The sequence below is a fragment of the Ilyomonas limi genome (genome assembly GCF_005233845.1).
GTDB classification, from domain to species: domain Bacteria; phylum Bacteroidota; class Bacteroidia; order Chitinophagales; family Chitinophagaceae; genus Ilyomonas; species Ilyomonas limi.
Genome location: NZ_SZQL01000019.1, coordinates 1 through 57,671, shown reverse-complemented (window position 1 = coordinate 57,671; position 57,671 = coordinate 1). Strand labels below are relative to the sequence as shown.

The 57,671-nt window shown below is 41.5% G+C and carries 44 protein-coding genes and 1 pseudogene (1 of these 45 running past the window's edge); 16 read left to right on the top strand and 29 right to left on the bottom strand.

Going from position 1 to position 57,671, the window contains the following annotated elements:
- Both FC093_RS19320 and FC093_RS19315 read left to right on the top strand, forming a co-directional pair.
- Nucleotides 1-173 carry the 3' end of a DUF1573 domain-containing protein gene (locus FC093_RS19320; protein ID WP_137263453.1) on the top strand. Its footprint begins 304 nt before the window's first position, so the window shows 173 of its 477 coding nt (coding positions 305-477); its start codon lies off the left edge, out of view; it ends in the stop codon at nt 171-173.
- Between the two features lie 19 nt (nt 174-192).
- Nucleotides 193-564, top strand: a complete 372-nt coding sequence (locus FC093_RS19315; protein WP_137263452.1) for a DUF1573 domain-containing protein — start codon at nt 193-195, stop codon at nt 562-564.
- A gap of 192 nt (nt 565-756) precedes the next feature.
- On the opposite strand, the gene FC093_RS19310 is transcribed toward FC093_RS19315, so the two are convergent.
- From FC093_RS19310 to FC093_RS19295, 4 genes are all read right to left on the bottom strand, one after another.
- Nucleotides 757-3,117 carry a TonB-dependent receptor gene (locus FC093_RS19310; protein ID WP_137263451.1) on the bottom strand — a complete coding sequence of 787 codons (2,361 nt, stop codon included), beginning with the start codon at nt 3,115-3,117 and terminating at the stop codon, nt 757-759.
- Nucleotides 3,118-3,179: 62 nt separating this feature from the next.
- Complete coding sequence (locus FC093_RS19305; RefSeq protein WP_137263450.1) at nt 3,180-4,034, bottom strand: SMP-30/gluconolactonase/LRE family protein; 855 nt, start codon at nt 4,032-4,034, stop codon at nt 3,180-3,182.
- Nucleotides 4,035-4,260: 226 nt separating this feature from the next.
- Nucleotides 4,261-7,668: a ThuA domain-containing protein gene (locus FC093_RS19300; protein ID WP_137263449.1), complete on the bottom strand. Its 3,408-nt coding sequence runs from the start codon at nt 7,666-7,668 to the stop codon at nt 4,261-4,263.
- Nucleotides 7,669-8,164: 496 nt separating this feature from the next.
- Nucleotides 8,165-9,304 (bottom strand): acyltransferase family protein, encoded by a 1,140-nt coding sequence (locus FC093_RS19295; protein ID WP_137263448.1) that lies wholly within the window; start codon nt 9,302-9,304, stop codon nt 8,165-8,167.
- A gap of 149 nt (nt 9,305-9,453) precedes the next feature.
- Between FC093_RS19295 and FC093_RS19290 the strand changes: the two genes are divergently transcribed.
- From FC093_RS19290 to FC093_RS19280, 3 genes are all read left to right on the top strand, one after another.
- Nucleotides 9,454-10,311 (top strand): beta-1,6-N-acetylglucosaminyltransferase, encoded by an 858-nt coding sequence (locus tag FC093_RS19290; RefSeq protein ID WP_137263447.1) that lies wholly within the window; start codon nt 9,454-9,456, stop codon nt 10,309-10,311.
- 145 nt (nt 10,312-10,456) lie between these two features.
- Complete coding sequence (locus tag FC093_RS19285) at nt 10,457-11,377, top strand: glycosyltransferase family 2 protein (RefSeq protein WP_206106633.1); 921 nt, start codon at nt 10,457-10,459, stop codon at nt 11,375-11,377.
- A gap of 2 nt (nt 11,378-11,379) precedes the next feature.
- Nucleotides 11,380-12,546: a glycosyltransferase family 2 protein gene (locus tag FC093_RS19280; RefSeq protein ID WP_137263446.1), complete on the top strand. Its 1,167-nt coding sequence runs from the start codon at nt 11,380-11,382 to the stop codon at nt 12,544-12,546.
- Nucleotides 12,547-12,657: 111 nt separating this feature from the next.
- On the opposite strand, the gene FC093_RS24695 is transcribed toward FC093_RS19280, so the two are convergent.
- Complete coding sequence (locus FC093_RS24695) at nt 12,658-12,798, bottom strand: UPF0175 family protein (protein WP_206106632.1); 141 nt, start codon at nt 12,796-12,798, stop codon at nt 12,658-12,660.
- 302 nt (nt 12,799-13,100) lie between these two features.
- On the opposite strand from FC093_RS24695, the gene FC093_RS19270 reads away from it, so the two are divergent.
- Nucleotides 13,101-14,387, top strand: coding sequence for an NfeD family protein (locus tag FC093_RS19270; protein WP_137263445.1), 1,287 nt, complete (start codon nt 13,101-13,103; stop codon nt 14,385-14,387).
- A 175-nt stretch (nt 14,388-14,562) separates the two neighbouring features.
- Complete coding sequence (locus FC093_RS19265) at nt 14,563-15,348, top strand: slipin family protein (protein ID WP_137263444.1); 786 nt, start codon at nt 14,563-14,565, stop codon at nt 15,346-15,348.
- Between the two features lie 236 nt (nt 15,349-15,584).
- Here FC093_RS19265 and FC093_RS19260 read toward each other — a convergent pair whose 3' ends face one another.
- From FC093_RS19260 to FC093_RS19225, 8 genes are all read right to left on the bottom strand, one after another.
- Nucleotides 15,585-17,060 (bottom strand): M20/M25/M40 family metallo-hydrolase, encoded by a 1,476-nt coding sequence (locus FC093_RS19260; RefSeq protein ID WP_137263443.1) that lies wholly within the window; start codon nt 17,058-17,060, stop codon nt 15,585-15,587.
- Between the two features lie 134 nt (nt 17,061-17,194).
- On the bottom strand, nt 17,195-18,004 hold the full coding sequence (locus FC093_RS19255) for an ion transporter (protein ID WP_137263442.1): 810 nt from the start codon (nt 18,002-18,004) through the stop codon (nt 17,195-17,197).
- Nucleotides 18,005-18,302: 298 nt separating this feature from the next.
- Nucleotides 18,303-19,043: a flagellar basal body-associated FliL family protein gene (locus tag FC093_RS19250; protein ID WP_137263441.1), complete on the bottom strand. Its 741-nt coding sequence runs from the start codon at nt 19,041-19,043 to the stop codon at nt 18,303-18,305.
- Between the two features lie 178 nt (nt 19,044-19,221).
- Nucleotides 19,222-20,025: a glycosyltransferase family 2 protein gene (locus FC093_RS19245; protein WP_137263440.1), complete on the bottom strand. Its 804-nt coding sequence runs from the start codon at nt 20,023-20,025 to the stop codon at nt 19,222-19,224.
- Nucleotides 20,026-20,058: 33 nt separating this feature from the next.
- On the bottom strand, nt 20,059-20,478 hold the full coding sequence (locus FC093_RS19240) for a response regulator (protein ID WP_137263439.1): 420 nt from the start codon (nt 20,476-20,478) through the stop codon (nt 20,059-20,061).
- A gap of 8 nt (nt 20,479-20,486) precedes the next feature.
- Nucleotides 20,487-21,623, bottom strand: a complete 1,137-nt coding sequence (locus FC093_RS19235) for a sensor histidine kinase (protein ID WP_137263438.1) — start codon at nt 21,621-21,623, stop codon at nt 20,487-20,489.
- A gap of 321 nt (nt 21,624-21,944) precedes the next feature.
- Nucleotides 21,945-23,264, bottom strand: coding sequence for an aspartate kinase (locus tag FC093_RS19230; protein WP_137263437.1), 1,320 nt, complete (start codon nt 23,262-23,264; stop codon nt 21,945-21,947).
- Nucleotides 23,265-23,565: 301 nt separating this feature from the next.
- Nucleotides 23,566-24,165 (bottom strand): Uma2 family endonuclease, encoded by a 600-nt coding sequence (locus FC093_RS19225; RefSeq protein ID WP_137263436.1) that lies wholly within the window; start codon nt 24,163-24,165, stop codon nt 23,566-23,568.
- Between the two features lie 284 nt (nt 24,166-24,449).
- Between FC093_RS19225 and FC093_RS19220 the strand changes: the two genes are divergently transcribed.
- Nucleotides 24,450-25,433 carry an aldo/keto reductase gene (locus FC093_RS19220; RefSeq protein ID WP_137263435.1) on the top strand — a complete coding sequence of 328 codons (984 nt, stop codon included), beginning with the start codon at nt 24,450-24,452 and terminating at the stop codon, nt 25,431-25,433.
- Nucleotides 25,434-25,600: 167 nt separating this feature from the next.
- On the opposite strand, the gene FC093_RS19215 is transcribed toward FC093_RS19220, so the two are convergent.
- Nucleotides 25,601-26,932, bottom strand: a complete 1,332-nt coding sequence (locus tag FC093_RS19215) for a Gfo/Idh/MocA family protein (RefSeq protein WP_137263434.1) — start codon at nt 26,930-26,932, stop codon at nt 25,601-25,603.
- Between the two features lie 329 nt (nt 26,933-27,261).
- On the opposite strand from FC093_RS19215, the gene FC093_RS19210 reads away from it, so the two are divergent.
- Both FC093_RS19210 and FC093_RS24480 read left to right on the top strand, forming a co-directional pair.
- Nucleotides 27,262-30,999 (top strand): TraB/GumN family protein, encoded by a 3,738-nt coding sequence (locus FC093_RS19210; RefSeq protein WP_137263433.1) that lies wholly within the window; start codon nt 27,262-27,264, stop codon nt 30,997-30,999.
- A 242-nt stretch (nt 31,000-31,241) separates the two neighbouring features.
- On the top strand, nt 31,242-31,568 hold the full coding sequence (locus tag FC093_RS24480; protein ID WP_206106631.1) for a four-helix bundle copper-binding protein: 327 nt from the start codon (nt 31,242-31,244) through the stop codon (nt 31,566-31,568).
- 107 nt (nt 31,569-31,675) lie between these two features.
- On the opposite strand, the gene FC093_RS19200 is transcribed toward FC093_RS24480, so the two are convergent.
- Nucleotides 31,676-32,023, bottom strand: a complete 348-nt coding sequence (locus FC093_RS19200) for a hypothetical protein (protein WP_137263432.1) — start codon at nt 32,021-32,023, stop codon at nt 31,676-31,678.
- Nucleotides 32,024-32,353: 330 nt separating this feature from the next.
- On the opposite strand from FC093_RS19200, the gene FC093_RS19195 reads away from it, so the two are divergent.
- Nucleotides 32,354-32,866: a DUF2383 domain-containing protein gene (locus FC093_RS19195; RefSeq protein ID WP_170971158.1), complete on the top strand. Its 513-nt coding sequence runs from the start codon at nt 32,354-32,356 to the stop codon at nt 32,864-32,866.
- A gap of 144 nt (nt 32,867-33,010) precedes the next feature.
- Here the strand turns inward: FC093_RS19195 and FC093_RS19190 are convergent, their stop codons facing one another.
- The gene (locus FC093_RS19190) at nt 33,011-33,577 is read right to left on the bottom strand and encodes a YciE/YciF ferroxidase family protein (protein ID WP_137263430.1); all 567 of its coding nucleotides are present in this window, start codon (nt 33,575-33,577) and stop codon (nt 33,011-33,013) included.
- Between the two features lie 402 nt (nt 33,578-33,979).
- Between FC093_RS19190 and amaB the strand changes: the two genes are divergently transcribed.
- Nucleotides 33,980-35,506 carry an L-piperidine-6-carboxylate dehydrogenase gene (gene amaB, locus FC093_RS19185; protein ID WP_137263429.1) on the top strand — a complete coding sequence of 509 codons (1,527 nt, stop codon included), beginning with the start codon at nt 33,980-33,982 and terminating at the stop codon, nt 35,504-35,506.
- A gap of 104 nt (nt 35,507-35,610) precedes the next feature.
- Here the strand turns inward: amaB and FC093_RS19180 are convergent, their stop codons facing one another.
- The 6 genes from FC093_RS19180 to FC093_RS19155 form a co-directional block, all read right to left on the bottom strand.
- Nucleotides 35,611-36,333: a pyridoxine 5'-phosphate synthase gene (locus tag FC093_RS19180; protein ID WP_137263428.1), complete on the bottom strand. Its 723-nt coding sequence runs from the start codon at nt 36,331-36,333 to the stop codon at nt 35,611-35,613.
- Nucleotides 36,334-36,621: 288 nt separating this feature from the next.
- Nucleotides 36,622-38,388, bottom strand: a complete 1,767-nt coding sequence (locus FC093_RS19175) for a vWA domain-containing protein (protein ID WP_170971157.1) — start codon at nt 38,386-38,388, stop codon at nt 36,622-36,624.
- A gap of 49 nt (nt 38,389-38,437) precedes the next feature.
- Nucleotides 38,438-38,980, bottom strand: a complete 543-nt coding sequence (hpt, locus tag FC093_RS19170) for a hypoxanthine phosphoribosyltransferase (RefSeq protein WP_137263426.1) — start codon at nt 38,978-38,980, stop codon at nt 38,438-38,440.
- Nucleotides 38,981-39,023: 43 nt separating this feature from the next.
- Nucleotides 39,024-40,046 carry a glucosaminidase domain-containing protein gene (locus FC093_RS19165; RefSeq protein WP_137263425.1) on the bottom strand — a complete coding sequence of 341 codons (1,023 nt, stop codon included), beginning with the start codon at nt 40,044-40,046 and terminating at the stop codon, nt 39,024-39,026.
- Between the two features lie 50 nt (nt 40,047-40,096).
- Entirely contained in the window at nt 40,097-40,750 is a 654-nt protein-coding gene (locus tag FC093_RS19160; RefSeq protein ID WP_137263424.1) for an O-methyltransferase, read from the bottom strand.
- A 295-nt stretch (nt 40,751-41,045) separates the two neighbouring features.
- A complete protein-coding gene (locus FC093_RS19155; protein WP_137263423.1) occupies nt 41,046-42,554 on the bottom strand; it encodes a sodium:solute symporter in 1,509 nt (502 codons plus the stop codon).
- A 206-nt stretch (nt 42,555-42,760) separates the two neighbouring features.
- Here FC093_RS19155 and FC093_RS19150 point away from each other — a divergent pair, with 206 nt between their 5' ends.
- Nucleotides 42,761-43,342: an LOG family protein gene (locus FC093_RS19150; RefSeq protein ID WP_240743371.1), complete on the top strand. Its 582-nt coding sequence runs from the start codon at nt 42,761-42,763 to the stop codon at nt 43,340-43,342.
- Here FC093_RS19150 and FC093_RS19145 read toward each other — a convergent pair.
- Both FC093_RS19145 and FC093_RS19140 read right to left on the bottom strand, forming a co-directional pair.
- The gene (locus tag FC093_RS19145; protein WP_137263422.1) at nt 43,293-43,964 is read right to left on the bottom strand and encodes a hypothetical protein; all 672 of its coding nucleotides are present in this window, start codon (nt 43,962-43,964) and stop codon (nt 43,293-43,295) included. The genes FC093_RS19150 and FC093_RS19145 overlap by 50 nt on opposite strands.
- A gap of 29 nt (nt 43,965-43,993) precedes the next feature.
- Nucleotides 43,994-45,415, bottom strand: coding sequence for an FAD-binding oxidoreductase (locus tag FC093_RS19140; RefSeq protein ID WP_137263421.1), 1,422 nt, complete (start codon nt 45,413-45,415; stop codon nt 43,994-43,996).
- A 139-nt stretch (nt 45,416-45,554) separates the two neighbouring features.
- Between FC093_RS19140 and pyrF the strand changes: the two genes are divergently transcribed.
- Nucleotides 45,555-46,466: an orotidine-5'-phosphate decarboxylase gene (gene pyrF, locus FC093_RS19135; protein WP_137263420.1), complete on the top strand. Its 912-nt coding sequence runs from the start codon at nt 45,555-45,557 to the stop codon at nt 46,464-46,466.
- Nucleotides 46,467-46,727: 261 nt separating this feature from the next.
- Here the strand turns inward: pyrF and FC093_RS19130 are convergent, their stop codons facing one another.
- Nucleotides 46,728-51,515, bottom strand: a complete 4,788-nt coding sequence (locus tag FC093_RS19130) for a translocation/assembly module TamB domain-containing protein (RefSeq protein WP_137263419.1) — start codon at nt 51,513-51,515, stop codon at nt 46,728-46,730.
- A gap of 288 nt (nt 51,516-51,803) precedes the next feature.
- Nucleotides 51,804-52,748: a carbohydrate kinase family protein gene (locus FC093_RS19125; RefSeq protein ID WP_170971156.1), complete on the bottom strand. Its 945-nt coding sequence runs from the start codon at nt 52,746-52,748 to the stop codon at nt 51,804-51,806.
- 141 nt (nt 52,749-52,889) lie between these two features.
- On the opposite strand from FC093_RS19125, the gene prfB reads away from it, so the two are divergent.
- A protein-coding gene (prfB, locus tag FC093_RS19120) for a peptide chain release factor 2 (protein WP_137263417.1) occupies nt 52,890-53,985 on the top strand; the annotation gives its coding sequence in 2 pieces (ribosomal slippage) (nt 52,890-52,949 and nt 52,951-53,985; 1,095 coding nt in all).
- Nucleotides 53,986-54,307: 322 nt separating this feature from the next.
- Here the strand turns inward: prfB and FC093_RS19115 are convergent.
- The 3 genes from FC093_RS19115 to FC093_RS19105 all read right to left on the bottom strand — a co-directional run bounded on the left by FC093_RS19115 (nt 54,308) and on the right by FC093_RS19105 (nt 56,599).
- On the bottom strand, nt 54,308-54,565 hold the full coding sequence (locus tag FC093_RS19115; protein WP_137263416.1) for a hypothetical protein: 258 nt from the start codon (nt 54,563-54,565) through the stop codon (nt 54,308-54,310).
- A gap of 85 nt (nt 54,566-54,650) precedes the next feature.
- Nucleotides 54,651-55,769: an FAD-dependent oxidoreductase gene (locus FC093_RS19110; RefSeq protein ID WP_137263415.1), complete on the bottom strand. Its 1,119-nt coding sequence runs from the start codon at nt 55,767-55,769 to the stop codon at nt 54,651-54,653.
- Between the two features lie 113 nt (nt 55,770-55,882).
- Entirely contained in the window at nt 55,883-56,599 is a 717-nt protein-coding gene (locus tag FC093_RS19105; RefSeq protein WP_137263414.1) for a sugar transferase, read from the bottom strand.
- Between the two features lie 935 nt (nt 56,600-57,534).
- Here FC093_RS19105 and FC093_RS19100 point away from each other — a divergent pair.
- Nucleotides 57,535-57,671: pseudogene (locus FC093_RS19100) on the top strand (hypothetical protein); the annotation flags it as partial.

Below are 57,671 nucleotides of genomic sequence, written 5' to 3'. Positions count from 1 at the left end.
AGCTGGGCTTTAACGGCATGACCAAAGGCAATTTCACTAAATATGTAACTGTATTTTTAACCAACGGACTGAGCAAGCAACTGAAATTTCATGGCGAAACATACGAAGCCCCCGATAATGCTGCTCCCGCCAACGGTACTGTAGGACAATTGAAACCATCCGGCAGTAAATAAACTGTATAAAAAAATTGTAATGAAATATATATTACTGATAGCCTGCATGGCCTTCGCTACACTTTCTTTTGCACAGGATGCGCCTGCAAAGTTTCAGGAGCTAAAGCATTCTTTTGGCAAAATAAAAAAGGGTGTGCCGGTAACTACCGAGTTTAAATTTACCAATACCAGCAGTAAGCCTTTGATCATTGAGGTAGCCACTGCCGAGTGCGGATGTACTACACCGGAATATCCAAAAACACCCGTTATGGCTGGTAAAGAATCAACTATAAAAGTTACTTATAATGCTGAAAGTGAAGGTCATTTTGAGAAGAAAGTAACGGTGAAATTTGCAAAATATGCCGAACCGGTGATATTGGAGATTGATGGTGATGTGGCTGGTGGTAAATAGTTTTTAGCTGCAAAGACATGAAGAATATAAGACAGGCTGTTTTATTTGGTAAGAAAGTGTGTAAAGTCTGCCTGCAAGGCAGAATTAATTTTCATAAAAAATGCCCCGAATTATTAGAAAGTTCGGGGCATTTTATCTTAGATATTCTTTGTGCAACTTAATGCCTTTGCACCTCCGGTGTTAAAAACCTGACTAAAATTTAAACTGCAACGTTGCGCCATATGTAGCAGGATCACCTAAATGGATGGCACCAAAATCGTATGCATAGGCAATGTATTTTTTGCCCGTTATATTCCTGCTCCACAATTTTAGCGACCATTGCCTGTAAGCGGCCGTTGCTTGTGCATTAAATAAGCTGTACTGGTTTTGCGCAATGGTATTTGCCAAATCAAAATATTGCTTGCCAAGCCATTTCCATTCGCCACGTATGGCAAAGGTGGTTTTGGTACCTGCTGCAAAGCTGTACTGCAAAGCCAGCATAGAGGTGGTATTAGGTGTAAATACCTGCCGGTTGCCTTTGAGGTTCAATTCGCCGCCATTGCTGCTAATCTTTAAATTGTCATATAAAGCATTTGTATAGCCAAAACTGTAATCTGTGGTTAGACCTTTGGTAATTACCGCATTCACTTCTGCTTCCAGACCTTTGCTGGTAAGCTTTCCGGTGTTCCTTGTGATTGTTACTGCGTCGGGTAAAATCAAAGTAGGCACTTGGGCATCTGTAACTGTTGTATAAAAGGCTGTAATATTCAACAGCAAACGATGGTTGAATAAACTGTTTTTTATGCCTGCCTCTATGTTGCTGCTGTATTCCGGCTTAAAAGCATATAAAGGTAGCTGAGAAGGATCTGTTGGTGATAGTGGCGTGAGCCCACCTGCGCGGTAGCCTTTGCTGTAAGTAGCAAATAGTAAACTTTTTTTATTGATGCTATAGTCAATGCCCAACTTTGGCGACCATGCATTAAAGTGAATAGTGGCGGAGGTATCGGGCTGAAAATTAAACAATGCTTCGTCAATGCCATCTTTAAAATATTCCCCTAAAATATGCTGCTGCTGGTGCTCATAATCATACCGGAGTCCAGCTATAACATTGAACTTGCTGGATGCTACATAAGTGATTTGTCCATATACTGCGGCACCATATTTTTTTGCAATAGTAGTGCTGAGCAAAGCATAGTTACTATCGGGCGAGCCTAACAGCGTCGCATCATTGCCAAAGTGGGTTGCTTGTTTTACCGGACTATTTTGGGTAAACAAAAAAGTGCCTGCTACCCATTTGAAAGGTGATGCAGCCGCTGCTGATGAACTAAACCTGAATTCCTGCGTCCATACTTTCACCGTATTCCAGCTTTTGCCATAATTATTAATGATTGAGAGTGCATCCAGTGGTGAAAAATCGGCATCAATTGGTTGTGCATAAATACGGTAGTTGTACTGATAAGCTGTTTGTGAACTAAAGTTGAAATGACGTCCACTATAATTAGCCGAAAGCGAAGTATTGATAATATTATCTATCAGTTGCGTAGTAGCATTTTGACTTACATGGTACGCGTGATTAAACGCTTCATCGCGGTCAGCAACCAAAGGGAATGGACCGTGATTGCGGTTGTTGTTGTGTTTTGCATTGAGCATAAAAGACCATTGTTTATTGGCAATAAATTTCAGGTAATAATTACCGCCAATGCTGTGCTGTCTATCGTAGTGCGAGTTGTTAAAATCATTGGTATAAAATCCGTTTGTACGCTCATATAATCCGGCAGCACCCATATATAATTTATCTTTTATCAATGGCGCTTTGATGCCTGCTGTATAGCGCTGCAAACCATAATTGCCAACACTTGCTTCGGCAAAACCGGACAGGTGATTGGTAGGTTGCTTGGTAACGATATTTACCACGCCGCCCATTGCATTTCTACCATACAAAGTGCCTTGCGGGCCACGCAATACTTCTATACGCTCCACATCAAATAACGGACTAATGTACGTGTCCAATCCAAACTGGTTAACACCATCAATATATGTGGCAACTGCCTGGTCGTAAGAGGTAGTGGCAATACCCCGGATGGCAGTTATGTTGCGTTTATCTCCGGGATCAGCAGCATATAAATTGGGTACAATAGCAGTCATATCTTTAGTATTCCAAATCCTGTAGGCTGCTGTTTTTTTGGAGGATAAAGCCGTTATACTAATGGGCAGTTGCTGGTTGTTTTCTTCTCTTTTTTGAGCAGTAACTATTACTTCATCCAACTGCTGTACATCGGGTTGCAAAGTGATGGTTACTGACTTATTATCAGACGAGACTGTTACAGTTGTGGTGGCAAATCCTAAGGCAGCTACTTGCAAAGTGTATGTGCCAGCGGGTACATTGGGAAATATAAACCTGCCCCCTGTATCGGTGGTAGTTTGCAGATTGGTGTTGAGTAGGTGAATAATAGCGCCTGCAAGTGCGTGACTGTTGTTGTCGTTAACATCGCCCGTCAGATTTATTAAACGTTGTGCATTAAGATGTGTAAGTAAATAAATGAATAGGGTAGTTAATAAGATATATTTCTTCATAGCCACGAGAATAATTCGAGATAATTTAAGAATTGTGGCGCAAAGAAATGTAAAAACAACAGTTATTCCACACCTTTTACAAGCGTAGGGATAGCATAAAAAGATTTTGATGCAGTGATGTATAAAATATTCTTATCCTTACCCCCAAAGCAAAGGTTAGCTGTCCACTTTTCGGGTACCTCAATATGAGCGATCTGTTTTCCTTCTTTATTATATACTGTTACACCATTGCCGGCACAATAGAGATTGCCTCTGTCGTCCAGCATTATTCCATCTGCCAACTGTTTTACAAATAACTGCCGGTTGCTTAAAGAGCCGTCTTCATTAATGTCATATCTATATATCAATGCTGCACCAATATCCACCCCATACAACTGCTTGCCATCAGGCGTGCCTACTACACCGTTGGGCTTTACGATGTTGTCATCCACAATTGTGAGTGTTAAATGATCTGGGTGTAAATAGTACAAATGTTCGCCACCGAGTGCGGAATCTGGATGTGTTCTGTCCCAATAATCTCTTTGGTAATACGGATCGGTCAAATACATACCGCCCTTTGCATCTATCCATAAGTCATTTGGTCCGTTTAGCCGGTGTCCTTTAAAGTCGGTAACCAGCACCGAAACCTTCCCGTCTTTGGTAATAGACCACACCTGGTCGTGTTCATCGGCACAGGTAACCAGGTTGTCATTATTATCAAAATACATCCCGTTCGATCTGCCAGCGCTATCCATAAAAACAGACAGCTTACCATCGGTACTGTATTTCCATATTTTATTATTGGGCTGATCGGTAAAAAATACATTGCCTTCTTTATCAACCGCTGCACCTTCGGTAAAGGCAAACTGGTCTGAAATCAATTGCAGCGTTGCACCCGGCGCCAGAATGCTATCACCTGATGGAGAGTAATTAGCCATAGTAGCAGGTTGTTTTTTGGTAAGCGTATTTTTTTTAGTAGTATGGCAAGCGCAAGAGGCAATAATTATGCAGTATAAAAGAAGTTTGCCTGCCAATAGTTTCTGTCCTTTATTTGTGTTGTAATGCATATATTTTTTTACCTGATCACTTTTATAACAACATAACCTGTCAGGTTCCTGAAACCTGACAGGTTAAACAAGATGTGTAGCTGCAAAAAGACCTGTATTACTTAAACTGTACGCTTAAGATAGCCGCAGTTCCCGCTGCATTACTCTTTACTGGCGTACATACAAAGTATAAAGTATGGAAAGCGCCATCTGTTACAGGTTGTATAGTGCAGTGTGCTGATGCAGTTCTTATCGGCAGTTTGTTGGTAACATCCTTACTGGTTGCATCGGCGGAAAGGGTACCGGTGCCAATCACTTTACCATTTGCATCGTCCAAATGAATTTCCACTTTATAGTCGGTTGGGAAAGTTTTTTGATACCCCCCCCTCAGATTAATGGTAGAAACACCACTCAGATCAATGCTGTCCATTGCAAACCAGCCTTGTTGCGGCGGCATAATCATCATTTGTTGCCCGTTATAGGCAAAAGTGGTAAAGCCCTGTACCTTTTCTTTACCTTTAAAGGAGACTGTACTGCCTGGTAATGCAACGGTATTGCTGCCGGTGAGTGCTTTCAGGTTGTTGGCGGGTGTATTGGTATAACTGGCAGCAACTACCAGTGTAGCATTGCCTTTTGCGCCAGCCGGGGGGGTAATAGTACCCGTTGGCGGCAATGATTTTTGCAAGGTAGTTTTTTGGGATAACGACATTACATACTCAATAATTTGTTTCAAATCTGCCTGCGAAATATTGGGGTGTGCCGGCATTGCCTGATCGCCCCATACGCCAGCACCGCCCTTCATTACTTTATTCATCAGGTAGTTCATGGCATTCGGGTCTTTTTCGTATTTCTTAGACACGTCTATGAAAGCCGGCCCAATAGATTTTTCGGCTTCTTTATGGCAGGTTTTGCAATCCATAGAAAATGCCAGGTTTCTGCCGGCTATATGCGTGCCTGCACCAATGTTCGCATCTCCCGCACGGTCGTAGCCCTCTACAAAATTGGCCGATATATACAGATTGGCATTATCAACGGCTCCTTTATCTTGCACCTTAACGGTATAAGGTATTGGCTTGCCTGGCAGGTAAAACGATTTGTTGCCGCCAAGCTGTATAGTTACATCCGGTATTTCATTGCCGGCATATACCGATACTACATCACTCTTTGCCACGGCGCCTTTATCATCTTTTACTTCTACCTGTATATTATAATCGCCGGCTTGTGTATAATTGAAATCTACCGTTGGTGTTTTGGTTTCTACAACCTTGCCATTACCCAAAGTCCACTTGTAAGAAAGTGCATCATGATCGGGGTCTTTTACGTCCACTGTAGCCTTTCCATTAAAAGGCAAGGCACCGGCCGTTTTATCTACTTTTATGGAAGCAATTGCCGGCGGACGGTTGCCACTGTTATAATCAATGCGCGCAAGCCCGGCATCAGTATTTTTTTGAAACCAGCCGCTGCCATATTCCAGTATATACAACCTGCCGTCCGGTCCCATTTCCATATCTATCGGCGCATTGAATTTGGTGCCTTCCATAAAGGGTTCCAGCCGGTCAAAATCACCGTTGGGCGTCAGCGATACAGCTTTTATCCAGCCGCGTATCCATTCGTATATAAAGACTTTTTTATCGTAATAATCGGGATAGCGCGTTTCTTTAGGATACATATCCGCATAATACGCCGGGCCTGCCATAGCTGTTCTGCCGCCGCTGCCTACTGATGGAAATTCGGCAGATTCACCGTACGGATACCAGATGAAAGCAGGGCTAAGTGGTGGCAAATCGCGCAAGCCGGTATTGTTGCGGGAGTCGTTTACAGGATGTTGCGGGTCGAAGGCAGGACCCGTTTTACCAGTGTTGAAATCGTACTCGTGATAGGGATAATTATTGCCTACAAAATACGGCCAGCCGAAATTGCCGGCTTTCTTCGCCTGGTTTAATTCATCGTAGCCACGCGGTCCACGGGTGTCAAGACTATCTGCATTGGCATCGGGGCCAACTTCGCCCCAATACAAATACCCGTTCTTTTTATCTACAGAAATGCGGTATGGATTGCGGTCGCCCATTACATAAATTTCAGGGCGCGTTTTATCGGTGCCTTTTGGAAATAAGTTCCCTTCGGGAATGCCATACGTACCGTCTTTATTGATTTTTATGCGCAAAATTTTTCCGCGCAGATCATTGGTGTTGCCAGCGCCACGGCGGGAATCCCATTGCTCATGTCCGGGGCGGTCATCAATGGGCGCAAAAGAGTGAATGTTATAAGGCGGATTGTTTGGCTCATCAAAGGGGGTGGAGTTGTCGCCGGTAGAAACAAACAGTTCATCGTCCTTGCCAAAAGCAATAGAGCCACCGGTGTGGCAACAAATTTCGCGTGTAGTGCCTACTTCTAAAATCACTTTTTCTGTACTTAAATCCAGTGTATCATTATTAAAAGTAAATCTCGACAGGCGATCTACTGAACTATCCACCGGGCTGTAATAAATATACACATAATGATTACTGGCATAATCAGGATCGGCTTGTATGCCCAGCAAGCCTTCTTCGGAGTTGACGCCCTGCGTATGGAGTGTTTTATAATATACATTTAAAAAGCCGGCCTGCTTTACGCTGTTGGTATTCTTCTTATACAACATCAGTTCGCCACGGCGCTGGGCTACCAATATATCTAAATTGGGCAAAATAGTCATTTCAGTAGGCTCGAAAAAAGTAGCCTGTACCAACTGTGTTTTAGTGAAACGGTTTTCATCGGGTGCCCTCAAAGCCGTCACTTTAGAATAATTCAGTTCTTTATTATCGCCAATGGCATACCTGATGCCAGCCAGCAAATGGCTTAAATAAGCGGGATCGGTAAACGACTCTTCTGTATGTCCCAACTCGGTGTACCAGGCACGTCCGCCATCAAACTCGTGGTACCATGCCATTGGATGGTTGGCGCCATTAGTGCCACCTTTATAACTACTTTCGTCAATAGTTATTAATACATGTAAATTGCTGTCTAAGCTTTTAAAATTGTACCATTCATCTTTTCGCTTCCAGGTAGCAGGTATGTTGCCGGTCATGGTAGTGTCTTTATCCACTGCATGCAACACCGCTTCCTGCTGTTCAGGATGTCCATTGAAATAGCCGCCAACCAACCTGCCATACCAGTGCCAGTCGTAATTGGCATCGGCAGCAGCATGAATACCTGCAAAGCCCCCACCTGCCTGTATGTAACGTTCCAGATCAGACTGCTCTTGTGCATTGAATAAATTGCCGGTAGTATGCAAAAAAACAACGGCAGCATATTTCTTCAGCGTGTCTTCCGTTATCATAGACGCATCGGAAGTGGTATCCACCTCAAAATTGTTTTGAGCGCCCAACTTCATAATGGCATCTACGCCATTCGGGATAGAACTGTGGTGAAAACCGGCAGTTTTGGTAAAGACTAATATTCTTGGTTCACCTTCCCTTTGGCGGCAACTAAATAAGGTACACACCAGCAAACCGATAATCAATAAACGGAGTGAAAGTTTCATAAGCATAGAATCGTAGAAAAAAGTTTTATGTATAAAGCTATTGTTGCAAACCTATGTAAAGATTTGATGGAATGGATGATTATAAAGTAATCATTTTCGATACTATATTATCATTCGTGGGAGCGAATGTGCTGTGTATTGCCGGGTTGGGAAGTTGTAAAAAGAGTTATTATAATAAGGCTATTAAAAAAAATCACCGCGGATAACAGGAGTTCAGAGTATAAGTGTACGAAACCTGCGTCATTGCGAGCGGAGCGAAGCAATCTGTGCTTAGTTGTAAATCAATATGGATGGCTTATTTTGATATAATTACAACCCACAGATTGCTTCGCTCCGCTCGCAATGACGGCATTACACTACCTTTAAATTGTAAATTTTTCGTACGCTTGTAGTGTTTAAAGCAGTTATATAAGATTTAATAGCTCTGGGTAAGCTCATTAAACTCCTGTTCTTCGCGGTAAAAGAAAAATGTTTGCTGTTAAGTAATAAACCGTTAAGCGAACTACAATGCAGTCGCTATTTCTTTTGCAAAAACTACTTCTTTTTGTACGGATTTGGTGGCTTTTGATTTGCCCGCAAAGCGCATTTCAATATGTTTATATGTCCATTCCGATACTTTATAGATTAACAGGTAATTGAGTGCAAATAACCAGGTGTAAGCCGAAGCTGGTAAATGCAACAGCCGTATAAAAACAATATTAAAAAGGCTTAGCAGTAGGGCATGAGTCATGTAAATAGAATACGAGTATTGTCCCATTCTTTTTAATATGCCCGATTGCTTAAGCAACCCGGAAACAAAGCCTTTTTCGAAAGAAAAGATGAATACCGATAAAAAGAACAGGATAAGATAAATAAAACCAACCTGCTTGAATGTTTCACCTTCGTAAATAAAGAAACCTGTGCACAACAGCAGCATACATTCTGCAAAATGAAAAAAGCTTGCAGGCAAATTGTTGATGCGGTTTTTACATGCTGTAAAAACATTCATGCACAACATACCGGTAAAAAAGCCGGCAACCCCGCGCAGGAAGCCAAAGTCATAACTGTAATTTAATATGCCGTTGCCTTTTACCATTGCCACAATGGCAATCGCAGCCAGTACAATAGCCGCAGCAAAGTAATTTTTATATTGCTCTTTTTTTATTTTAAACAACAATAACATTAGGCTGCCAAAAAACACATAGCTAATCATTTCGGCACTGATAGACCAGCCTGGAATATTCCAGCTTACATCGTGTACACCAGGCATTTTTACAGCGTTGAGCAGGAACAAAGTGGATATAAAACTCATCCAGTTGTTATTGGTATTATTTAAATTGTTTATCTGAATGTGTCCTACGAAAAAATGCTTGGTTATTTCTATTACTACAAAAATCAGCAGCATTACAAAATGCAGCGGGTAAATGCGCATCCATCTTTTTTTAAGGAACTGCTGCAACTTATCTGTACTGCTTATTCCGCGATAGCTGTATGCAATTACAAAGCCGCTGAGCACAAAAAAGAAATCAACAAAGAGATCGCTGTTGTTTACAAAGTTGTTATTGATGACAGGTGTATTTGTAAAAGCACTCATGTGAAAAAAAACAACCATTGCAGAGAAAATGCCACGAAAAATATCGAGTACTTCAAACCTGTTTTTCATTTGATGTTGGATTTGAATGTAAACTTATACAATCATTAATAGCAACAAAGCAGCTTAAAGAAATTTAAGTACCCCTCATCGCAGGTATAAGCCTATTTTAATGGATAAAATCAATTGCTATATTCAACTTTGTATCATTCTTATTTATTATGAAAATAGCACACATCATATTGGCACATGCGCAGCCGGAGCAGTTGCAAAGGCTGGCAAACAAGTTGTTGCACCCCGATGCGGATAGCTATATTCATATAGATGCAAAACAACACATTGAAGCATTTAATGCATTGCGGCATATACCTCATGTACACTTTGTGCAAAAGCGTGTAAAAGTAACCTGGGGCTCTTATAGCATGGTGCAGGCAACGCTTAATGCTTTCGAACAAATCATCGCCTCCGGAATTCAATACGATTACATTAACCTGCTGAGCGGGCAAGACTATCCGCTTAATGAGGCTTCGTTTATACATCAGTATTTTGCCTTGCATCATGGCAAGCAGTTTATGGAGTTTTATTCCATTTACGATGCCTGGCATGAGGCAATACCGCGTGTTACCAAATACCATTTGATCAACTATGACATACGTGGCAAATACAAGCTGGAACAGGTTGTAAACAAGTTAATGCCGGTACGCCGGATGCCCAGAGGACTGGAACCGGTTGGCCGCTCGCAATGGTTTACCATTACATTGCCGGCAGCAAGGTATATCCTGCATTACCTGCATGATCACCCCGAAGTGACAAGATTCTTCAAACTTACCTGGGCGCCTGATGAGTTTATTTTTCAAACCATTCTCTTTAATTCAGATTTCAGAGGTGATATGGTGAATGATAACCTGCGGTATATGGACTGGAGCGAGGCAAAGCCAAGCCCTAAGACATTAACCAGTGCGGATATTCCTGCATTGGAGCAATCTGGTTGTTTATTTGCAAGAAAAGTAAATATACAAACCGATAAGAATTTGCTTGATGCAATTGATACTTTTTCGCATTATAAAACAATGGCGTAACATCGTTGATTGCTGTAGTATTTGATAAGAATGACAGGAGATAATCAGGTATGATACAGAACAATTGTATTTGTAATTCTTATCTTTTAAATGTCAATATAGCTGCTGTATAAAAGCAGCAAAAATATAATCCAATATCCGCTAAATGTTGAAAAGCGTTTCCATCATCACTGTCAACTACAATCACCATCACTTAACCGAGGCGTTGCTGTACTCTATTTTTTCAAAGAATACTTACCCATCGGTTGAAATTGTTGTGGTGGATAATGGCAGCGACACCAATCCGCTACCCGCATGGCAGCAGCAATTTCCTGCTGTTCGCTTTATCCGTTCCGAAGTAAACTTAGGCTTTGCCGGCGGCAATAATGTAGGCATCAAAGCTGCAACAGGTGACTATCTTTTTTTGGTAAATAATGATACGGAGTTTACTGAAAGCCTGGTAGAACAATTAGTACACACGTTAAACATACATCCGGATTGTGGTATTGTATCGCCCAAAATAAGGTACTACGACACCCCCAATGTATTGCAATATGCAGGTTATACCGAGATGAATTATTACACCTGCCGCAACCGTTGCATTGGCCAGTTTGAAGAAGATAAAGGACAATACGACAACTGTACCGGCATCACCGGTTTTGCACATGGTGCTGCTATGATGATAAAGCGTGAAGCCATTGAAAAAGCCGGTTTGATGGCAGAGAATTTCTTTCTGTATTATGAAGAGATGGACTGGTGCGAATACATCAAACGAGCAGGCTATACAGTGCATGTGAATATGCAGGCATTGATCTATCACAAAGAATCTATGTCTGTGGGCAAAGCATCGCCGCTGAAAGAGTATTTTATGAACCGCAACCGGCTGCTTTTTATTCGTCGTAATGCGCCTACACTTAAAAGAGTTTCATTCCTGTTTTATTTTTTGTTGGTGGTTTCACCTCGAAATATTATCCAATATGTCAGCCACAAAAACTATCGTTTTATTCCTATATTATTTAAAGCCATCACCTGGAATTTTACGCATACAACTAATAGTAAAATATTAGGCTATTCCTTCAATCAGTAATTATGAAAATTGCATTTTGGTTTTCACTTTTTATAGTCTTTTACACCTTTTTCGGGTATGGTATTGTGCTGTTTGTACTAGTGAAGCTGCGCAGGTTATTCAAAGGCAAAAGAACAATCAATAGAGACATTCACAATCTGCCTTCCTGCACGCTCATAATTGCAGCTTACAACGAAGCAGATATACTGGATAAAAAAATAAAAAACACCTTAGCATTGCGCTATCCTGCCGGTAAACTGCACATTTTATTTGTAACCGATGGCTCAACGGATACTTCGCCAGAAGTGGTAAAAAAATACAGTGTCATACAACTGATGCACTCGCCCGAACGCAAAGGCAAAATACACGCCATGCACCGCGCCATGCACGAAGTAAAAACCAACATTGTGATTTTTACGGATGCAAATACATTTTTGAATGAAGATGCTTTGGTAAATATTGCAAGGCACTACAGCGATGCCAATGTAGGTGCTGTAGCAGGAGAGAAGCGCGTGCTGATAGAAGACACAGCAGATGCTACTGCCGGTGAAGGCTTTTACTGGAAGTACGAGTCGGCTTTAAAGAAATGGGACTCCGAGTTGTACTCGGTAGTAGGTGCTGCGGGCGAATTGTTTAGTGTTCGCACGAGTTTGTATCAGCCTGTGCCGCCAGATACAGTGCTGGATGATTTTATGATTTCGCTACACATTGCCGAGAAAGGCTATCGCATAATTTACGAGCCCGAAGCGTATGCGATGGAAACCTCTTCCGCCAATGTTACAGAAGAATTAAAACGCAAGATACGTATTGCAGCAGGTGGCATACAATCGGTGTTGCGTTTGAAGAGTTTACTCAATCCTTTTCGCAATAGCGTGTTGTGTTTTCAATACATCAGCCATCGTGTATTGCGCTGGACCATTACGCCCTTTTTGATGATTGCTGCATTTGTGCTGAGTGGCTGTATTGCTTTTATTACACATGAAAAGTTTTATATGCTGCTCTTTACTACGCAGGCATTCTTTTATGTGCTGGCCGTATTGGGTTGGATTGTAGAAAAAAGAAAATTAAGTGTAAAAATTTTATTTATTCCCTATTACTTCTGTGTAATGAACTATGCGGTGATTGCGGGCATACGCCGCTATATGATGGGGGCGCAAAGTGCTGCATGGGAAAAGGCAAAAAGAAAATAGCATAGTGCTGGTATGCGGTAATATAATAGAATCGAGTTATCCAATTTTATCCAAAAGATTAAGATAACTGGCAGCAGTGATGATAATTTTGTGCATTGGCAATATCCTCTTCTAATTCCTCTGCAGAATAGTTGAAAACAGAAACATTATCATTGGCAAAAGTCCCATAAAAGTGCGCCTGGAGTATCCGGCAAGTTCTGCTGCCTGACCAAGTGATAGTGTATGTTTCTCGTACAACCTGGCAGCCAGCAATGCTTTCGCTTATTTTTCATCTATATCAATGCTTTCGGGGAGATCAAGAATTAATGTTTTCTTTCCTCAATTTTACAACGTTGGTTTTTAAACTTCCATCTTTCTCCAAAGCGTATATAGCTATATACTTTGAGATTGGTTAGTATCTTCATCTATACGTACAATTTTTTATTTACTCTTTCCCTTTTATAAATATTTCCATTGCTCCTTGCAATTTATTTAGCCCTTCCCTTTACCATCATTCCATTTATACCAAAACAATCCTTTAAATTGACTAACTTCCCCAATTGAAAGACTTGCACATGAAGCGAACTTATTTAATTGTTATTCTTGCCATTATACTGTTGCCGCTGTTTGTAACAGCACAGACAGTTGTATCCATACACATCGACGGATCTATCAATCCGGCATCTGCCGATTTTATCCATAAAGCGATCAACCGTGCAGCAGAGAAGAAAGCCGAAGCACTGCTCATTCATTTAAATACGCCCGGCGGTTTGCTGGAATCTACCAGAGTTATTGTGAGTGATATTTTAAAATCAAAAGTGCCCGTTATCGTGTATGTAGCTCCCGAAGGCTCACGCGCTGGTTCTGCCGGTGTTTTTATTACAATGGCAGCTCACATTGCGGCTATGGCGCCGGGTACCAACATTGGTGCAGCGCATCCGGTGGGCATGGGCAGTTCGCCCGACTCGGTAATGAATGAAAAGCTAACGAATGATGCTGCTGCTTTTATAAGAACGATAGCAGAAAAAAGAAACCGCAACCTCGAATGGGCAGAACATGCGGTGCGGCAAAGTGTGTCCATTACCGAAACGGAAGCGCTGCAAAATAAGGTCGTTAATTTAATTGCGAATAATGATCAGGATTTACTCAGCAAGATAGATAATACAACAGTGCAGGTGACAAATGGAAGTAAGACGCTGCATACCAAAAATGCACACATTGAAGTACTGGAAATGGGCTTTGCTGAAGAATTATTGAACATACTAAGCGACCCAAACATTGCTTATGTTTTAATGATGCTTGGCTTTTATGGGTTGCTGTTTGAACTGTATAATCCCGGTGCTATTTTCCCCGGTATTATTGGTGCTATTTGTTTAATTCTTGCCTTTTATGCCATGCAAACTTTGCCCGTTAATTATGCGGGGTTAGCATTGATTATTCTTGGTGTTATTCTTTTTTTATTAGAAATAAAAGTGGTGAGTCATGGTATGCTTACTATTGGCGGCATTGTGTCGCTGGTATTGGGTTCTATCATATTATTCCAGGATACTTCGATAGGCGGCGTGGTGAAAGTTTCTCTGAGTGTTATTATCACAGTAGCTGCTGCTTCCACTTTGTTTTTTCTGTTTGTTGTGGGTGCAGGATTGAGAGCACAACGTTTAAAACCAATATCAGGAATGGAAGGGATGATTGGCGAAGTTGGCGAAACATTAAATACACTTAATCCTGCCGGAACAGTACGAATCCGTGGTGAAATGTGGAATGCAGAATCTGTTTCGGGTATTATTGAGATGCAGCAAAAAGTGCGTGTAACTGCAATGCAAAATTTAAAACTCTATGTGGAACCCATGGGTAGTGTTTAATAGCAGATTTAACGGATGAAATAATTTATTAGAATTACTGATGCAAACTGGGCACTGATTTTAACTATAACTCATGAGCTGTTTGTCTTAGTATAACTTGAATTAGAAGCGCAACAAACCTTATTAAGCATCAATTACATATATACGTTTACTACTTTAACTTAAATACTTATTTATGCAGCAAATCCCTGTTATTTTTATTGTTCTTATTTTTTTCGCACTCTTTATTTTAGCCAATGCCATCCGCATTTTAAAAGAGTATGAGCGTGGCGTAGTGTTCCGCCTGGGGCGTGTAACAGGTGAAGGTGCGAAAGGTCCCGGACTTATTTTGCTTATTCCTATTGTAGACCGGATGGTAAAAGTGAGCTTGCGCACCGTGGTAATGGATGTGCCGCCACAGGATGTGATTACTGCCGACAACGTGTCCATTAAGGTAAATGCAGTAGTATATTTTCGGGTGCTTCAGCCGCAGTTGGCAGTAGTGGAAGTAGAAAATTACCTGATGGCTACTTCGCAGATTTCACAAACTACCTTGCGCAGTGTGCTTGGTCAATCGGAGCTGGACGATATACTTTCACAACGTGAAAAGATTAACCTGCGACTGCAACAAATTATAGACGCGCAAACCGAGCCGTGGGGCATCAAGGTTTCGCATGTGGAAGTAAAACAGATAGACCTGCCGCAGGAAATGCAGCGCGCTATGGCAAAACAGGCAGAAGCCGAACGCGAACGCCGCAGTAAGGTCATTTCTGCCGAAGGCGAATTTCAAGCTTCGCAACGCCTCTCCGATGCAGCCAAAATATTGAGTGAACAACCCAGCGCTTTAACGCTCCGTTACCTGCAAACGCTTCGTGAAATTGCTACCGAAAATAATTCCACCACCATCTTTCCGGTGCCGCTCGATTTTTTAAAGCCCTTTATGAATGGGGGATTGAAAATAACTACCGAGGAAAAGCAGTAGTAGGTTGTAGTATCTGTTTTAAATGAAAGTTAAACAAAAGAAAGCTGGTAATTTTCTTCAACAGCATGATAATTTTTCCACTGTAGGGAGCAGGAGTAAATAGAGGTTTCGCAGTGTTAAATAAATCTCTGCGAAAGGCTTTCAACTCTCGTTCTCCGCGGTGAAAGAAAAGCCAATTTCAATTAAAAATATACTATCAGATTTGATGTATTCTTTCATTTACATCTTTAAAATAATTACTGATACAATTGCTTCCATGCTGCTTCATATTTATCACCTTTTATCCATTCCGGCTGTTTGGGATTATCAGCAATGAGTTGTGTGGCAAGAATAAAAGAATGAATGTATTTCATGGCATAAATCAAATCAAAACTGCCTACTTCATCGCTCAATTGATGATAGCGTTTATTGATCTCTTCATCAAACTTTCGTATGCCCAAACTGAAAGTGGGCGCAGGAATACCATGTACAGCAAGCTGCGCATTATCACTCCTGTCAAATAAATTTTGTTCAGGAGCGGGGTCGGGCTTTGCCGTTAAACCGAAAGCAGCGCAGGCTTTTTTGATGTTGTCATCAGCAGATGTTCTTCCTAGGCCTACTACCGTTACAATGGATGTGTCATTATAGCCCGCATTATCAATATTCAAATTATACACGATTTGTTTTAATGGAATAACCGGATGTGCTGCAAAATACTTGCTTCCCAGTTCACCTACTTCTTCAGCAGCATAAGCAATAAATAATACCGAGCGTTTGGGCGGATGTTGAGTAAAATATCTTGCAGCATCTATTACTGCTGTTACGCCAATGGCATTATCCCGCGCACCGTTATAAATGCTATCCATTTTTCCTTCCTCCATCTTTGGCTGCTTTGCAATGCCCAAATGATCGTAATGTGCAGAAAGTACAATGTATTGATTTCTCAATTTCGAATCTGTGCCTTCCAAATAGCCCACCACATTCTTTGCAGGAACAATTGTTACCCGTGTGCCTTGTACAGTTAAGGTGGCTTCTGTATTATCCGGTATGTTTTTTATAGAAGCATGCTCGTCATTAACAATCAAAGCAGGAATACCGGCGCTTTCTTCTTCCCCCGGATTTTCCATGGTGAGGTACTGTTGTAAAGCAGTCCAGGAAATACTACCTGCCTTATAACGTTCAATGATTGCTATAGCCCCTTTTTGCTGCAACAATGCTCTTTTTGTTTGGAGCGCACGCATACCTTGCCTGAAAGTACTCTTATCATCTGTTCCGGTTTCGGTAATAACTATTTTCCCTTTTACATCTATGTTTTGAAGGTTGTTTTCCGTTCCGTATTTTGCATACATTACAGGTGCAGTAACAGATATATTGCCACCATTTAGCTGTAATAATGATTGCACCATATTATACGTGTTTCCTGCCATTATTAAGGCGCCTTCAGTAGCAGGTTTTCTCATCTTTATATCAAAGGTTTGGAAGTAATCAGTGGTGCCGGGTGTTTCTTTCAAGCCTATGCTGCGGAATAGCTCGCTAATGTAACGTGCGGCAATGTTTATCTCGGGCCGCGTAGTGCCTCTGCCCATCAGTTCGTCGGATGCTAAAAAGCGCAACGGTGCCAGTGCAGACGGGCGCTTTATCTCCTTCTTAATTTCTTTTACAGCATTGAAATTTTGTGCATTGACAAATAAAATAACGATGCACATGCAATAAGTAAGGACAAGTTTTTTCATAATAGAAGAATGGCGGTCAAGATAGAGAGAAATGTAAATACAGGAGAAAATTAATGGGAACTATATTTCAATCCTGAAGCTCACAGATGAAACGATATCTGTTTCTAAGAGCAATGAACAGTTATCATTTTAATCTATTGTTGTTGATTAGCGACCGTAATAGCTTTCAATTCATTAATAGATTGTGTAAGCTGATCAATTTTTTTCTGTAATGCCTTTACATCCTCTGCACCGGCTATCGGCGCATCCTTTTCTTCTGCATCGCGCCCCACAAAAAACGAAGCCAATGTAGCTGTAATATATCCAAATACACAAAAGCCATATAAAGCAAGCAGCAAACACAATGCTTGTCCTTCGGCTGTTACGGGCCAGTATTGGCTGCCAAGGCTGGTAATAAGCATTGCCGTCCACCACAAGGCCTCGCCGTATGTTTTTAGTCCGCCGGATTGCTGGTTTTCGAAGGCATACATACCTGCCGCGCCGGCAAAAATAACTCCTATGGTAAGTGCCACCACATAGCCAAACCCACGGCGTTTAAAAGTGGCACTAAGGCTCTTCATGCTGCGGTTGACAGAAGCTACAATTTTTATAAGGTTAGCGCCTTTAAGCAACCGCACAACCCGCACAATGCGTACTACTCTTAGTGCCGGAATAATAAGCGAAATGGCAGTAAGCCAGTTCTTTTTTAAAAAATTCAGCTTCTCCGGTGCAAGTATAAATTTGGCAATAAAGTCGATGATAAAAATAATCCAGATGATAACACTTAGGATTTTTAAAACAGGATTCAAGCCCCATATCAGATCTACTATTACAAGTATGAGCCATATAAATCCTAAGAAAATCAATGGACCTTCCATTGCCTTTTCTACTCTTTTAAGTAGCGTATTGCGTTCTCTCTTCAACTGGATATTGCGTTGTTGCTTAAGTGCTTCTTTGTGTTCCATAGTGTTATTTGTTTGCAATAAGCTATAGTAAAAAAGAAACGTGCCAGTTAGTGAAGGGCATTACAAATGATTGGGAAAGACAGTTGACGCAAAAGACATAACTACTTTTACAGTGCTTCGCGGGAGTTTACCAGAGTGGGATTAATGATAGTGTAAGTGCGCTTTGTAAAGAGTTTGTTTAGTGTTTGATTTTTGTAGTTTTGTTGTTTTACGGTTGTTGGTATTCTTCTCTTCATCTGTAGTGAAGAACACCAACAGTAGAAAATCTCAATGGCCTGCGATAGCTTTTTTATGTTCGTTACTTCAATGTCAAAGTTCCTGTATTAAAGTAAAAGTTTGTATTCTTTTCCTTCTCATACTTTTTTAGATCAACGAAATAAATAAAATTTGATTTTATTTCACGCAATGGAATAAGATAAACATTTTCTGGTGAGCCTCCGGTGCCTCCAATTCCAATAGCAATAAAGACGGGAATCTTCTTTGTTTTTTCAAAATTATTATACCTGTCAAATTGCTCTTTGCTTGCAAATTCAACACCATTTTTATAAAGCTGTTTTCTCCATTTACATTCTAAGGCAAATGCTGTTGTTTCTCCTTTCAGATTAAATTCAAATAGGATATCGGGCTGAGGTGTTGTTTCTGCATAATGCCCATTTACGTATTTGTCTCCTGCCCAATGCTTTATTTTAAAATATTGCTTGTTAAATTTTTGAACAATATATTTTTCAAAGTCAAGCCCGTTTTTCTTTTTATAATCTACTAACTCAGTCTCCGAGTCAATATTTAGTTTGTTCAGTCTTTCTTCTGTTTGCTGAATTACTTTGTCGGCATCTATGTTATTTTTATTTGCTATTTCGCGAATTTTGTTTCTTTCATTGTTAGTCAGCACGCCATCTGCAATAGCAACTTCGATAATTTTATCTATTTCATTGCTTTCTAAACTTTTACGTTGTCCCGAGGTTTTAAAAAGCATTGCTCCGGCTATTAACAGTAATCCACCTAGTGACATTAGGATAATTCCTATCATTCTTTTCTTCATTTATTTGTTCTCTGAATAATGATACACAACTTAAAATACCTGAAAATTTTAATCTCCGATAGCTTTGCACTTTGCAGCCTATTGATTTTAGTACTGATGTTAAACAAACAAAATGACACATTACTGTGTCACTTGTATGGTATTGATTGCGGCTACGGATTGTGAATACAATATTTGTTTAGCTCAACATGCGTTTCATTCTTTTTATGGTAGCCTTCCACAAACCACCATCTATTTGTATGCGGCGGTCGGTAGTCCATACCATTGCGTTGGGCTGTGCTACGCAGTGTATTTTGCCAAAGCCATTATTACGCAGCTTTAGTGCCAGCCAGCCATCTTCGTTGGTGCCGGGCGGGTGCGTAAAGCCCTCTACCAACAAGCCATCGGCTTTGCGAAAACCTGAGTTAAAACCATATACATTCACTGCCTCTTCGCGGAAGGTTTTATTAATCCAGCGCGTTAGCTCGGCAAAATATTCATACCATACATAAGTACGCCGGGTCGTGCTGCCAACGGGTATAAAAGCAAAGCGACCAAATACCATAGCCACTTCTTTTTCTGCCGTTAACGGCTTTACCATTTCTTCTATCCAGTCGGGCGGATAAATGGTATCGGCATCGGCATTCAAAATATATTTTCCGCGTGCTGCTGCCAGCCCTGCATTGCGTGCGGGGGTAATACCTTGCTTTGTTTCCAGTATGCAGCGGGCGCCGGCAGCCGTTGCCAGCTCGGCAGTACGGTCGTTACTGTTGTTGTTTACCACTACTATTTCTACCGTTCTTTTGGTAGTGTTGGCAGCCAGCGAAGAAAGCGTTTGCAGAATAGTTGTTTCTTCGTTGTAAGCCGGGATAACAATAGAAATATCAGGCGTATCGCTGTATCTGGAACGGATAGCAATATTGAGCGCATTTATATTTTGTTCCAGCACGTTGCCGTTCTGGTAGTGCTGCATAATAAAAGAAGGTATAGAAACAGGTCTCATGGCTGTATTTTGTGCAGTAATGGAATGATAGTATTAACTCAATTTCTCGTGTATGTCTTCAAATAGTTCCTTCACCTGCTCAATGTCTGCAGGCTTAATGATATACTCGGTAATCTCGCTGTAAGAGGCTGCTTTTTCCACGTCGGCATCACTGATGGAGGAAGTAACCATATAAATAGTAGTGCGGTGGTTTTGCGGCGGCATCAGTTGTATAAATTCATCCAGGAACTGCCAGCCATTCATCACCGGCATATTTACATCCAGCAGTATTACATCGGGTAGATTGATTAACTGTGGCAGGTGCGCTTTGATGTATTCCAAGGCCTGCAAACCATTATAAAACTGGAATAATTGTACAGGTGTGTGAATGTACTTAAACATACGGCGCATACCAAACTGGTGCAGTTTGTCGTCGTCAATGATGTAAGTAACAATTAAAGGAAGATCTTGCATGTGTATTATTAAAACTTAATTTTAAAAGTGGTGCCTTTGCCAACTTCGCTCTGTACTTCTATACCACCACCCATTTTTTCAATCTGGTTTTTGGTAATGTACAGTCCAATGCCACGTGCATCGGCATTATTATGAAATGTTTCATTCATTTTAAATAATCTGCTGCCATATATGTTAAGGTCTATACCTAAACCGTTGTCCGATATGGTGAGGCAGGTACGATCGTCTTCTAAAGAGGTTTTTATACTGATAACCGGAATACGTTGCGGATGTTTATATTTGATAGCATTGGTCACTAAGTTGAGCATAATGCTTTCGAGGTAGGCAGGTACGTAATCTAGGTATTCACACTCTGAAAAATCGGCACGTAGCTTAATATTTTCACTATTTGTTTTTATACCTAAGGCATTCACTACATTATCGAATACTTCACTAAAGGCGAGCTGTTTTTTACTTTCCTGCACGCTTACCTGCGAGTTGACAATATCGCGCAGGTTATTTACTGTTTCGTCCAGCGAATCGGATAAGCCTTTAATGTGTTCCAGCCATTCCAGCTTCATTTCCACATCGGTTTCCAGTTCAATCATGTTGGTAATCATCTTCAGATTGCCGGTATGCGAACGCAGGTTATGCGAAACAATATGTGCAAAATCTTTTAACTTATCTGCTTGTTTATTAATAACGTCGAGCGACGCTTTTAAAGCCAGTTCCCGTTTTTTTTGATCATCAATATCCTGGAATAAGCCGCGCCCACCTATCACTTTTCCTGCGCTGTCAAACACAGGCTTAGCCACTGCGCGCACCCATATTTTTCTTTTACGTGCAGTAAGAAATTCCAGCTCTTCATCATACGGTTCGCCTTTTTCTACCAACCGGTTGTATCTATCCACAATAATATCTCTGGACGAGCCGTAAAAGAAATTAATCGCTTTTTCCACCGTGGGCTTATAATCATTATATACCTCATGTATCCGCTTTGTTTGTTCCGACCAAAAAACAGTATTATTTACCAGATCTATTTCCCATCCGCCCACTTTAGCCATTCTGAATATTTCATCAAAAAAGAAGTTGCGTGCTGCTTGACTGTCATCGCTCTGCAGCTTCGGCAAGTCATTTACATACGGGCGTAAAAAAGAAGTTTGCATTGGATATTGGATTTGGAAATCAGTACAATTTTAGACTAAAATTTTGTGTGTAAAAGCGGGATCGCTAAAATTTAAGAAGCACTTAATCTGTTGTTCGCTTTTTTATCTATAATAAAAAATTAGGTGGATTGTTAAGTGTTTTTTAAGTGTTTTATGGGGCTGTTGTTTGACTCACAAAACTGCCAGGCGCACAAAGGAGCAAAAGAATAATGCACAGAACAGCACATACAAATAAAAAGAGTTCCGAACCTTTCAATAGTTCGGAACTCCTTTTATCAGCTCCATCAGTTCTCATCAGGGAGCATCATTATCCAAATAGTATTATAGCCCAAATACGCCACTGTTAATCAACTGCAATGCTTCTTTTTTATACTCGCTGCCGATGAGCAACGAAATGTTGTGCCGGCTGCCGCCGTAGCTTACCATTCTTACAGGTATAGTGCTAATAGCATCAAATAATTTCTTTAATACCTCCGGTGTTTCTGCAATCTCATTACCCACTACCGATACGATGGTAAGATTGTCTTCTGCCTCCACGCTGCCAAATGGTTCGAGCTCTTTTATAATTTCAGGCAGGTGTGCATCCGTGTCAATTGTCAATGACACTGCCACTTCCGAAGTGGTAATCATATCTATCGGCGTGCGGTATTTCTCAAATACTTCAAACACTTTGCGCAAAAAACCATACGCCAGCAACATGCGGCTGCTTTTTATTTTGATAGCTATAATACCATCTTTTGCAGCTACTGCTTTCACGCCGGTGCTTTGTGCATCTTCGGCAATAGTAGTGCCTGCTGCCTGCGGCTGCATGGTGTTGAGCAGCTTTACAGGCACATTGGAATGTTGTGCCGGCCAAATACACGTAGGATGCAAAATCTTTGCACCAAAATAGGCTAGCTCTGCTGCTTCGTCAAAGCTCAACTGGCTGATGGGAACGGTTTTGTTTACCACACGCGGATCGTTGTTGTGCATGCCATCAATATCTGTCCATATCTCGCACACACTGGCATTGATAGCGGCCGCAATCAACGATGCAGTATAGTCACTGCCGCCACGCTTCAGGTTATCCACTTCGCCACGTGCATTGCGGCAAATGTATCCTTGCGTAATAAACAGTTTTTTATCGCTGTGTTGCTGTAATAACTTGTTCAGTTTGTATTTGATAGCAGGCAATTCCGGCTCTTCATTGACATCAATACTCATAAATTCCAGTGCAGGTAAGAGCAGGTGATCAATACCTTTTTCCTGTAAATACACACTAAACAATTTGGTGCTCAGCAATTCGCCCTGCGCCAGAATATCTTTGTACAATGCATCACTGAAAGAGATGCGTAAGATGATATCTAAAAATTCAAAATGCTCTCTGGTGATAGCGGTAGCTTTTGCCACACATTCTTCCTGCTCTACCAACTGCTTTATAAAATTGGCATAGTGTGCCTCCAGTTCCTCAATTTTGTTTTTAGCGCCGGTACGGTTGCCGGCAGCAATGGCATCGCCAATGGCCACCAGCGCATTGGTAGTGCCGCTTAATGCGCTTAATACTACAATTTTTGGCTCGGCATCGGCAGTTACCAGTTGTGCTACCTGGTGCATACGCTCTGGCTTACCTACGCTGGTACCGCCAAACTTCATTACTTTCATATATACATTTTTGCGGGTGCAAAAGTATTAGCTGGAGCAGAATAATAAAGTATAATTTTTTAAATAAAAAAGGGCTTCAGTAGTTTAAAGTTTAAAGCTTAACGTTTAATGATGGAAATATTTTAAGAAGAAGCTGCTTTTTATTGTTTGATAAAGCGGAAAAATGCTTTGCGGCGAGTGAGAGGTTAAAGAATAATTTGAGTTGCAAATCCACTTTTGATGGCAGGTAAACAGCACAATGGGGGTATATGCAAAAAAATGCGGCCGTCATTAGCGGCCGCTGTGTATATAGAATCATAGGTTAAACGGTTGACGGCAGATGCGTATCTGCATAGATGTCTTGCAAAGAAACGGATAGTTCAACAAATGGCAAAGCCAGCAACTGATTGTTTTGATTGCACACTTCCGAAGGCCATTGCCCATTTTCATCTTTGCGAAAGGCTTCTATATAAATGTTTTCGCTATCTACCAATATGTACTCTTTTAAAGATGGAATATCTTTATACAACTCAAACTTTTGCCCTCGGTCGTACTGCCTGGTTGAGGGAGAAAGAATTTCAATAATGATAACCGGCTCAGTAAAACTATCTTCTTCTGCATCAAAGTTGTTATTGCAATACACCGCAACGTCGGGATAAGTATATAAGGAGTTTTGCGGTATGTGCATTCTTGCATCGCTACCAAAAGGACGGCACCGTTTACCTTTTAGTTGAGTGGCTAATATTGCAAGCAGATTTACCGAAATAATATTATGTATCTTTCCCGCGCCGGCCATCGCAAATATTTCTCCCCGGTAGTATTCGTGCTTATCTAAAGCAGTACGCTCCATTTCGAGGTATTCCTCTTCCGTCCACTTTTTCTTATTATAAGTCAGTGCAGGTTCTCTCAGTTCTGTTTCCATCTTTCAAATATACTTAATTGTGTGCACGGCCTATACGGGTTTACTTTGCCCATTACTCGCTATTGGGAGCATGTTACGAATTGAAGTGCTGTTAGGGGCTTATGGTTGTCGCTTTCACCGAATCTTGTGGACACTTGTATGCTTTTTTTGCTATTCAGCAAGACTTACAACTCCATTCATAAACACGCTGTTATGCAAATCTTCTGCTATTGCAAGTTTTTAATCCGGGGAATAATTTTTGACTTCACCTTTGAACAATATTCTTGCAGCATTAATATCAACTTATGAAATACCGTTATTTTCAAGGTAATCCTGTTTCCGAGATTGGCTTAGGCACGTGGCAGCTTGGCAGTGCCGATTGGGGTAAAGTAAATGATGACGAAGCTTTTGCTATTTTACAAGCCTTCACCGATGCTGGAGGCAACTTTATAGATACCGCCGATGTGTATGGTATGGGCATCAGTGAAAAACTGATTGGTCGTTTTGTAAATCAGACCAACAAACAATTGTATATTGCTACCAAGCTGGGGCGCCGCGGTGATGCAGGCAATGGGTGGCCGCAGAACTTTACATACGCTGGTATGCGCCGGCATATAGAAAGTTCGTTGCAGCATTTAGGAGTAGCACAATTATTTCTGGAGCAATTGCACTGCATTCCAACAGAAGAACTAAAAAGAGGAGAAGTATTTGACCATTTTAGAAATCTACAGCAGGATGGGTTGATTAAGTACTGGGGAGCGAGTGTAGAAACGAGCGAAGAAGCACTTATATGTTTGAAGCAGGAAGGCATTGCATCGCTGCAAATCATCTTCAACTTATTCCGGCAACATGTAGCCGAAGAAGTGTTTAGAGAGGCTGCTGAAAAAGGTGTCGCCATTATTGTAAGAGTGCCGCTGGCAAGCGGTTTATTAACCGGAAAATTTAACCAGCAAACTACTTTTGCGCCTAACGATCATCGTAATTTTAATGCGAACGGACAAGCCTTCAATGCTGGTGAAACCTTTTCTGGTATTGAGTTTCACCAGGGTGTAAATTTTGCCAATGAGATAGCTGCTCATTTTCCCGATCATCGCACCGCAGCGTGGTCGCTCCGCTGGATATTGGATTACCCCGAAGTAACAACAGTTATTCCCGGTGCTACCAAACTATCACAGGTGCAAAGCAATATATCGGCTTCTGATTTGCCACCATTATCACCTCAAATACATCAACAATTACGTGCTTTATACAATGAAAAGATAAAGCCCGCTATTCGTGGACACTATTAACTCTGAACCCGGACGTATGGGATTTGGAGATGACTGGGATTTTGAAGTATATTGACGATTAATGGGATTTGCTGTTATATCATGTTAGTGGATGAAAAAGGGTCGGAACTTTCTAAAAATTCCAACCCTTTTTCATCCTGGTTAATCCTATAAAATCCCGGTTCAGACTATACCATTGGTAGCTTATAGCCGTTGTGGTATTCCTTGGTTAAATATTCTTTATTCACGGCTTCATCGGTATAACGTCCCTTATCGGCATCCCACTCCAGTTTTTTGCGGCTGCGATAAGCGGCATTGCCCATTTGCGCTACCGTTGCAATGTGTACCGCCGCATCTATCGGGCAGTTGAGATCACTCATTTTGCGGCTGCGCACAACATCAATAAAGTTTTGCATGTGTTTGTTCACACCATTATCCATTACTTTTTCCATTGGCTTGCTCACTTTATTGCCGCTGGCTTTTTCTTCCAATACTTCCCAGCCACCGCGGCTTAGTACCAGCGTGCCATTGTTGCCAATATAAGCAATGCCGTGGTCGCGGCCATAAGAGCCATTACCGATGCCCATGGCAGAGTCCCACACCATATTAAACTTATCAAACTCATACAAGGTAGTAAGCGTATCGGGTGTCTCTTCGTATAAATCCGGATAAGCAAAGCGGCCGCCCAAAGCCGAAATAGATTTTGGCGTGCTTACATTCATGCCCAGCAAACCATAATCGAGCAGGTGTACGCCCCAGTCGGTCATCAAGCCACCTGCATAATCCCAAAACCAGCGAAAATTGAAGTGGAAACGGCTGGAATTGAACGGGCGGGTAGGTGCCGGCCCAAGCCATGTTTGATAATCCACACCTGCAGGTGGTGCAGTATCGGGCACTACCGGTCCGGGCTTCATCCAGTCCTGGTAGCACCACACTTTTACAGTGCGAATGTTGCCCAACTGGCCGCTTTGTACAAAATCAACGGCGTTTTTAAAGTGCTGCTGGCTACGCTGCCACTGACCAACCTGCACCACGCGATTGTATTTTTGCTGTGCATGCTGCATGGCACGACATTCACCTATGGAGTTGCCCACCGGTTTTTCGCAGTACACATCTTTGCCCGCCATCGCAGCATCTATCATTATCAGCGCATGCCAGTGGTCGGGTGTGCCTATGATTACGGCATCAATATCTTTATTTTCCAGCAGTTTACGATAGTCATTATATGTTTTTACCTTAGATGCATCTACACCCAAACCCTTTAAATCGTTCATGCGCTTGTCCAGCACATTTTTGTCCACATCGCATAGTGCAACTATGTTTACACCCTGCACCTTTGTTGCCGCAGTAAGGTCGGCCCAGCCCATACCATTGATGCCAATGGCAGCCACATTTACCTGATCGGAGGGGGCAATTTTGTTATTAAAAATGGCAAAAGCAGAATTGTTGATGGCAGAAGCAACCAATCCTCCGCCGAGTAACGCAGAAGAATGTTGCAAAAAAGAACGGCGCGTTGTCATGTCAGATAGTGTTTTTTGAATTAGGAAGAAAATAGGACATTTATAAAATAACAGCGGATGAATGTACAAAGAAATTGTATTGGAAAACCAGCCGGTTGACAGATATGGAAAAATTGCTAAAAAAGTATCCGTCCTATTTCAAATAAACATTTTTTCCTTTGCAACTTGTAGTTTGTTTATTTTGTCTATTATCTTATGTTCATTCCCATTTAGCTAAATGCTATTTTCAAAGTCATTACTGCGTAAAAGATTCTTAATTCGCTTGAAAAACAGGACTGAAAAGCAGTAAGATGGTGTATAAATAAGATGATTATATTAACCCCGAAATAATGATGAAAAAGCTGTTGTGTTTGTCTGTTTTGATGTTGATGTCTGGTGTGCTGTTGTTTGCACAGCAAAAAAAATATCCAAGTCTTTTTTGGGAGATTACGGGTAATGGTTTACAAAAGCCATCGTATCTGTTTGGAACCATGCACGTGAGCAATAAAATGGTATTTCATTTAAGCGATTCTTTTTATATTGCTTTGCAACAGGTAGATGTAGTGGCGCTGGAACAAAACCCATACTTCTGGCAGCGTGATATGATGCAAATGAATGAAGCGCAGGATGCCGTAAAAAACTACATGACTAATGGCGCCAACGATTACCTCAACGAACAATCTTTTCGGCTGAATGGCTACGAAGACAACCTGCGTGCTGCACTTACCGACCAGCCGATGCAGATAAACGGCTTGCTTTATCGTACCAGCCGCGTGCAGGAAGACTACGAAGAAAATACCTATCTCGATTTATACATCTATCAAACCGGCAGAAAATTGGGTAAGCTGGCTGCTGGCGTAGAAGATTATTACGAGTCGCAGCGCATGGTTTTTCAGGCATACCAGGCTGCTGCGAAAGAGCAGAACAAAAAGCGTCCTGATAGAAGCGATGAAAGTATGTATGACATTCAAAAAAAAATACAGGATGCTTACCGTCGCGGTGATCTTGATATGCTGGATTCATTAGAACAATATGAATATGTTTCGCCGGCTTTTACTGAAATTTTCCTGTATAAAAGAAATGAAGTGCAGGCAAATTCCATAGATACCATTTTGCATCATCATTCGCTGTTTGTGGGTGTTGGTGCGGCGCATTTGCCGGGTAAAAGAGGTGTAATAGAACTGCTGCGTAAAAAAGGCTACCATCTCCGTCCGATATACATGACCGACCGCGATGCCGATAAAAAAGATGCAATTGATAAAATGCGCGTGCCGGTAGTGTTTAAGGAAGCAAGCACCAGCGATGGTTTTATTCAAATGCAACTGCCCGGTCCGCTGTTTCGCCGCAACGATAGCCGTCAAAACCTTAATGATAGCTGGCAATATGCCGATATGGACAATGGTACCTATTACATGCTTACGCGCGTAAAAACACATGCTGCCATGTATGGACAAACTGCCGCGCAGGTATTGAAAAAAGTAGATAGTTTATTGTATGAAAATATTCCGGGTAAAATTTTAAAGAAAACACCAATCACCAAAAACGGATATAAAGGATTTGATATAGTGAACCGCACACGCCGAGGCGATATGCAGCGGTACAATATCATCGTTACTCCATTTGAAGTATTGGTATTTAAGATGAGCGGTAATGAAGACTATGTGGCGGGTGCAGAAGGAGATACTTTTTTTAATTCCACCAACATACAGAATAATCAACAGGCGTCGCAAGTGTACACCAATGCGCAGGCGGGTTTTAGGGCTGCGCTGCCACAAATGCCATATATAACTATTGATAAAACCGGCGGCGATCATCTGCCCGTAATGGCCTGCGAAGCAATTGATAGCATCAACGGTAATGCCTATATGATTTGGAAAAAAACGGTTAATAATTACCGCTTTTTGGAAGCAGATACATTTGATTTGTCGCTGATAGAAGAAAGTGTAAAAGAAAGTGATATTATAGATAAAGAGCTAAGCCGCAGCTTTGCCAAACAGGATGGCTACGATGCGCTCAATATGCAGTTTCGTTTGAAAAAAGGTAACCTGCTTTTTGCCAAAGCGGTGCTGCGTGGTCCGCATTATTATTTGCTGGCGGTAAATACAAAGGATAAGAAATACAATCCAACAGCTTTTTTCGATTCTTTTAAACTCATTGATTTTGCTTACAATCAACCCCAATTATTTAACGATACATCACTGCACTATACCGTACAAACGCCGGTAAAGCCTGTGTTGGATACCTTTATTCAACGGATGGTAAACGAAGCGGTAAATGATAATTTTTATCGTGGGGCAAACGCCTATAATGCCTATTGGAACCGGAATAAAACGGCGTTCTTTCAAAACGATTCCACCGGTGAGGCGGTGCTGGTGAACTGCACGGTTTTTCCCAAGTACTACTACAGCACTGATACAGCTTCTTTTTGGAAGGAGCAACTGAACATGCAGCATTATAAAGGAATGATTGTGAAGAAAAAAGAACCATTTGTACTGCCCGATTCAGCCATTGGTTATAAACTGGTGATTGGCGATACCAATACGGTGCGGCAAATTGTTAGTATGTATCTGCTAAAGAAAAATTACCTCTATCAGCTTACTGCATTGACCGATACGGTAAGCACATCCAGCAACTTTATCAACTCTTTCTTTACTACTTTCCGTGCAGACAATGATATCAAAAGCAGTTCGGTTTTTCAGGATAAAACGGCTTTGTTTTTTAATGATTACATCAGCAAAGATTCGGCGGTGCAAAAGCTGGCTGTGGATGCAATACCGCATATCAATTACACCTGCAAAGCAGTGCCGATGCTGCAACAGGTAATTGCATCGGCAAAATATACCGACAAAGATTATTTTGACCGTAAGAACAGCTTTATACACGAGTTGGGTTATTTAAATGATAGTAGTTGTGTGCAGAACGTAACAGCCTATTTATTGAATTTATACCGGCAATCGGCAGATACCAGTTATTTTCAAAATGAAATTGTGCAGGCATTGGCAAGGCTAAAAACTGCGAGTGCTTACGATTCGTTGAAAAATCTGTTATTGCAAGATCCGCCGGTGTATGATGATAACAGCGAATACCATGGTTTATTCAATATAATAGGCGATTCGCTTGCACTTGCCAGAAATTTATTTCCCGACCTGCTGCAACTGGCTTCTCTGGAGGGCTATAAAGAGCCGGTAAACAGCTTATTAAAGGACTTGGTGGACAGCGGTTTTTTGGCTGCAGCCAGCTATCAGCCTTATTTCAGCCGTATTTACTTTGATGCTAAAATAGCTATGAAAAAGCAGCAAATAAAAGATGATAAGCTGCTGCAACAGCAAAGCAGTAGTGAGTATAACGAAGAGGAGGATGAAAGTGACGATAATGGCGCAGCCAACTATCACAACTTCGACCGTTACCGCCGGTATTATGATTATAGCAACGCTGATGATGAGGATAACGATCTGGTAAACTATGCTACGTTGCTTATTGGTTTTTATAATACCAATGCATCTGTACCGCCGTTTTTTAATAAGCTCTTACGCTCGCAGGACGAAGCTACACAGTTAGGCGCAGCCATTTTGCTGGCGCGCAACAACATTGCAGTGCCCGATACGGTATGGCAAAACCTTGCAGCTAAAGATAAATACCGCGCGGTGTTGTACCGCAGGCTGGCAGCTATTGACAAGGAAAACCTATTCCCGAAAAGTGCCGCTACGCAACCATTAATGGCACAGGCTTTACTCCTGAATGATAAAAACAGCGATAAATTTCAAAGCTGCGAGTTGATTGGTAAAAGGCTTGTAACCGAAAAAAATCAGAATGGCTATGTGTATTTCTTTAAGTATAAACTGAATAAAGAAGATGACTGGAAAATAGGCATCAGTGGCATACAACCAGCCAACTTAAAAGAAGTAAACACCAATGACAACCTTACCCGCATGACAGGTAAAAGACTGGCATCTAACAAACCTATAGCGGCGCAGTATGATGAGGAGTTGAAAAAGCTCTTATTTGCTATGCACAAGAGCGCAACCTATTTCTTCAGTTCTAATTTGTACAGCAATTATTTAGACGATTATACAGATAGTGATAATTAATGAAATGGGAGTGGTGAGCTATGAATATGGGCAATACTATCCAATTACCAACGAAAAGGAAAGCTATATAATACCCTTCTCAATAAAAAGTAGTAAACAATCTATTTTGCTCAAAGCTCGCAGCTTACAACCCTCCGGCTTATATGTCTGCCCGTCTAATTGAAAGCTTTATGGGCTGCGTTGTCTATTCCCGGTGTGCTTTTTGAGTTTTAGCTCCATTATTCATCAAATGCAATTATTTTATGATGGGCTATCACGAGTATAAAAGATGTATAGATGCCTGCCTGCAGTGTGCGGCCGTATGTAACCATTGCGCCAGTTCGTGTCTGCAGGAAGCTGATGTACAAATGATGACGAGGTGCATACAACTGGATATGGAATGTGCCGCCCTATGCTACACTGCAGCGCAATTGATGAGCCTTGGCAGCAGCAGCGCAAAAGAAATATGCAGCTTATGTGCTAAGGTATGTAACGACTGTGCGGATGAATGTGAGAAACACGAACACGAACATTGTAAAGAATGTGCTGATGCCTGCCGGTACTGCGCTATGCTTTGTAATAATATGTAGTACTGCTGAATGAGAAATAGTGCATAAATAAAATTAAACAGGACTTATACTGCTATAAGCCCTGCCTGTTTTGCTTTTTTCATTAAAGGAATAGGATTTAAACTAGATCATACTTCAAAGATTAGTTGTTCTTCCCTATCCTCAACCGGTATTTTTCTTATAAAGTTATTATACTCCACTTCGTTATCCTGAGTAGTATATACACCGTAAGCATCCATGCTGTAGCCCGTAAGTCCGTCATTAGCTTCCAGCAGGTAAATAATGCTTTCATCGCCGGGGTCAGAGTCGCCTTCAAAGCGAAATACTTTAATTATTTTTAGTTCCTCCGGCTGATACACTTTGCCTTTATCTGCTGTAAAGCCTTGCTCAGTCCACCTAAATTCATTATCCATTTTTTTCTGTCTTAATTTTTCAAGTACAGCAGTTACGCTGGTCATTTCATTCGGCTTATACATGTGTTGGTAGTTTATGCTTTTATAGTCAAAATTCATACCTGCATTATGTTGTTTTCATTCCTGCTTTATACAGTACGCCTGATACCTGTTTAATAAATAAAATAGCATCATTGGGGATAATTTTCTACATGACAATCAAGTGCTTAACGCAACGCCGCTGTGCTGCACAAACAAAGCAGGTAAGGCATGCAAGAAAAGTCTTCAAAACCGCTGTTGTAAAGAATAAAAACTAACGATTATTTTTATTAACTTTATAGCAGCAATCTGTTGACTGCCAGTGCGCTTTACGGTATAGATATTGTGGCGCATTTCAATCTAATGCCTGCATCTATGAATCCGAATCAACCACTCCCACAAAAAAAAGCCAACCAACACAACATGCAGGTAGCTGATAAACTGCATGGGCTGGTAAACACGTTGCAACATGCCAACAATGGCTTCAAGCATATTGCGGAGCGATGTCAGAACCGCAAAACACAAACAGTGGTATTTGGCTTAGCCACTGAAACATTTCAGGTATATAAAGAACTTGCTTCGCAAATGCAGGTGCTGAAATGCAAAGATTCCATCAACCATGTGTTGTACAACGATTGTAAAACGGATATAGTAAATGAACAACAGGCGCCAAAAATAGATGATACGGATAAAGTACTGGACGAATGTACCCAGATAGAAAAGAATCTGATAACCGAATTCCGGAAGTTGCTCAACGACAGTCTGATTTCGGGCGATTTGCGCAAGCTGTTGCAGGCGCAGTTAAACAGCTTTTTATATTCTTTTGTAAAGCTTAAAATGCTGCGTAATTATCAGAGTAAAACTATTGATTACGGTATTATTTTTTAAATAGGGATATTCTAACCCTGGCAGCTAACAAGCTGAAAAGATAAGCATACAGCAATGCTTATAAGAAGAATGAAAATTCAAAGTGTTCAAAAACACAACAAAGGCCGGAACTATATTCCCGGCCTTTGTGCTGTAATGGGGTGCTTACTCTGTTTCCTGTGCAGCTTCTACATTAATGTTTCTTTCGGCTATCTGCGTCAGCAATTCATCGGTATCTTTTTCTTCCTGTAGTGTTTGCGCCAGTATATTGGCTGCATCGTTTTTACCCAATGTTTTAGCAAGCTGTGCCAGTCCGCCGTATGATGCTATTTCGTAGTGTTCTGCTTTTTGTGCAGCAATGATCAGTGCCGCATCCCTCGTCATGGTGTTATCTTCTGTTTGCTCTATTATTTCATTAGCTTCCTTAATAAGCCCTTCCATTGCTTCACATTTTTTAGCAACGGCTTTAGTGCCAATGATATCGAATACCTGTTCCAGGCGCTTTACCTGTTCTTCAGTTTGTGTGCGATGCTTTTCAAAGGCATTTTTCAGTTCCTCACTGGTAGCCTTTTTCCCCATTTTGGTGAGGGCTTTCACCAGGTTTTTTTCAGCCCAGTAAATATCTTTCAAGCCATCAACAAAAAACTTATTTAATAGTTTGCTTTCGTTGTTTTGTGAGGCAGCTTGTTTGCTGCCTGCTGCACTTTTTGCAGTAGAAGTTGTCTTTGCCATAGGTGTTTATTTTATTTACTTTTTCTGTTTAAAATGTATGCCAAAAAGCATTTTATTTATTAATACATAACAGAAATATGGGCAGATAATATTGTGGCAGGTTCTCTTTGTTTAAAAGAATAGTTTTTTGCATTTACATACCTTTTACAAAGCATATATAGTATTGTATTTACTATCTTACTTAACTCATTCAAGGTAAGATTTTAGTGTGTTTATATTACAATTCTCCATTCCTACAGCGTTCAACATGAAAGTTTGCTATTCTCAAACATGCAACAGCAAACGCCTGTTCACTTGTCCTTCACACCATCTTACATCCCACATTCAACTTCGTACACAGAATAACCTCCTGCGTTCAGAGCCGTTTTACTTTTTTATCTTGCATACCTCAATTGTTTGTATATGAAAGACATTCTTGAACAACTCCATATTACAGCAAATAATAAAGGCGTATCTACCGGCAGGCAGTGGCTGGAAAGCAGCGGCGAGACCATTTCCTCTTTTTCGCCTGTTAATGGAAAGCTGATAGGCAGCGTACAGGCTTGCGATGCGGTTACTTACCGGCAGGTGGCAGCACGGGCACAGGATGCTTTTGTACAATGGCGCACGGTGTCTGCGCCCCGGCGGGGCGAAATAGTGCGGCAGATAGGCGGGGAGTTACGCCGCAAAAAAGAACCACTCGGCAAACTGGTAAGCTATGAGATGGGCAAAAGCCTGCAGGAAGGTTTGGGCGAAGTGCAGGAAATGATAGATATCTGCGACTTTGCTGTTGGGCTTTCGCGCCAGTTGTACGGCTTAACGATGCAAAGTGAGCGACCCAACCACCGCATGTACGAGCAATGGCATCCGCTGGGCGTAGTGGGCATTATCTCTGCTTTTAATTTTCCGGTAGCGGTATGGAGCTGGAATGCAGCCATAGCCTGGGTGTGCGGCAATGTATGCATTTGGAAACCGAGTGAAAAAACACCACTTTGTGCCATTGCCTGCCAGCATATTGTTGCAGAAGTATTCGAAAGAAATGACATACCCGAAGGGGTAAGTTGTTTGATAAATGGCTATCGCGATGCTGGTGAATGGCTTTGTAACGATGAGCACGTGGCGCTTATATCCGCAACCGGCTCTACACGTATGGGCAAAGCTGTGGCGGCAAGTGTTGCTGCGAGGTTGGGAAAAACTATTTTGGAATTGGGTGGAAATAATGCCATTATCATTTCTAAAGAAGCAGACTTAGACATGGCTTTAATTGGCTGCGTGTTTGGCGCTGTGGGCACTGCGGGACAGCGTTGCACTACTACGCGACGGCTGATCATTCATACATCGGTATACGATTCTTTTAAACAAAAAATAATAAACGCTTACCAGCAGTTGCGCATTGGTAATCCGCTGGATGCCGCTAACCACGTTGGTCCGCTGATAGATAAAGGTGCAGTGGAAATGTACCAGCAAGCTATAGAAGCCTGTAAGCAACAGGGTGGCAGTTTTGTGGTAGAAGGCGGTGTATTACAAGGCGAAGGCTATCAAAGCGGCTGCTATGTAAAGCCTTGTGTAGCCGAAGTGCAAAGCAATTGGCCAATTGTTCAGCATGAAACTTTTGCCCCTATCCTGTACTTAATGAAATATGATAATATAGAAGACGCTATTGCCATGCAAAACAGCGTACCGCAAGGGTTGTCTTCTTCCATTTTTACGTTGAACATGCGCGAGGCAGAATTATTCCTTTCCAACAGAGGTAGTGATTGCGGTATCGCCAACGTAAACATTGGTACGAGCGGCGCCGAAATAGGTGGTGCTTTTGGTGGCGAAAAAGAAACCGGCGGCGGTCGCGAAAGCGGCTCTGATGCGTGGAAGGCGTATATGCGCCGGCAAACAAATACTATCAATTGGGGCAACGATTTGCCGCTGGCGCAGGGAATAAAATTTACGGTGTAAAAAGGGTAAAATTTTAGGGGTAAGAGAATACAATTATCTAAGCTCATAACCCAAGGACTCTGTCTTGGGCTAATCTTATGCGTTACTGCATAGCAATTTATTCTTTACTGATTCAATTGCCGCTTGTATAACTGTACTGCATTTTGCAAGCCTACATACAACGCATCACTGATAAGCGCATGACCAATAGATACCTCATCCAGCCAGGGAATATGTTGGCTGAAATAAGCTAAGTTGTGCAAATCAAGGTCGTGGCCTGCATTAATGCCTAAGCCTAATTTCCTGGCTTTTTCAGCAGCAGCAATGTAGGGTGCGATGGCTTTTTCTTTATCACTATTAGCATACCCTCTTGCATAGCCTTCGGTGTAGAGTTCAACTCTGTCGGTGCCGGTAGCGGCTGCACCTTCTACCATTTCCACCACCGGATCTACAAAAATGCTTACACGAATATGGGCATTTTTAAAAATACGGATCATTTTGGTGAGATAATCCCTATGTTCAATGGTATTCCAGCCATGATCGCTGGTGATTTGTCCCAACGCATCGGGCACCAGCGTTACTTGATCGGGCTTTGCCGCTAATACAAGATCAACAAACTTTTGCTCGCTGCAATTGCCTTCAATATTAAACTCAGTAGTGATAATTTTCTTTATTGCATACACATCGCTGTAGCGGATGTGGCGCTCATCGGGGCGTGGATGTACCGTTATGCCATCGGCGCCAAACTGTTGTATATCTACGGCTGCTTTTGTTACATCGGGGTTGTTGCCGCCGCGGCTGTTGCGAAGCGTAGCTATCTTATTAATGTTTACACTTAATTTAGTCATGCTTTTATTTTATACAAAACAAAAGTACGATAGCAAATATTAGGCGCAGCTGTCCGTGCAATTCAAATATTCATTGTTAACTACTCTTCACTGAAAGGTGTAGCTGGTAGTAATCTTAAAGCGTCCTTATTACCTTAATAATATTCTATAACAAAGCAGAAAATAAACCTTAATAGCTTATTGCTGTTGAAGATAAGGTAATAAGGTTGGGTTAAAAATTGTTTGTTGTTCAACATACATGTGCATTCACAAATATTTGAATAATGAGAAGTGAAGGAAATACATTATCTACAGTAGTTTATTTCTTTTTCTTTTATCTGTAACACCAGCATATACTTTTTCTGCTTTGTTTGTTAATGTTACAAATTCCTGTTCCAGCACATTATTCGCATCAAGCCCCGAAACTGCCATGTTCCTTACATCATCCCAGTTATAATTGTTGGCATAAGTGGAGTTTTTTAGCAAACTGCCAAACATAGCAATGCTGGTTGCAAAGCGAAGTGCAGAATCGGCTTCATTTAAAGAAATAAAATTTTGCGTTACATCAAAATGCTGTTGTTGCTCTATAGCTGCTTGCGGCTGCTTATACCGTAGTTGTAGTGTAGCAATATTACTGCTGCTATTGACCGATGGCGTTGCAGGTGTAATTTCAAACATCGCCATTACAGTATGACCGCTGCCTATTTCGCCACCTTCAATAGTGGCAGTACCGGCAGACAAGTCATCCTTTTTGTTATCAAAGCCAATCAGCCGGTAAGCGCTTATCAGGTCTTTATTAAAGGTTACAGTTAAAAAAGCATCGTTGGCTACGGCATACATGGTTTTGGTAAACTCGGTCATCAGGGTTCTTTCGGCTTCCTTTAAGTTATCAATATAAGCAAAATTTCCATTGCCGTTGGTTGCCAATGCTTCTAATTTACTGTCTTTGTAATTGCCCATACCAATGCCAAGGCACGTAAGATAAATACCACTTTGCTTATGCGCAGCTACTATATTCTGCAATTCTTTGTCGGAGGTTTGTCCCACGTTAAAGTCGCCGTCGGTGGCCAGTATCACACGGTTGTTGGCGTGTGCATCATACATTTTTTCGGCTACGCTATACGCTGTCTGTATAGCTGCAGAGCCTGGCGTATCACCACTGGCAACAAGGCTGTCAATTACATTAACTATTTTATTTTTTTCGGCACCGCCGGTAGGCTGCAACGCAATGCCTACGTAGCCACCATAGGTTACAATGGCAACCGTATCCTGTGCACGAAGGTTTTTTACCAGCATTTTAAAAGCATGTTGCACCAGCGGCAGCCGGTTGTCTTTATCCATCGAGCCGGATACATCAATTAAAAAAGTGAGATGTGCAGGCGGAATAGCTTTTAAATTGAGTTTTGGTGCAAGCAGTTGAATAAATAATAATTGGTTGTCTGCATTCCATGGACAAGACGTAACCTGCGTTTTGCACAGGAAAGAAGTATTATTTGTTGGTGCTTGTTTAATGGTATTCAGGTCGAAATAATTCAGCATTTCTTCAATACGCACGCCATCGGGCGGCACTGTACTTTCCATGTTTAAGAAGCGGCGGATGTTGCTGTACGATGCGCAATTAATGTTGAGCGATAAGCCGGTTTCGGCAGCATCTTTAGTATGTACAAAGTCGTTTTCCACCAGTGCATTGTAGGTCTCTGCGCCGTTGGTGATTGTTTTTACAGCATAGCTGCTGAATAGGTTTTTGGTAAAAGACATCAGCCCGCTACGGCTGCTGGCCGCTGTATTGAGTGGTTGTAAAACAAAGATTTGGTATTTGGAGGCCTCTACCCTTAGGCCAAGTACCTCATAGCCATCGAGACTTAATATAATGCTGTCTTCTTTTTTAGGAACAGGAATACCAAAACTGCCCAAGGCGCCGGTGTAAAAAACATAGCTGCCTTTGGACTCCAACTGTATTTTCACATTGGGCAAAAGCCTGCCCTGCTTATCCTTTACTTCGCCGCGGAGATAATATTGAGCGTCTGCATGCAGGCAACACCAACAGCAGCATAATATGGCAATTACAATTTTCAATATGCAGTTTCCTCTGTTTATCTGTACAAAGTAAGCATATTTTGCCAAATCATCCCTCTTCGTGCAGTTGGTATATTGCCGGGAGATTGCGTCCAAAACCATCATAATCCAACCCATAACCCACAACAAACTTATCGGGTATTGTAAAGCAGCAGTAGTCAATGGCAATAGGATACACAGTAGCTTCGGGCTTGTGCAGCAGTACTGCAATTTTTAATGAAGCAGGCTGCTGGTTGTACAATTGCGGCAAAAAAGCCGTTAGTGTTTTGCCGGTATCAATAATATCTTCTATTACAATTACATGTCGGTTGGTAACTTCTGTATCCAGCCCGATAGCTGTAATCACATGGCCGGATGAGCGCGTGCCTTTGTAAGAAGCCAGTTTGATAAAGCTGATTTCAGCTTCAATGGTCATATGCTTAAACAAATCGGCTGCAAAAATGAAAGAACCATTCAATATAGCAATCAGCAAAGGTTTTTTACCCTCATAATCCTTATTTAACTGTGCGGCAAGTCCTTTTACTTTTTGGAGAATAACAGCTTCTGATAAATAAGGTTCAAATTGTTTATCGCGGACCTGCACCAGTTGCATACGGTAGTTGTGGACTTTATTAAAATGAATAGGTGATTACGACTTATTTGGATAAAGCCGTAATAGCTGGTTGCAGATAAATTTTAGTACCGGTTTCCAGCACTTCATTTTCGCTTACCCCGTTGTATTCGGTAAGGCTTTCAAGCCGTACACCTTCTGCCTGTGCAATATCATGCAGTGTTTCGCCGGCAAGCACAACGTGGTAAGGTGTAGTGCCTTTTTTTTGTTTTTTGGCTAAAAAAATCAAACCGCTTTTATCCAGTATTTCTTTCGGTTGCATATCATTGAACTCCAGCAGTTTGGGATATGCAATTTTATAATTACTGGCCAGTGCAAACAGCGAGGTGCCGGCTTCTGCAAAAATTACTTTGGTTTGGTTGATTTCAAATACGCCAGCCGGATACAATGCAGTGGGCGCTTCAATAGTGGTTTGTGCTGCCTTTACCGTTACGGGCTGTACAGGCGGAGGCGGCAAATAACTTTCTTCGGGCTGCTGGATGTCTGTGGTAATATTTGCAGCAAGTTGTGGTTGCGTATTCCCATTTTGCTGACGCTGAATAGCCAACAAAGTATAATCCTGTAATTGATTGGTTACAATCAGTTTAATAAGCGTTTGACCATACACGCTATTCGTAGCGTAGCCCGCTTTTTTCAATCCTTTTGCCCAGCCTTCGTAGTCTGTAGGATCCAGCTTAAAAAGAAAAGCATAGTTAGGTCTGGTTTTTAAAAAATCGGAATGATCGCGGTACGATTCTTCGGCACTGCTGTAACTGCGGAAACATTCGCCTTTGGCATCATCATCGTGATATACAGTGGCGCCGGTCCAGTCGCTTTTACACTTAATACCAAAATGATTATTGGACGCTTTTACCAAATCGCTCTGGCCTGCCTGGGTTTCCAATATGCCCTGCGCCAGGGTAATAGCGGCAGGTACGCCGGTTCTTATTTCTTCGCTGATAGCAAGTTCTTTGTAAGTATTGATATAGTTCTGAACAGCATTATCCGTTTGGCTGCGGCCATAGATACATCCGGCAGTAGCAATTACAAACAAAAAAATTTTTTTCATGAGCGGCTTTTATAGTTTTTCATGAACACACAGCAACAGCTTTTATGCTTTTAAGAGGTTGCAGCAGTATGTTTCTTTTTTATAAACAACAATCCGTCGCGTACGGTAAGTAGCACTTGTTCTGTTCGCTTGTCGGCTGCTACATGCTGGTTAAAGGCATGTATGGCTTTTGCACTTTTATTCGTCATTTTCTCCCCGAGCACCTGACCGTGAAACAAAACATTATCCGTTATAATTATTCCGTTGTCCTCTAAACGCTCCATTACCAACTCGTAGTATGTAGTATAGCTTGTTTTATCTGCATCTATAAAAACAAGATCCCATTTATAATCCAAAGTTGGAATAATTTCCCGTGCATCCCCTGTGTGCAAATGTATTTCATTCTCCTTTTGAGCCAATTTAAAATTAGCGGAAGCAGTGCCTGCATCGGCTGCTCTCAGCTCAATTGTGTGTAATTCGCCGCCGGGCTGCAAACCTGTGCACAGGCACAAGGCGCTGTAGCCGGTAAAAGTGCCTATTTCTAAGATGTATTTTGGCTTCAATAATTGGCTGATAAATGCAAGCAAACTGCCCTGCACTTCGCTGCTGAGCATGTGCGCCTGGCTGTGTTGCTCACTTTGCTGGTGAATGTGGTGCAGCAGTTCATTCATTGGCGTAGTGAATTGCTGCGCATATTGCTCGGCGAGCGGATTGATAAGTTCCATAAAATGGGTAGGTTTTCAAGCGGATTTCTTAAGTATAATAAAAGATGCAAACCAGCCTGTCATTCTGCAATTGCCGCCTGTTTGTACTTGCTTTACTTTTGTCTATGCGGCAGTTTTGTGCGGAATCTGTAAGTGGTAATAAAATGAAAGTGAATGCTACTCCTATTACTCTTAATAATTACGCCATATTACATATTAAAGACTAACAGCAAATTCCGCACAAAGCCGCCATTAATTTGCTCTATGTAAAGTCTTCCTGTTGGCGGCAATTGCAGGATGACGTGTACAATTATTTCTATTCATTTTCAGTCAATACTGCCGTATTACTTACAACTTTGTTCTCTCCTTTATGCGAAATCATATACAAGCCCGCAAATGTGAATAAGCCATTTATTAATATCAGTTCTACACCTATCTGATAACCATTAAACCACTTCGCCGCATTATCGCTTAGTACGTAACTGATCACTGGTGTAAGTAAACTAATAATAACCACCGGAGTGCCTTTGCTGATAACACGTTTAGTCAGGATTCCAAAAGCAAATAAGCCGAGGAGCGGACCATACGTATAGCCAGCAACAGTAAGTATGATGTCAATAATAGACTTATCGTTTATCCATTTAAAAATTAAAACACACAAAAAGAAAATAACGGTGAAAATTAAATGCACTGTCATTCTTATACGTTTTTCCTGTTGCTCTGTTTTATTGCTGTTTCTTTTTAAGCCCAGCATATCTATGCAAAACGAAGAAGTAATGGCTGTAATAGCGCCATCAGCACTGGGAAACAAAGCGGATATTAAGGCAATAATAAAAATAACTGCTACGTAAGGTGGGAAGAAAGGTGTGCTGCTTTCGGTGCCCAGTGCAATAGCAGGAAACAAATCATCACCTTTGGTATGCATGCCATTTTGAGCAGCAAACAAATACAACAAACCGCCGAGCACCAAAAACAATAAGTTCACCAGCACCATAATAGTGCTGAACGTAATCATGTTTTTTTGCGAGTCGCCCAACGTTTTTACACTGATATTTTTTTGCATCATCTCCTGGTCCAACCCAGTCATTCCTACAGTAATAAATGCGCCACCAATGATTTGTTTTAGCCAAAAACCGCCGCTATTTACATCGGTATTAAAAATTTGCGTAAAGCCTTCATTGCTCATTGCCTGCCATGCTGCCGGTAAGGATAAATGCAGGCTGTTTAAAATGCAAATGACACATACAATAAGTCCCAGCAGCATAAAGGTGGTTTGCAATGTATCGGTAAATACAATGGTTTTTACACCGCCTTCAAACGTGTATAACAATATCATTACCAGAATGATTAGTGTAGTAAGCCAGAATGGTACGCCAATATTGTTGAGGATAAATATCTGCAACACATTTATTACTAAATACAGCCTTGCCGTTGCGCCAATAGTACGCGAAATAATAAAAAACAAAGCGCCTGTTTTGTATGTCGTTAACCCAAACCGCTGGTATAAATAATTGTAAATAGATGTGAGATGAAGACGATAATACAATGGCAATAGCACATACGCTACAATAAAGTAACCAATAAAATAACCAATCACCACCTGAAAGTAACCAAAAGCAGCGGTGCCTACTTTGCCCGGCACACTTACAAACGTAACGCCACTCAGCGAAGTGCCAATCATACCAAATGCTACAAGCATCCAGTTACTGTTTCGGTTACCTATAAAAAAAGAATCGTTATTGGCATTGCGGCTGGTGTACCAGGCAACTGCCAGCAGTACCAAAAAATAAACAACAACTATCGAAAGCAATAAAAAAGAAGACATAGGTTTTGTTGTATTTTACCGCAGAGATTGTTATAGAATTGCTGTTTACAAAAAACAGAATATAACCTAATAAAATACCATAATAAAATTCATCTCTCTCTGCGGAAACTCTATTTACTCCCATTCTCCGCGGTGAAAAAAAAGCAATGATAGCACTTTGTTTTAAATGATATAACCTAAAAATTATCTCGCAATAAAACTTTATTATGCGCAACGCACTTAATATTGTTGCTTCAAAACAAGTGTTCATGTATTCCTCAGTTACTATTTTTTGTGGCTCAAGATTGGGTAACAATCCTTTATATCAGCAACATGCAAAAGCGGTAGGAACTTTATTGGTACAGCATCAAATCCACTTGGTATATGGTGGCGGCAATAATGGCTTGATGGGAATTGTAGCTAATGAAGTAATTGATAATGGCGGGAAGGTAACAGGCGTAATGCCACAATTGCTAGCGGAAAAAGAGGCAGCCCACGATCATCTTACAGCAATGCACATTACCGAAGACATGCACGCGCGCAAAAAACTGCTCTTCAGCTTAGCCGATGCTGCCATTATATTGCCAGGTGGTGTAGGTACTTTGGATGAACTGTTTGAGATGATGACCTGGAATAGCCTGACCATTCACGACAAAAAAATAATCCTGCTGAACTCAGCAGGGTTTTATAACCATTTAATAAACCATTTGGAGCAAATGTACAACGATGGATTTTTGTACACACACTGGCAGCAAATGCTTACAGTGTGTGATTGCCCTGATAACGTGATTCGCGCGCTGCTCCTTTAGATGGCTTTAAATAAAAGTTGAAGCCGGCGCGAATGATTGGCTGTGCTACCAACTGCCCCACACTATTTTCCGCAACATAAGGTGAGTATTGATTTTTAAGCAGGTCTAAACCCACCATAAAATAATAGCCGCCTTGCCCTACAACACGTTGTGTATAACCAATACCGGCAATAAGACTGGGGGCATTTACTGTTTGCTTGTAGCTGTACATGTCTTGTTTCACCTTTACTTTTGTCCAGTTTTCTTCAAACTGCCCTTGCAGGAATAAAAAGCTAACCGGGTAAACTCTTATGAATGGACCACCGCCATAGTTCAGCTGCCGCAATTTGGTATCGGTAGGATTGTAAAAGGTATTGCTGGCAATAGAAGTATAAATCAGGTTTAAGCCTAAACCCGCATCTAACCAATTGTTGAAAGAATAACCGATTTCGGGCGAGCCGCCAACAGTAAACTGCCCGGAGCCAAAGCCTAAACTAAGGCTGCCACCAACAAAAATATTTTCCTGTTTAAAGCCGCCTTTCAATTCGCCATAATCACTGCTGTTGCGGTCGCTGTTTTGCTCCTGCGAAAATGCACTCATAGCGGTGAGCAAACCAAACGCAACAATATATATCTTCTTCATTATGTATTTATTTAAACAAACATAAACGCTTATGCTGCATCAAAAATTTTTCCGGCGTTTAAAATATTGTTAGGATCAAATACTTTCTTGATGCCACGCATGAGGCGCAGGTTGGCTTCTTCAAACACAATATCCATGTAACTTTTTTGAATCAGTCCAATACCATGCTCGCCGCTGATGGTGCCACCAAGACTATATACGAGTTCAAATAATGCACGCAGGGCATTGTTCATTTCTTCATCACCTATACTGTTTTCAGTACCTTCTTTTTTGATACGCACATGCAGGTTGCCATCACCAGCATGACCATAACACACGGCTTTGAAATTGTATTTTCTGCCTAAATCTTTTACGCCTCTAATGAGTGTTGGCAGCTCTGCACGTGGCACTACCGTATCTTCTTCAATGGTGTAGCCCGCTATTTTTACTGCTTCGGCGGTACGGCGGCGCAGTTTCCACAGTTCGGCTTTTTGCTGGGCATCATCGGCAAAAAATACTTCACCGGCTTCGTAGTTCATGAGTAGATTGGCGATAGCTTCTATTTCGCTCATCAATTGGTCTATGTTGTTGCCATCTACTTCTATTATTAAATGGGCAGCAATATCATCGCTTACCGGCACGGCGTGGCTATCCACCATTTCGCTTACAATCTTCAGTGCATCTATTTCCACCAGTTCCATTGCACTTGGGTTAAAGCCCGCCCGGAATATTGCGCTCACGGCTTCGCTTGCTTTTTCCAATGATGCAAAAGGCACGAGCATCAGCAAATCGTGTGCAGGATGCGGAATGAGCTTTAATACAATTTTGGTAACAATGCCTAGCGTGCCTTCGCTGCCTACAACCAATTGTGTGAGGTTGTAGCCAGTAGAATTTTTGAGTACATTCGCCCCTGTCCAGATGATTTCGCCGGTAGGTAACACTATTTCTAAATTGAGCACATAATCTTTTACTACGCCATATTTTACTGCTTTTGGCCCACCGCTGTTTTCGGCGATGTTACCGCCAATAAAGCAGGAGCCGCGGCTGCTGGGATCGGGCGGGTAAAACAAGCCTTTTTCTTTTACCGCATTTTGCAATACCTCGGTGATGACACCGGGCTCGGTAGTTACCTGCAGGTTGCGCTCGTCAATATGTAGAATGCTGTTTAAGCGCTCCATCGAAATGAGTACGCCACCTAAATGTGGCAACGCGCCGCCACTTAATCCAGTACCCGCACCACGCGGTGTAACCGGAATGCGGTATTCATTGCACAGCTTCATGATCTGGCTGATTTCCTCCGTAGTGCGTGGCTTTACCACTACTTCGGGCAGGTATAGCAAATGCTCCGTTTCGTCGTGACCATAGTTGCGCAAACTTTCTTCATCGGCAAATACATATTGCTCCCCTACGATGTTTTTTATTGTTTCCAAATGATCCACCGTAAGGATGCCTTTCTCCAAAACAGCACTCATGCTCTATTCAATTTTGCGCAAAAATAAAAGCAAATGCGGGAAGGGAAAGATTTTTGTTTGTTAATCAGTTTGTATTTTAAACAGACTGGCTGAATCCAAAGTTTATTCTTTCTTCCCTACACCTTATTACCTTTGCCGCATGAACCGAAGTGAGCTAATCCAGCAAATTCACCAAAAAGAAAATTATTTATGCATCGGCTTAGATACAGATGCGGCCAAACTGCCTCCGCATCTTAAAGACAAGCCAGATGCGGTTTTTCAATTCAACAAGGCCATTATTGATGCTACCAAAGGCTTTTGTGTAAGCTATAAGATAAATACTGCTTTTTACGAAGCCCGGGGTGTAAAAGGCTGGGAAGCGATGGAGCAAACGGTGCAATACATTCCATCCACGCACTTTAAAATAGCCGATGCGAAGCGCGGCGACATTGGCAACACTTCGGCACAGTATGCCAAAACTTTTTTTGAAACGTTGCCTTTTGATGCAGTAACCATCAATCCATACATGGGCGAAGACAGTGTACGGCCTTTCCTCGAATACAACAACAAATTTGCTATTGTACTTGGATTGACTTCTAACGAGGGCGCGCATGATTTTGAACTATTGCATGTATGCCATACGCGCAAAAAACAGGAAGTGCATGCAGAAATAGGAAAGCATCATTTAAAAGTATATACCGAGGAGCTGGAAGAAGAGGAGCAGGCAAAAGACGAGCCATTGCGCTATTTATATGAAATGGTGTTGGAGAAAGTGAGTAGCTGGGGTACGCCCGACAACCTGATGTTTGTAGCTGGCGCTACACGCACTCCAGAACTCGCTGCCATACGCCGCATAGTGCCGGATAACTTTCTGCTTGTACCGGGTGTAGGTGCACAAGGCGGCAGCCTCAAAGAAGTGAGCGAACATGGACTAAACAAAGACGTTGGTTTATTGGTAAATGTAAGCCGGGCAGTTATTTATGCATCAGCCGGCGAAGACTTTGCAGCGCAGGCGGGCATTGCTGCAAAAGGATATAGTGAGAAAATGCAGTCTTTTGTTGCTCACAGATAGTACGGATGAACAAAGATGAGTAATATCAGTTTCAATCAGATCATTCGATATCAACTGCAAGCCTCAGGCGGCCGGTAAAAAGCTTGAGGCTTGCACACAATCTAATACCCCTTTCAAATTAAGTTGCGCAGATTAGTAAAATTATGCAACTAATTTATCTCTACTGATTAACCGGACTATCTACGTTGAAAGGGTATAATTATCCTATTCTATTGAAGATAATATTGCAGATAAAAACATCTGTGCTATCTGTGAGAAAAATTATTTCTTTCCTGTGGAGTCCTTATTCGTATTCTTGTCCTTCTTCGAATCTTTATCCAAATCTACTTGCCTGCGTGGATTAAAGGTGTAAGACAAGCTGACGCCCTGCCGGTTGCGGCGGCCTAAGCCTAAATTGGAATTGCCATAATTAGAAAAAGCATCGAGGCTGCTGCGGCTAAACACGATAGCACGCAGTTTGCGGTCTTTTGAAAGAATAAACTGGGCAGAAACATCGGGCAGCCATTGGAAGGAGCCACCTTGTACATAGGTAGTACTGGTTAAACCAAAATCAAAGTCGCTGCCAAAGCTCAATATTACTTTGCCATCCAGCAGGCTTTTGTTGATTTTAAAATTAAACGATTGCCGGTCCAAAGCATTATTAGTTGTATTGCTACCAAAATAACTGGAGCTGCTATAAGTATTGGCACTGATGTCTAACTGCAGGCTTTTATCGCCCGTTACTTTATACAAAAGATTCGATACAATTTTATTAATCTCTGCAGTGAGTTTTTGCGAGATGGTATTTAACCCCAAAGAATAAGCAGTAGTAGAAGTGCGCGCTTCGCCATAGGGTGCAAAGGCGCCAAACACAATGAGGTACGTTACCTGCTTCAGCATCTCCGCTTTGTCACTTTGCAGGCGGTTGAGAAACAGTGCAAAATCATTATCATTTTTTATGACGCTGCCTATTGGGAAATCTAAACGGAAATTAATATCCGGCTGGCTCAGTCTGCCCCGCAGTTCTGCAATCACATACACATCGCCACGATAGCCCCGGATAGAAGAATTGAAAAATGCACTTTCGCCAGAGCTCTGATTGCTTATCAAATCATTAATGCTTACATGCTCTGCCACATATTGAGCATCAATGTGAATGTTGGCGTTGTAAGGATCGCCGTTCCATTCTATGTAGCTGCCCGGCATCAAATCAAATGGTTTGCGCAAAAAAGACTGGAAGTTGAAATCGTATCTTCCGTTCTCAATATTGTACCTGCCTTTCATGGTCATATCGCCGGTAGCAGGTACTTTTATTTGTAGGCGCCCGTTGCCCACCGCTTTTATCACATCACCCGTCAGCGCATCGAGTATTACATCTATCTGTGCCTGATTATTGGCAGTAAGGTCGAGATCTATACTCAAATTGCTGGCTACTTCCGGAGTAGCAGGTACTTTGGTGCCGTGCTGTTTAAACACAATAAAATCGGCTGCCGTTGCTTTGCTGCTGTTATCGGTAGGTATGTAAATATGCGTGGTATCATTCACTGCGCCGGTAATACTCAGCTTCATATTTTCTTCGGGGCCTTTAAGGCTCAAAGTGGCTTTGCCTATGGCTTTGCCATAAAACTGGTCATTATCTTTAGCAGTAGTATTCAGCAATAGCAATTTATCTGTACTCATATCAAAATCAAATTGCATATTGCTAAAGGCATGCTCGTACAATTTACCCTTAACAGTACCGGTGTTGTTATATTCATCTTTTACCTGGAATTGTCCAAAATCAATTACGCCCTCTTTAAAATGGAACAACGCCGAATCAATATGATAACGCACTTTGGTATAATCTACGGTGATGCCTGCGTCTGCAACTGCGATTGTACCCAGTAAGTCAACAGCAGCGCCTTTGCCTTTTACCGTTAGATCGCCGGTAGCATAACCGGTAATATTGCTGAACAAAGAACTCAAAAACATATTGACAATGCCAATCTTTGCTCTGTTCAAATGCATTACGGTGTTCAAGGCATTGCTGGTGCTGTCTTTGAGGTTGTAAGCGCCATTAACAACAAAGTTATAATCCTCGTTATCAGACTTTGCATCAAATGAAATCTTGCCAGTGTTGCTGTGGTATTGTGCAGCCATATTAACTATCCCAACTGAGTCGTTTTGTAACCTGAATTGATCGGCTCTGATGTTGGCTGCTGCATTAAAATTGCCATAAAAGTCGTGCAGGTGTACCGTGCCGTTAGCTACGCCTTCCATGCGCGGCTCGGTAGTAAAAATGGGTGTAAAATCGCCGATGTTTACATCCTTCATTTTTACTACTAAGTTATTGCCTTCTGCCCCAGTTGTATCTTTATCGGTTTCTACTGTTATCTCCTGAAAACCTTGTACAAATTTTACATTTTGTGCTGAAGCAAACTGCTTGCGGATAACGATTTCACCCTGCTTTTCCAGATCCCATTTCTTTTCGTTTATTACAAAAGAAGAAGGCTGGAAATCAATGCGCACGCCATCAGGAAGCGTATAAATATCTGCATTCAGCCGTGCTTCGTTAAGGGTATTGTTAGCACTGGTAATAATGTTTACCACCGAGTGATCGTTTTGCGAGCTGATCTTAATTTTTGAGTTAGGAAAATAAGTGCTGTCGCTTATTCTCACTGTATCTACATTGCCACTAAAACTTACACTGTTGAAATTGCCGGTGCCGTGCATGGCTGCATTAGCAATGCTAAAATTGGCGTATTTAAAGTCGGGCATAAAAGCAGTAAACAACAGCTTGCCCGAGTCTTGGGTATTAATGCTGCCCGAAAACTGCACATCATTCAGTCCTGAAAGTCTGGCGTCTATCAGTTGTGCATAATTGCTGAAGTCTCTGGTATTTACCGTTACAAAAAAGTCTTGTCCTTTAGGTGTTGATTTTGGCGCAGCAATATACGATGGATAATAATGGCTCAGGAAGGCTTGGAAGCTGTTGGGCAAATCGAGGATGTTGTATTGCCCCGAAACCATTACATCAAACTCATTGCTGTTTATAAATAGCGCCTTGTGCCGGGCGCTGTCCGTGTAAGATCGTACGGTTAATGAATCGAAGCTGAGGCGTGTAGAATCATGTTGTAATATGGCGTTCAGCAACTTGGCATTACCCTGAAATTCATCAATATTTCTGCCTTCAAAATTAAGGTCGAACAAGCCGGTGAGCTGGAAATTTTGATTGGTAAAGTTCAATGCTTTCAGGTCGCTTTTTACTAAATCGCCCAGCACATTGAAGCGCGGTTGCTCATGTGTAAGGTCTATTTGTATGTTACTGGTAAAATCAAAATTGGAGTCACTTACCTTAAAGTCGCCGGTAAAAAAGCGCTTTTGAATCGTACCGTTAAAAGCAATGTTGGAATAATTATAATCATTAAATTCAAACTGGCTGAATGTACCATTCAGGTTGGTTTTTATCTTGCTTACGTCAAAGCTGCTGCCTGCTACTTTACCATTAAAACTTACCTGACCGACGCTGCCTACGTTTAAAAATTTGCCCAGATTAAATTGTTTGGTAATGAGTGTGCCGTTGTATATGGGTTCGTTGGTAGCAGGCAGTTGCATTTTTAGATTGGCATATAAGCCGCCAAGACTCGTGCTGAAATTGCCAATAGTAGTAAAGTCATGTATCGTACCATCAAAGTTGCCCGCAAAGCGCAACTGTCCCAGTGCTGCCAGGTTGGGCGTTGTTACCGTTTTTACTGCCGGAACAATCGCTGCCAAATCGCTGTATTGCATCTGCACTTTTGCATTGGAAAAATGCATAACGGTATGGTCAACATCGGGCAAGCCTTTCATGCTAAAGCTGCCGCTAGCATACATATCGGTACTGCTGCGAATGAATAAATTAGGAATAGTGAAATCTTTTACCGTACCATAAAAGTGGCCACTGATGTCACCTCTTCTTTTCCAGTTTGCAAGGGCTGGAGCAAAGTAAGCAATATCATTGGTACTTACCACCGAGTTTCTAAAGCGGGCATCCATTACTACACTATCAATGTAGTCGTTCATGTCTTTGTTAAAGTCGTCAAATTGCATGGCATAGTAATCGCCAATGCGGCTTTCGGGTGTGCGCAGGTCCAGTTGTTTAAATTCCATCATCTGCGGTGTGAGGCGAAAGGCTGTTTTCAGTTTTCTCAGTTCAAAGCCTGAGCGCTCTACTGCGGCAATATTTACGTTGGCAGTAATGGTATCTTTTTTAAATGAAAGATTATTAATACTGCCACCAATTTTATTTACATGAATGTGCAAACCATCAAAATAGGTATTTACAGGCGCGGAGTCTTGCCGTTCGCTAATAAAGCTACCGTTGGTAAGTTGTATTTTTTTTACCTGCAACAGTATATCACCGGCATTGTAATACATGCCGGTATCAGGGTAAATCTTGCGCAGGCTATCGGGACGGAAGCCATCAAAATCGTATAAGGAGAATAAAGGCTTGTCCAGGTCAATGGTATTGATTTTGAAGATGCTATTGTCAAAGTCAACAGAATCTGCATCTACCAGCATACTGCCAACTGTTACCTGCATTTTTTGACCAACCCATTCATCATTTTGTATAAAGCTGACGTTTTTGAAATCTATTTTTTCAAGGCTGAGTTTGATACTGCTTTGTTGCTGTTTTTTTACTGTATCCGGCGCGGCAAAATAATCGGCTATAAACTGATAATTCCACGTAGAATCCCGGCGGTGTAATAAAATATTAGCATTTTCCAGGCCTATGTATTTGAGCACAATTTTGTCCCTAAGAAAAAACCAATCGGTAAGACGCACTTTTACTGCGCCGGCACTTAGCAGTGTATCTTTATTTTTATCTCTTATCAATACGCCTTCCAGATTTACTTTATCAAAAAGAGAAAGGTTTACATGGTCAATGTGCACTTCTGTTTTTAAGTCGCTGGAGAGGCGTTTGGTTATTTTACCTACAATATAATTCTGTACCGGAGTCGTTTGTATCAGCAGCCACAGGAGCAGTATTAAGCCCAGCAGCCCCAGCAGTACGCGGCCCAGTATGTTCAGAATTTTTTTTGCCACCTTCATTTAAGCGATAAAAGTAATTATTAGTAGCCAAGCATTGCAGCATTGTTTAAAACATGCCTTGTGATAAGCGCATCTTGTTAAACTAACAAGCGGCAGCAAGAGTATATAATGATGATGGAAAAATTTTGCTAAAAAGTAGTCAAATTCCGGTTTTACTATACGGAGCCTGCTGGCAAATGTAGGCAAGGAAGCAAGCAGCGTCTGACTGGTGCATTGAACTGCATAGCCTGAGCATTTCTTTAACTGCTGGTAGTTTTTATTAAAGAGCAGAAATTATCATTCTTTATATCATTTAAAAATATCATTGCTCAGGTGCTTGAAGGCTTCCATGGCGCCCATGTATTCGCAGGTGCGCGCACCTGCCTTATTGGCTTGCTGCACAATGTGTTGCCACTGTTGCCAGGTTGTATCTGCCGGCTTGCGCGCTTGTGCCAACTGGTATAATACTGCACCTACAAACGCATCGCCGGCGCCGGTAGTATCTACGGCAGTTACCGGTATACTGGAGATAATAATTGTTTGCCCGTTCATGCCCAGCAGCGTGCCCAGCTTTCCTAAAGTAATGGCAAAAACGGCGGTTGTATGTTGCAATAAACTATCCACTGCTTCATCCAGTGTATTGGTATTTGTAAGCAACATTGCTTCTTCGTCGCTCACTTTAAAAAAGTGGCATTTGCGCAGAAAAAGCCGTGAAAGTTGTATAAAAGCCGGAATATTATCTTTAAAAAGGAGATGGCGATAATTAGGGTCAAAGCTAATGAAGATGCCTTCTTCTATGCATTTATGCATCAGGTTGAAATAGCTCTGTTGCAAGGGTCCCGGCAAAAAAGCCGTGGCAGAACCAAAATGCACAATGGCAAACTGTTTTACATCTATTTGTTCTATATCTTCCACACTCAATTGCGCATCGGCACCACGATTGAAATAAAAATCGCGCTCGCCGCTGTGCATTAAGGATACAAAAGCAAATGTGGTAAAATACTTATCATCTTGCCACATCCAGCGCGTGCCCACGCCAAAGGCATCCATTACCTCTTTTAAGTGCGTACCAAAAGGGTCGGTGCCTACTTTGGCAGCCAGCTCCACTTCACCACCCAATGCTGCAATGGCGGCTGCCACATTCGCTGGTGCACCACCGGATTTCTTTAAGAAGTTTTGTCCATCACTCAATTTTTTACCTTTATCAGTACAAATCATATCAATAAGGGCTTCGCCAATGCAAAGTATTTTCATGCAAAGAGTGGTTTTAGCTTTAAAAATAATCGTATTTATAATACTCATCAAATTATTACAGCCTTACCCAATACAGTTGTTGCGGTGTAATGTTTCAAACACTGTCATTCACTCCATTTCTGCTATCTTCGTGCACTATATATGACACAGGAACAAATCAAGATGATGCGAGACCGTCTGCAGGTCTTAAGGAGGTTTCTTTGACTACGATAACCGTAGTGAGAAAATAGAGAATGACCGCCGTTTATCGCTTTCGCCCGGCTTTTGGGATGATAATACGCGTGCTACTGCCATCATGAAGGACATTAAGCTGAATGAGTATTGGATAAAGCTGTACAAACAGGTAGAAACAGACATAGAAGATTTTGCTGTGCTGTTTGATTTCTGGAAAAGCGGCGATGCCACCGAAGAGGAAACAAAAGCAGCTTACGAAAAAGCATTGCAATCTCTGGAAGACGCCGAGTTTAAAAGCACGCTCAACCAGCCTGAAGATGAATTGCCGGCTGTGCTGCAAATAAATCCCGGCGCTGGTGGCACCGAAAGCCAGGATTGGGCAGAAATGCTCCTGCGTATGTACCGCATGTATGGCGAAAAGCAAGGCTGGAAAGTAACCGAACTGGATTTTCAGGAAGGTGATGGTGCTGGCATCAAAACTGCTACATTGCAGTTTGACGGGCCATTTGCATATGGCTTTCTAAAGGCTGAAAGCGGCGTGCATCGCCTTGTGCGTATTTCTCCGTTTGACAGTAATGCCCGCAGGCATACTTCTTTTGCTTCGGTATTTGTGTATCCGCTGATAGATGAAAGCATAGCAATAGAAGTAAATCCTGCTGATTTGGAATGGGAGTTTTACCGCAGTGGCGGCAAAGGCGGACAAAATGTAAATAAGGTAGAAACGGCTGTACGTTTGAAGCATATACCAAGTGGTATTATTGTGGAGTGCCAGCAAAGCCGCACGCAAGGCGAAAACCGGGAACTGGCATTAAAGATGCTCAAAAGCCGTTTGTATGAAGAAGAGTTGCGCCGCCGTGAAGAAGCTAAAGATGCGGCTAATGCCAGCAAGAAAAAAATAGAGTGGGGCAGCCAGATTCGTAGTTATGTATTCCATCCGTATAAAATGATCAAAGACCATCGCACCGATTATGAAGTGGGTAATGTGCAACCGGTGATGGACGGCGAGCTGGATGGTTTTATAAAAGCTTATTTGATGATGGAAAAAGAAGAAGCTTCTTCGTAGCATACTATTTTATAAGAATTTTTTGAACCATAAGGTGTTAAGGAGCGCAGAGTATCTGAACCAGGATTTGCTCCCTGCCCGGCTAAAGCCATTCAAGGCAGGAGATCAGCCGGATAGGTAAAAAAGCTATTGCTTTAACTATTTAGTTCTGGTCTTAATGGTTTATAATTCACGTATCCGCTTATATCTGTTCAACAATATAAGTTTGCGATTGCTCCTGTGGCAGGACGTGGCGCAAACGCGCATATAGTAGTATTACAGCTTGCTCCATAAAATAAGAAACACTATCACATATGTTCTAAGTTTCCTGTTGAATATAATTTCACCTGCAACTTATTTGTCTTAATAAAACAAATATTATAACGATAAATACCAGCCATAAAACAGCAGGACTCACCTTAAACGACCATTTAGGTTGGTGCATGCGTGAGGCTAATTCATCTGCTAACTGCTTTAATTCTTCCGGTGTTAAGCCGCGCCTGTCCAATTCGTGCTGAGCAGCAGCTTTTTGCACTGTATCCAAATGCCTGCTATTGATGATGGAATATAGCTGAAAATCAGTAAGCTTATAAAAATCCATAGCGAATAAAGATAGCGCATGCAGTAAAAAAACAACCCCACAAATGTTTGCATCTGCAGGGGTGTTTTAGTAAAATATATAAGTATTATACTGCTACTTCAGCTTCTTTGCCAAGCGCAAAACGTTCCAGTATTTTGCCGGTAAGGCTCATGGCACGGCCAATTGCCTGGTCCATATCGTAGTAGCGATATTCACCCAATCTTCCGCAAATCAATGTATGAGTTAACTTTTCTGCTTCTGCCTTATACTGCTGGTAGAGACTTGCATTCGCCTTATCCGGAAAAGGATATTCGTATTGTGCCGGCTCTTCGGGGGTAAAAGGTGTTTCGTGTGTTAGCACAGTGCCCTTCATGTTTTCTCTTTCTTCTGCAGGCATCAAATGTTTCCAATCGATCGTGCGGATGCGTGGATCTTCAGGATTAGGATAATTTACCTGAATACAAGGTTGATGATTAGTAATCTCCGGTAAATATTCCACTTTACGGTTTTGACCGCGATACTTCAGTTTACCAAATTCATAATTGAAAAACTCATCAATAGGGCCTGTAAAAATGAGCAGTTTTTTTGCTTTTACATTATCGCGATGCTGCAGGTAATCGTAATTCAGTTTTATCGGAATATCTCCGATAATGCCACGTACCATTTCTGTATAGCCATTTGCCGGCAGAGCATTCCAGCGGTGATTGGGCGTAAGTGTATTTACAGTTCCTTTATTAATAGTAATGCGCACGGCGAGGTCTTTACTTAGCTCGGTAGCTTTTACACCCCACTGCTTTTCGGTGTAGCCTTTAATAAACATTTCGTAAATAGCGCGCGGCATACGGCTGAGGCATACTTCCTCAAAGTTAGTAGGTTCGCCTTTAAACAAATTCCAATCTTCGCCCGCAACGCTATTAATATATGCCTCATTTACCGGCCAGCTCAGGTATTCGTTGCCTACCTTGCTTTTAAGTACTGCCGACCAGTTGTAAAAGGAGGTAAAGCGGTTGAGGAAATTCCATATTTTTTCGCTACCACAACGGAAGTAGTGTGGCCCATATTTATGAACCATAGCCCCACTTTCGTGTTTATAGTCAAAAACGTTTCCGGCGATATGATCTTTTCTGTCTAAAATAACCACCTCTTGTCCGTAATCTGCAAGTAGTCTTGCTATAGTGCTACCTGTAAGGCCAGCACCAACAATCACAAAATCCGATTGAATCATGTAGGGGAATGAGTTAAGCAGTTAAAAAGTACAAATATATTGAATATGATTGAAAGCGTTGGTAAAAGTTAATGGGTTTTAAAAGAAATGCAATGCTCTTTAGGGATTGATTGTTAATAAGCACCTTCGGCTGATAAAACCACCTTTGGAGTACTCAAAAGTATTTTAAGATCCATCATCAGACTGTAATCCTTAATGTATTCCGTATCATGCTCTATCATAAATTCGGCACTGGTGTTGTTTATGCGGTCGCGTATTTGCCACAAGCCAGTAATCCCAGGCCTCATCAGGCAGCGTATTGCTTTAAACTCGGGCAGGTGTGCCAGCATAAAAGGAACCAAAGGCCTTGGGCCAACAATGCTCATATCACCAAGCAATACATTAAATAATTGCGGCAGTTCGTCAATGCTGGATTTACGAATGATTTTACCTATCCAGGTTACACGCGGGTCGTTTGGTAGCTTTAAAAGAATACCTTTTTGCTGCTGCTCCAAGGCTGCTTTGTAAGCCTGCGCTTTTTCGGACTGATCGGAAATCATCGAGCGGAATTTGTAGCAACGGAAATTTCTTCCGCCATAACCTACGCGCTCATTACTGTATAATATATCACCTTTAGAGGATAATTTTATAAGAACAGCCACAACCAATAAAATGGGCGACAATAGCAATATTAAAATACTGGCCACAACAACATCAAATACCCGTTTAAGGAATAGCTGAGTCCTTTTTTTCTCAAGCGTGTTTTGGATAAGGATTTTCTCTTCAGCTAGTTCTACCGGAATTTGTAAATGAATCACCTGTTTCTCTGATACTTCTGAAAGAACTTGCATGTATTGGTATTTTATTTTTTAGTAGGGATGATGCGAAGATAAAAAAATTAAATGTTAAGTCTCTTTAACAAATTATAACTTTTAAAAAATATTTCAAATCGAGTAATTGATAGTGTGTAGCCAGCATGTATGCTATGAGTAGGTTGTATAATATACCAATTCTAAAATATTTTAAGTGTAGGTTTTTCATTATTAAGTGGTTGCAGTTTATTTCTATCAGACTGCTTTAAAAAGTGAAACTGTAAAGCAACTTAGATTTGTATTTTAAGTTCTTTTAGATTGTGCAGGTTTATTGCATGTATAGTAACCGTTAATGAAATGTTATGGACTCATGTTCTTAGTAATGGTTTAATACACTTTATTTTATATAAGTTGAATTGGTTTTGCAATACAAAGGAACGCAGGATTCGTTCGGGCGTATTGCCTGGATAATTATGTTCTGTTATACTCTATTACAATTATCAAACCATTCTTATGTAAACATATAGAAAGTATTAAAAATATTTAAACAAACTATAAGCAGATAATATAAAAATGCTACTAAAAGTGTTGGGCTCAGGTATCACAGCTTTTGCAAATATGGTATAGGTATAAGGGGAAATACAAAAAAACGGTTGATTAAGTTTGATTTGTGATAAATATTTTTGTTTGAAAGAGGGGAGCAACTTATTGCAAAACACGGCTGTAAATTGAACAGTTAGCACTACAAATGCTTTCATTATTGTGTATTATAGGCAGAACTGTTTGTTGTTGAATGGTGTATTCTGATATAATTTTTTATACAATATGCGTGTTTGCCGGAATAGGTGTAGCAAAATATCCTCAGATGCTGTGTATATTTTTAATTAGAATAATTTAATGCTAAATAAAAAAATAGTATATATAAGATGCAATTCCCAAAAAATGATTCAATTTTCCCGTTTTAAGATTGCTTAATGATGCAACATAAGATTGCCATAATTGGTTTAGGCTATGTAGGGCTGCCGCTGGCGGTCGAGTTTTCGAAGTTGTACCCCGTCATTGGTTTTGATGTAAATGACAGGCGGGTGCAGGAATTACGGGCGGGTAATGA

Excerpts from the sequence above, each read along its gene's own strand:
- FC093_RS19315 (WP_137263452.1), top strand. The coding sequence starts at position 193 with ATGAAATATATATTACTGATAGCCTGCATGGCCTTCGCTACACTTTCT.
- FC093_RS19310 (WP_137263451.1), bottom strand. The coding sequence starts at position 3,117 with ATGAAGAAATATATCTTATTAACTACCCTATTCATTTATTTACTTACA.
- FC093_RS19305 (WP_137263450.1), bottom strand. The coding sequence starts at position 4,034 with ATGGCTAATTACTCTCCATCAGGTGATAGCATTCTGGCGCCGGGTGCA.
- FC093_RS19300 (WP_137263449.1), bottom strand. The coding sequence starts at position 7,668 with ATGCTTATGAAACTTTCACTCCGTTTATTGATTATCGGTTTGCTGGTG.
- FC093_RS19295 (WP_137263448.1), bottom strand. The coding sequence starts at position 9,304 with ATGAAAAACAGGTTTGAAGTACTCGATATTTTTCGTGGCATTTTCTCT.
- FC093_RS19290 (WP_137263447.1), top strand. The coding sequence starts at position 9,454 with ATGAAAATAGCACACATCATATTGGCACATGCGCAGCCGGAGCAGTTG.
- FC093_RS19285 (WP_206106633.1), top strand. The coding sequence starts at position 10,457 with ATGTTGAAAAGCGTTTCCATCATCACTGTCAACTACAATCACCATCAC.
- FC093_RS19280 (WP_137263446.1), top strand. The coding sequence starts at position 11,380 with ATGAAAATTGCATTTTGGTTTTCACTTTTTATAGTCTTTTACACCTTT.
- FC093_RS19270 (WP_137263445.1), top strand. The coding sequence starts at position 13,101 with ATGAAGCGAACTTATTTAATTGTTATTCTTGCCATTATACTGTTGCCG.
- FC093_RS19265 (WP_137263444.1), top strand. The coding sequence starts at position 14,563 with ATGCAGCAAATCCCTGTTATTTTTATTGTTCTTATTTTTTTCGCACTC.
- FC093_RS19260 (WP_137263443.1), bottom strand. The coding sequence starts at position 17,060 with ATGAAAAAACTTGTCCTTACTTATTGCATGTGCATCGTTATTTTATTT.
- FC093_RS19255 (WP_137263442.1), bottom strand. The coding sequence starts at position 18,004 with ATGGAACACAAAGAAGCACTTAAGCAACAACGCAATATCCAGTTGAAG.
- FC093_RS19250 (WP_137263441.1), bottom strand. The coding sequence starts at position 19,043 with ATGAAGAAAAGAATGATAGGAATTATCCTAATGTCACTAGGTGGATTA.
- FC093_RS19245 (WP_137263440.1), bottom strand. The coding sequence starts at position 20,025 with ATGAGACCTGTTTCTATACCTTCTTTTATTATGCAGCACTACCAGAAC.
- FC093_RS19240 (WP_137263439.1), bottom strand. The coding sequence starts at position 20,478 with ATGCAAGATCTTCCTTTAATTGTTACTTACATCATTGACGACGACAAA.
- FC093_RS19235 (WP_137263438.1), bottom strand. The coding sequence starts at position 21,623 with ATGCAAACTTCTTTTTTACGCCCGTATGTAAATGACTTGCCGAAGCTG.
- FC093_RS19230 (WP_137263437.1), bottom strand. The coding sequence starts at position 23,264 with ATGAAAGTAATGAAGTTTGGCGGTACCAGCGTAGGTAAGCCAGAGCGT.
- FC093_RS19225 (WP_137263436.1), bottom strand. The coding sequence starts at position 24,165 with ATGGAAACAGAACTGAGAGAACCTGCACTGACTTATAATAAGAAAAAG.
- FC093_RS19220 (WP_137263435.1), top strand. The coding sequence starts at position 24,450 with ATGAAATACCGTTATTTTCAAGGTAATCCTGTTTCCGAGATTGGCTTA.
- FC093_RS19215 (WP_137263434.1), bottom strand. The coding sequence starts at position 26,932 with ATGACAACGCGCCGTTCTTTTTTGCAACATTCTTCTGCGTTACTCGGC.
- FC093_RS19210 (WP_137263433.1), top strand. The coding sequence starts at position 27,262 with ATGATGAAAAAGCTGTTGTGTTTGTCTGTTTTGATGTTGATGTCTGGT.
- FC093_RS24480 (WP_206106631.1), top strand. The coding sequence starts at position 31,242 with ATGATGGGCTATCACGAGTATAAAAGATGTATAGATGCCTGCCTGCAG.
- FC093_RS19200 (WP_137263432.1), bottom strand. The coding sequence starts at position 32,023 with ATGTATAAGCCGAATGAAATGACCAGCGTAACTGCTGTACTTGAAAAA.
- FC093_RS19195 (WP_170971158.1), top strand. The coding sequence starts at position 32,354 with ATGAATCCGAATCAACCACTCCCACAAAAAAAAGCCAACCAACACAAC.
- FC093_RS19190 (WP_137263430.1), bottom strand. The coding sequence starts at position 33,577 with ATGGCAAAGACAACTTCTACTGCAAAAAGTGCAGCAGGCAGCAAACAA.
- amaB (WP_137263429.1), top strand. The coding sequence starts at position 33,980 with ATGAAAGACATTCTTGAACAACTCCATATTACAGCAAATAATAAAGGC.
- FC093_RS19180 (WP_137263428.1), bottom strand. The coding sequence starts at position 36,333 with ATGACTAAATTAAGTGTAAACATTAATAAGATAGCTACGCTTCGCAAC.
- hpt (WP_137263426.1), bottom strand. The coding sequence starts at position 38,980 with ATGCAACTGGTGCAGGTCCGCGATAAACAATTTGAACCTTATTTATCA.
- FC093_RS19165 (WP_137263425.1), bottom strand. The coding sequence starts at position 40,046 with ATGAAAAAAATTTTTTTGTTTGTAATTGCTACTGCCGGATGTATCTAT.
- FC093_RS19160 (WP_137263424.1), bottom strand. The coding sequence starts at position 40,750 with ATGGAACTTATCAATCCGCTCGCCGAGCAATATGCGCAGCAATTCACT.
- FC093_RS19155 (WP_137263423.1), bottom strand. The coding sequence starts at position 42,554 with ATGTCTTCTTTTTTATTGCTTTCGATAGTTGTTGTTTATTTTTTGGTA.
- FC093_RS19150 (WP_240743371.1), top strand. The coding sequence starts at position 42,761 with ATGCGCAACGCACTTAATATTGTTGCTTCAAAACAAGTGTTCATGTAT.
- FC093_RS19145 (WP_137263422.1), bottom strand. The coding sequence starts at position 43,964 with ATGAAGAAGATATATATTGTTGCGTTTGGTTTGCTCACCGCTATGAGT.
- FC093_RS19140 (WP_137263421.1), bottom strand. The coding sequence starts at position 45,415 with ATGAGTGCTGTTTTGGAGAAAGGCATCCTTACGGTGGATCATTTGGAA.
- pyrF (WP_137263420.1), top strand. The coding sequence starts at position 45,555 with ATGAACCGAAGTGAGCTAATCCAGCAAATTCACCAAAAAGAAAATTAT.
- FC093_RS19130 (WP_137263419.1), bottom strand. The coding sequence starts at position 51,515 with ATGAAGGTGGCAAAAAAAATTCTGAACATACTGGGCCGCGTACTGCTG.
- FC093_RS19125 (WP_170971156.1), bottom strand. The coding sequence starts at position 52,748 with ATGAAAATACTTTGCATTGGCGAAGCCCTTATTGATATGATTTGTACT.
- FC093_RS19115 (WP_137263416.1), bottom strand. The coding sequence starts at position 54,565 with ATGGATTTTTATAAGCTTACTGATTTTCAGCTATATTCCATCATCAAT.
- FC093_RS19110 (WP_137263415.1), bottom strand. The coding sequence starts at position 55,769 with ATGATTCAATCGGATTTTGTGATTGTTGGTGCTGGCCTTACAGGTAGC.
- FC093_RS19105 (WP_137263414.1), bottom strand. The coding sequence starts at position 56,599 with ATGCAAGTTCTTTCAGAAGTATCAGAGAAACAGGTGATTCATTTACAA.